General features: G+C 69.7%; 44 protein-coding genes and 1 tRNA gene. 23 read left to right on the top strand and 22 right to left on the bottom strand.

What is annotated here, in order from left to right; all coding sequences use genetic code 11:
* From VGE03_RS04325 to queC, 4 genes are all read right to left on the bottom strand, one after another.
* On the bottom strand, positions 1-291 hold a 291-nt coding region (locus VGE03_RS04325; protein WP_331045236.1), incomplete at its 3' end, for a GNAT family N-acetyltransferase.
* Positions 291-659: a 6-carboxytetrahydropterin synthase gene (locus tag VGE03_RS04320; protein WP_331045235.1), complete on the bottom strand. Its 369-nt coding sequence runs from the start codon at positions 657-659 to the stop codon at positions 291-293. The genes VGE03_RS04325 and VGE03_RS04320, both read right to left, overlap by 1 nt.
* On the bottom strand, positions 659-1,294 hold the full coding sequence (gene queE / locus VGE03_RS04315) for a 7-carboxy-7-deazaguanine synthase (RefSeq protein WP_331045234.1): 636 nt from the start codon (positions 1,292-1,294) through the stop codon (positions 659-661). The genes VGE03_RS04320 and queE overlap by 1 nt, the downstream gene beginning before the upstream one ends.
* Positions 1,291-2,013, bottom strand: a complete 723-nt coding sequence (gene queC, locus VGE03_RS04310; RefSeq protein WP_331045238.1) for a 7-cyano-7-deazaguanine synthase QueC — start codon at positions 2,011-2,013, stop codon at positions 1,291-1,293. The genes queE and queC overlap by 4 nt, the downstream gene beginning before the upstream one ends.
* A 203-nt stretch (positions 2,014-2,216) precedes the next feature.
* Between queC and VGE03_RS04305 the strand changes: the two genes are divergently transcribed.
* From VGE03_RS04305 to VGE03_RS04270, 8 genes are all read left to right on the top strand, one after another.
* Complete coding sequence (locus VGE03_RS04305) at positions 2,217-3,821, top strand: response regulator (protein ID WP_331045233.1); 1,605 nt, start codon at positions 2,217-2,219, stop codon at positions 3,819-3,821.
* Between the two features lie 65 nt (positions 3,822-3,886).
* Positions 3,887-4,363, top strand: a complete 477-nt coding sequence (locus tag VGE03_RS04300) for a PaaI family thioesterase (protein ID WP_331045232.1) — start codon at positions 3,887-3,889, stop codon at positions 4,361-4,363.
* Entirely contained in the window at positions 4,360-4,758 is a 399-nt protein-coding gene (locus VGE03_RS04295; protein WP_331045231.1) for a PaaI family thioesterase, read from the top strand. The genes VGE03_RS04300 and VGE03_RS04295 overlap by 4 nt, the downstream gene beginning before the upstream one ends.
* A gap of 266 nt (positions 4,759-5,024) precedes the next feature.
* Positions 5,025-5,366, top strand: a complete 342-nt coding sequence (locus VGE03_RS04290) for a hypothetical protein (RefSeq protein ID WP_331045230.1) — start codon at positions 5,025-5,027, stop codon at positions 5,364-5,366.
* A gap of 88 nt (positions 5,367-5,454) precedes the next feature.
* Positions 5,455-5,883, top strand: a complete 429-nt coding sequence (locus VGE03_RS04285) for a hypothetical protein (RefSeq protein ID WP_331045229.1) — start codon at positions 5,455-5,457, stop codon at positions 5,881-5,883.
* Positions 5,884-5,894: 11 nt separating this feature from the next.
* Positions 5,895-6,161: a hypothetical protein gene (locus VGE03_RS04280; protein WP_331045228.1), complete on the top strand. Its 267-nt coding sequence runs from the start codon at positions 5,895-5,897 to the stop codon at positions 6,159-6,161.
* Positions 6,162-6,397: 236 nt separating this feature from the next.
* Positions 6,398-6,955 carry a phosphodiester glycosidase family protein gene (locus VGE03_RS04275; RefSeq protein WP_331045227.1) on the top strand — a complete coding sequence of 186 codons (558 nt, stop codon included), beginning with the start codon at positions 6,398-6,400 and terminating at the stop codon, positions 6,953-6,955.
* Between the two features lie 35 nt (positions 6,956-6,990).
* The gene (locus VGE03_RS04270) at positions 6,991-7,623 is read left to right on the top strand and encodes a helix-turn-helix transcriptional regulator (RefSeq protein ID WP_331045226.1); all 633 of its coding nucleotides are present in this window, start codon (positions 6,991-6,993) and stop codon (positions 7,621-7,623) included.
* Positions 7,624-7,809: 186 nt separating this feature from the next.
* Here VGE03_RS04270 and VGE03_RS04265 read toward each other — a convergent pair whose 3' ends face one another.
* The 6 genes from VGE03_RS04265 to VGE03_RS04240 all read right to left on the bottom strand — a co-directional run bounded on the left by VGE03_RS04265 (position 7,810) and on the right by VGE03_RS04240 (position 13,249).
* The gene (locus VGE03_RS04265; protein WP_331045225.1) at positions 7,810-8,286 is read right to left on the bottom strand and encodes an SH3 domain-containing protein; all 477 of its coding nucleotides are present in this window, start codon (positions 8,284-8,286) and stop codon (positions 7,810-7,812) included.
* 78 nt (positions 8,287-8,364) lie between these two features.
* Positions 8,365-8,745 (bottom strand): hypothetical protein, encoded by a 381-nt coding sequence (locus VGE03_RS04260; protein ID WP_331045224.1) that lies wholly within the window; start codon positions 8,743-8,745, stop codon positions 8,365-8,367.
* A 91-nt stretch (positions 8,746-8,836) separates the two neighbouring features.
* Positions 8,837-10,513, bottom strand: coding sequence for a lysine--tRNA ligase (locus VGE03_RS04255; protein WP_331045223.1), 1,677 nt, complete (start codon positions 10,511-10,513; stop codon positions 8,837-8,839).
* Between the two features lie 49 nt (positions 10,514-10,562).
* The gene (locus tag VGE03_RS04250; protein ID WP_331045222.1) at positions 10,563-11,162 is read right to left on the bottom strand and encodes a hypothetical protein; all 600 of its coding nucleotides are present in this window, start codon (positions 11,160-11,162) and stop codon (positions 10,563-10,565) included.
* 180 nt (positions 11,163-11,342) lie between these two features.
* A complete protein-coding gene (locus VGE03_RS04245; protein ID WP_331045221.1) occupies positions 11,343-12,785 on the bottom strand; it encodes a response regulator in 1,443 nt (480 codons plus the stop codon).
* Between the two features lie 47 nt (positions 12,786-12,832).
* Positions 12,833-13,249, bottom strand: a complete 417-nt coding sequence (locus VGE03_RS04240) for a hypothetical protein (RefSeq protein ID WP_331045220.1) — start codon at positions 13,247-13,249, stop codon at positions 12,833-12,835.
* 97 nt (positions 13,250-13,346) lie between these two features.
* On the opposite strand from VGE03_RS04240, the gene queA reads away from it, so the two are divergent.
* From queA to tgt, 3 genes are read left to right on the top strand one after another with little or no spacing between them, the layout of a single operon-like run.
* Positions 13,347-14,456, top strand: coding sequence for a tRNA preQ1(34) S-adenosylmethionine ribosyltransferase-isomerase QueA (gene queA, locus VGE03_RS04235; protein WP_331045219.1), 1,110 nt, complete (start codon positions 13,347-13,349; stop codon positions 14,454-14,456).
* The gene (locus VGE03_RS04230; protein ID WP_331045218.1) at positions 14,453-14,929 is read left to right on the top strand and encodes a hypothetical protein; all 477 of its coding nucleotides are present in this window, start codon (positions 14,453-14,455) and stop codon (positions 14,927-14,929) included. Before queA ends, VGE03_RS04230 begins: the two co-directional genes overlap by 4 nt.
* Positions 14,926-16,038 (top strand): tRNA guanosine(34) transglycosylase Tgt, encoded by a 1,113-nt coding sequence (gene tgt / locus VGE03_RS04225; RefSeq protein ID WP_331045217.1) that lies wholly within the window; start codon positions 14,926-14,928, stop codon positions 16,036-16,038. Before VGE03_RS04230 ends, tgt begins: the two co-directional genes overlap by 4 nt.
* Before the next feature lie 70 nt (positions 16,039-16,108).
* Here tgt and VGE03_RS04220 read toward each other — a convergent pair whose 3' ends face one another.
* Together VGE03_RS04220 and VGE03_RS04215 are read right to left on the bottom strand one after the other, a co-directional pair.
* Entirely contained in the window at positions 16,109-16,648 is a 540-nt protein-coding gene (locus tag VGE03_RS04220) for a hypothetical protein (RefSeq protein ID WP_331045216.1), read from the bottom strand.
* Positions 16,649-16,705: 57 nt separating this feature from the next.
* A tRNA-Lys gene (locus VGE03_RS04215) sits at positions 16,706-16,782 on the bottom strand.
* 125 nt (positions 16,783-16,907) lie between these two features.
* Here VGE03_RS04215 and VGE03_RS04210 point away from each other — a divergent pair.
* Positions 16,908-17,999, top strand: coding sequence for a CaiB/BaiF CoA-transferase family protein (locus VGE03_RS04210; protein WP_331045215.1), 1,092 nt, complete (start codon positions 16,908-16,910; stop codon positions 17,997-17,999).
* A gap of 2 nt (positions 18,000-18,001) precedes the next feature.
* Here the strand turns inward: VGE03_RS04210 and VGE03_RS04205 are convergent, their stop codons facing one another.
* Positions 18,002-19,744: an ATP-binding protein gene (locus tag VGE03_RS04205; RefSeq protein WP_331045214.1), complete on the bottom strand. Its 1,743-nt coding sequence runs from the start codon at positions 19,742-19,744 to the stop codon at positions 18,002-18,004.
* Positions 19,745-19,943: 199 nt separating this feature from the next.
* Between VGE03_RS04205 and VGE03_RS04200 the strand changes: the two genes are divergently transcribed.
* From VGE03_RS04200 to VGE03_RS04190, 3 genes are all read left to right on the top strand, one after another.
* Positions 19,944-20,198: a hypothetical protein gene (locus tag VGE03_RS04200; protein ID WP_331045213.1), complete on the top strand. Its 255-nt coding sequence runs from the start codon at positions 19,944-19,946 to the stop codon at positions 20,196-20,198.
* A gap of 146 nt (positions 20,199-20,344) precedes the next feature.
* Positions 20,345-22,090: an autotransporter assembly complex family protein gene (locus tag VGE03_RS04195; RefSeq protein ID WP_331045237.1), complete on the top strand. Its 1,746-nt coding sequence runs from the start codon at positions 20,345-20,347 to the stop codon at positions 22,088-22,090.
* Positions 22,087-26,319, top strand: coding sequence for a translocation/assembly module TamB domain-containing protein (locus tag VGE03_RS04190; protein ID WP_331045212.1), 4,233 nt, complete (start codon positions 22,087-22,089; stop codon positions 26,317-26,319). Before VGE03_RS04195 ends, VGE03_RS04190 begins: the two co-directional genes overlap by 4 nt.
* A gap of 6 nt (positions 26,320-26,325) precedes the next feature.
* Here VGE03_RS04190 and VGE03_RS04185 read toward each other — a convergent pair whose 3' ends face one another.
* On the bottom strand, positions 26,326-26,841 hold the full coding sequence (locus VGE03_RS04185) for a hypothetical protein (RefSeq protein ID WP_331045211.1): 516 nt from the start codon (positions 26,839-26,841) through the stop codon (positions 26,326-26,328).
* A gap of 105 nt (positions 26,842-26,946) precedes the next feature.
* Here VGE03_RS04185 and VGE03_RS04180 point away from each other — a divergent pair, with 105 nt between their 5' ends.
* The 6 genes from VGE03_RS04180 (at position 26,947) to VGE03_RS04155 (ending at position 33,980) form a co-directional block, all read left to right on the top strand.
* The gene (locus VGE03_RS04180; RefSeq protein ID WP_331045210.1) at positions 26,947-28,197 is read left to right on the top strand and encodes a hydrolase; all 1,251 of its coding nucleotides are present in this window, start codon (positions 26,947-26,949) and stop codon (positions 28,195-28,197) included.
* A 5-nt stretch (positions 28,198-28,202) separates the two neighbouring features.
* Complete coding sequence (locus VGE03_RS04175) at positions 28,203-29,210, top strand: arginine N-succinyltransferase (protein ID WP_331045209.1); 1,008 nt, start codon at positions 28,203-28,205, stop codon at positions 29,208-29,210.
* A 187-nt stretch (positions 29,211-29,397) separates the two neighbouring features.
* Positions 29,398-30,813 (top strand): succinylglutamate-semialdehyde dehydrogenase, encoded by a 1,416-nt coding sequence (gene astD / locus VGE03_RS04170; RefSeq protein ID WP_331045208.1) that lies wholly within the window; start codon positions 29,398-29,400, stop codon positions 30,811-30,813.
* Complete coding sequence (locus VGE03_RS04165; RefSeq protein WP_331045207.1) at positions 30,813-31,343, top strand: endonuclease domain-containing protein; 531 nt, start codon at positions 30,813-30,815, stop codon at positions 31,341-31,343. Before astD ends, VGE03_RS04165 begins: the two co-directional genes overlap by 1 nt.
* On the top strand, positions 31,340-32,671 hold the full coding sequence (gene astB, locus VGE03_RS04160) for an N-succinylarginine dihydrolase (protein WP_331045206.1): 1,332 nt from the start codon (positions 31,340-31,342) through the stop codon (positions 32,669-32,671). Before VGE03_RS04165 ends, astB begins: the two co-directional genes overlap by 4 nt.
* A 4-nt stretch (positions 32,672-32,675) precedes the next feature.
* Positions 32,676-33,980, top strand: a complete 1,305-nt coding sequence (locus VGE03_RS04155) for an MFS transporter (protein ID WP_331045205.1) — start codon at positions 32,676-32,678, stop codon at positions 33,978-33,980.
* On the opposite strand, the gene phhA is transcribed toward VGE03_RS04155, so the two are convergent.
* Both phhA and hspQ read right to left on the bottom strand, forming a co-directional pair.
* Positions 33,981-34,856, bottom strand: a complete 876-nt coding sequence (gene phhA, locus VGE03_RS04150; RefSeq protein ID WP_331045204.1) for a phenylalanine 4-monooxygenase — start codon at positions 34,854-34,856, stop codon at positions 33,981-33,983.
* A 77-nt stretch (positions 34,857-34,933) separates the two neighbouring features.
* A complete protein-coding gene (hspQ, locus tag VGE03_RS04145) occupies positions 34,934-35,248 on the bottom strand; it encodes a heat shock protein HspQ (protein ID WP_331045203.1) in 315 nt (104 codons plus the stop codon).
* Positions 35,249-35,397: 149 nt separating this feature from the next.
* Between hspQ and VGE03_RS04140 the strand changes: the two genes are divergently transcribed.
* The gene (locus VGE03_RS04140) at positions 35,398-36,543 is read left to right on the top strand and encodes a Ppx/GppA phosphatase family protein (protein WP_331045202.1); all 1,146 of its coding nucleotides are present in this window, start codon (positions 35,398-35,400) and stop codon (positions 36,541-36,543) included.
* A 93-nt stretch (positions 36,544-36,636) separates the two neighbouring features.
* Positions 36,637-37,311 carry a hypothetical protein gene (locus VGE03_RS04135; RefSeq protein WP_331045201.1) on the top strand — a complete coding sequence of 225 codons (675 nt, stop codon included), beginning with the start codon at positions 36,637-36,639 and terminating at the stop codon, positions 37,309-37,311.
* Between the two features lie 88 nt (positions 37,312-37,399).
* On the opposite strand, the gene VGE03_RS04130 is transcribed toward VGE03_RS04135, so the two are convergent.
* From VGE03_RS04130 to VGE03_RS04105, 6 genes are all read right to left on the bottom strand, one after another.
* The gene (locus VGE03_RS04130) at positions 37,400-38,293 is read right to left on the bottom strand and encodes a peptidylprolyl isomerase (protein ID WP_331045200.1); all 894 of its coding nucleotides are present in this window, start codon (positions 38,291-38,293) and stop codon (positions 37,400-37,402) included.
* A gap of 22 nt (positions 38,294-38,315) precedes the next feature.
* Complete coding sequence (locus VGE03_RS04125; RefSeq protein WP_331045199.1) at positions 38,316-39,191, bottom strand: peptidylprolyl isomerase; 876 nt, start codon at positions 39,189-39,191, stop codon at positions 38,316-38,318.
* A 1-nt stretch (position 39,192) separates the two neighbouring features.
* Positions 39,193-39,675, bottom strand: a complete 483-nt coding sequence (gene coaD, locus VGE03_RS04120; RefSeq protein WP_331045198.1) for a pantetheine-phosphate adenylyltransferase — start codon at positions 39,673-39,675, stop codon at positions 39,193-39,195.
* Positions 39,676-39,725: 50 nt separating this feature from the next.
* Complete coding sequence (locus tag VGE03_RS04115; RefSeq protein ID WP_331045197.1) at positions 39,726-40,526, bottom strand: aminotransferase class IV; 801 nt, start codon at positions 40,524-40,526, stop codon at positions 39,726-39,728.
* Positions 40,523-41,338 (bottom strand): hypothetical protein, encoded by an 816-nt coding sequence (locus VGE03_RS04110; protein WP_331045196.1) that lies wholly within the window; start codon positions 41,336-41,338, stop codon positions 40,523-40,525. Before VGE03_RS04110 ends, VGE03_RS04115 begins: the two co-directional genes overlap by 4 nt.
* 58 nt (positions 41,339-41,396) lie before the next feature.
* On the bottom strand, positions 41,397-41,972 hold a 576-nt coding region (locus VGE03_RS04105), incomplete at its 5' end, for a DNA gyrase C-terminal beta-propeller domain-containing protein (protein WP_331045195.1).

Below are 41,972 nucleotides of genomic sequence, written 5' to 3'. Positions count from 1 at the left end.
CAAGGCCCCCGCCACGCCGCGTCCGGCCACGTCCGGATCGGCGTACAGAAAGTCGATATGGCCGTCGGCCTCCAGGTCGACGAAGGCGATGACCCGGTCGGCGTCATCGACCGCCACCCAGCATCGCCGCCCGTCCGCCATCTTCGCCGCGAACCGTTCGGCCGTCGGCCCCTGCCCGGCCCAGACCTCGACCTGTTCCGGTGAATAATCGCGCGCGCCGATGGCCCGCACCGCGCGGCCATAGACGTCCGCCATGGCGGCGGCGTCGCCCTCACGATAACTACGGATCATCACAGGCTCAGCACGCACCGCTCGTTGATGGTCGGGCGCGCCACCTGAACCCGGCACAGGCCCGGCCAGTCCGGCTTCAGCCGGTTGACGAACCACAGGCACAGGTTCTCCAGGCTGGGCAGCTCCAGCCCGGGCTTCTCGTTCAGCATACCGTGGTCCAGCTCCTCGGCCGCCGCCTTCAGCGCGCGGTCCAGCGCGCCCAGATCCGCAACCCAGCCGTGCTCCGCGTCCAGCACCTCCGACCGCACCGTCGCCTCGACCGTGAAGGAATGGCCGTGCACCCGGCGATAGATGCTTCCTTCCGGCTCGTTCGGGAAATGGTGGGCCGCGTCGAAGGTGGCCTGTTTGGTGATTTCAAAGACGGGCATTAGCGGACGCCGATGTATTTGTGGGTCTGGACGCTCAGGCGCCATTGGGGGTGGGTCAGGCAGTATTCGATGGCGGCGGCGGTGTTGGCCGCCTGGTCGGGGCCGTCCATGGGTTGCAGCCAGAAGCGCTCGAAATCGAGGTGCTCGAACCGGTTCGGCATGGCCTTGGCCTGCGGATAGACCAGCTTCAGCTCCTGCCCCTTGATCTGGATCACCTCGGCGTCGGCCTTGGGGCTGATGCACACCCAGTCGACCCCGTCCGGCGCGGCCAGGGTGCCGTTGCTCTCGATGGCGATCTCGAAGCCCCGCGCGTGCAGGGCGTCGATCAGGGGTCCGTCCAGCTGCAGCAGGGGCTCGCCGCCGGTGCAGACCACCAGCTTCGGATCGCCCGCGCGGCCCCGCCACATCCCAGCGACATGGTCGGCCAGCAGGTCCGCCGTGGCGAACTTGCCGCCCCCGTCGCCGTCCGTGCCGACGAAATCCGTGTCGCAGAAGGTGCAGACGGCGGTGGCCCGGTCGCGCTCCAGCCCGTTCCACAGATTGCAGCCGGCGAAGCGCAGGAAGACCGCCGGACGGCCCGCCTGGCCGCCCTCCCCCTGCACCGTCAGGAAGATTTCCTTGGCCGCATAGCTCATTGACCCGCGACCCACTCCGCATGGCCCGCCGCCCGCAGTTCGCAGGCGGGACAGTCGCCGCAGCCGTAGCCCCAGTCGTGATGATGCTCGCGGTCGCCGCGGTAGCAGGTGTGCGACGCCTCCACGATCAGATCGACCAGCGCCTCGCCGCCGATGCTGTTCGCCAGTTCCCAGGTCTGGGCCTTGGTCAGGTGCATCAGGGGGGTGTCGATCACCACCGGCTTGTCCAGACCGAGGCTCAGCGCCCGCGCCATCGCCTCGATGGTGTCGCGACGGCAGTCGGGATAGCCCGAGAAGTCGGTCTCGCACATGCCGCCGACCAGCACCTCCAGCCCGCGCCGGTCCGCCAGCGCGGCCGCGCAGGTCAGGAAGACCAGGTTGCGCCCCGGCACGAAGGTCGTCGGCAGACCGCGTTCATCCATCTCGATGGCGCGCTCGGCCGTCAGGGCGCTCTCGGCGATCTTCCCGTAGCCGGTCAGGTCGACGACGTGGTCCGGCCCCAGACGATCCGCCCACTGCGGCAACACCTTCGCCATGCCGTCGCGCACGTTCAGACGCGCGTCCATCTCCACCGCATGCCGCTGGCCATAGTCGAAACCGACGGTCTCGACCCGGTCGAACCGCTCCAGCGCCCACGCCAGGCAGGTGGCGCTGTCCTGCCCGCCAGAGAACAGAACAAGAGCCGATTTTTCAGCGTGTTTTTCAGCGTTCCGGGACAATTCGCTCACGACAAACCTGCGGTCGGCCGGTCGGCCGCGCGCATGGACAAGGGGATTGGGCCTGATTTCGGCGGACCGGCCTTCTACACCCGCGCACGCCCGAGAGCAAAAAAGGCAGGACGGCGCCCGATGTGATTCGTTTTAACCCTTCTGCAAATGGTTCTCCGGCAATGTCCACCGGTCTCAGTGGAGTGCCGGCCAGTATGCCGACAATCGAAACCCTTACGGAACGCGCCGAGGCCGTTACGCCCCAGACGCCGGGGAGCGACGTTTTCGCGCGCTTCGAACGTGAACCGGACACCCTGGTGATCCCGGTTGTCGAGGGGGATCGCCCCGTCGGCCTGATCGAACGCAACGCCTTCCTTCTGAAGATCGCCGGCGCCTTCGGCCACGCCCTGTACGCGGGTCGTCCGGCCGTTCATGTGATGGACAGCGAGCCCGCCGTGGTCGAGGCCGGCGTCCAGATCGACGCCTTCTGCGATATTCTCCAGCAGGGCGGACCCGGCGCGCTGATGCGCGGCTTCATCGTCACCCGCAACGGCAAGTATCACGGCGTCGGCACGGCGGTGTCCCTGCTGCAGGCGGTGAACGAGCGCCAGCGCCAACAGAACATCGAACTCAGCGACACCCGCACCCAGGCGCTCGCCGCCGCGCGGGCCAAGAGCCAGTTCCTCGCCATCATGAGCCATGAGCTCCGCACGCCCATGAACGGCGTGCTGGCCGTGGCCGAACTCCTGCGCCGCCAGCCGCTGAACGCCCAGGCCCAGGCCCACGTCTCGACCATCGTCGAGTCGTCCGAGACCCTCCTGCGCATCCTTCAGGATGCGCTGGACCTCTCGCGCGCCGAGGCCGGCGAGCTGGAGCTCAACGCCGAACCGACCCCGCTGCGGTCCATGATGGACGACGTCGAGGCCATGTGGGCGCCCCGCGCCTCGCAGGACAACGTCACCCTGATGGTCAGCTATGAGGGCGACACCGAACTGGCCGCCGTGATCGACTCGATCCGGATCAAGCAGGTGTTCAACAACCTGATCGGCAACGCCTTGAAATTCGCCCGCAACGGCGTGGTCGAGGCCGGGCTGAAGGCGGTCGCCGAGGGTGATCGCATCCGTCTGGAAGCCCGCGTCCGCGACGACGGCCCCGGGCTGGACGCCGACCGCGTCGATGTCATTTTCGAGCCGTTCGTACACGGCTCCGGTCCCGACGGCGCCGGTCTGGGCCTGTCGATCTGCCGCCAGATCATCGACCGCATGGACGGCCGCATCTGGGCCGAGAACAATCCGGGCCGCGGCGCCACCTTCGCCTTCGACCTGAACGCCGAGCGCGCCGAGATGGAGGCCGCCCCGGCCTCGAACGTCGAAATCCTGCCCGATCTGGACCTGCAGGACAGCCCGCACATCCTGATCGTGGACGACAACGCCACCAACCGCGTCGTCGCCCAGGCCCTGTGCGAGATGTTCGGCTGCACCTCCGAAACCGCCGAGGACGGCGTCGAGGCGGTCCAGGCCGTTCAGGAACGCCGCTTCGACATGGTCCTGATGGACATCAAGATGCCGCGCATGGACGGCGTGCAGGCCACCCAGGCCATCCGCGCGCTGGACGGGCCGGTCCGCACCATCCCGATCGTCGCCCTGACGGCCAACGCCGATCCGGAAGACGCCCGCAAATACCTGTCCATCGGCATGGCCGCGGTCGTCGAGAAGCCCATCAAGCCGGAACGCCTGCGCATGGCCATGAACGCCGCGCTGGAGCAGGCCGCCATGGCGGACGTGGTCCAGGCCCCCGCCTCGGCCCGCTCGGTCGCCTGACCGCGACCGCGTCCTGAAAACAGACGCACTTGCGCTGCCCCGCCTGTCGGGGACAGAACTGGACCATGTCCGCTTCGCCCCTCGCCGCCCTGCTGCCCCAACTGGCCTCGGCGCCCGCCCACACCCACGCCCTGGGATTCGCCTTTGAGGGCGTGGCAGGCGACCGCGTCCGCCTCAAGGTGCCCTGGCGCGAGGATCTGGTCGGCGATCCGGAGACCGAGGTGCTGGCCGGCGGGCTGGTGACCACCCTGCTGGACCATGCCGGCGGCATGGCGGTCTGGGTCGCCCTGGACCGCTTCGAGCCCATCGCCACCCTCGACCTGCGCGTCGACTACATGCGCGCCGCCCGTCCCCGCGCGGGACTGATCGCCGAGGCGCGCTGCTACCGCCTGACCCGGTCGATCGCCTTCGTGCGGGCCTGGGCGTTCGAGGACGATCCAGAAGACCCGGTCGCGGCGGCCCAGGCGGCCTACATCCTGACCGCAAGCGACTCGCGCGGCGTCGGGGCGAATCTCAAGCCGCGTCGGGAGGCCGGGGCATGAGCAGCCTGCTGGACACCCTCCCCTACGCCCGCTTCCTGGGCCTGGTCTCCGACCGCGACGCGGACCGCCTGACGGTCACCATGCCCTTCGCCGACAAACTGATCGGCAATCCGGTGCTTCCGGCCCTGCACGGCGGCTCGACGGCCGCCCTGCTGGAACTGACCGCCGTCGCCCAGGTCGCCCTGCTCTATCCGCGGCTCGAGCTCCCGCGCCCGATCAATGTGACGGTGACCTATCTCCGCTCGGGCCGGCCTCAGGACGTCCACGCGCGCGCCGTGATCAGCAAGGCCGGCCGCCGGGTCGCCCATGTCCAGGCCGAGGCCTGGCAGGACGACGAGGCCCAGCCGATCGCGAGCCTCAGCGCCCACTTCCTCGTCGCCGAGCACGACCTCTAGCCGCGACACGCGTCTTCCTCGAGCGTCTGACGGACTGAACTTCCGCCCGCGAACCCGGGCGGCGGCGGGCGACTCATGCCCGGCCGTGAACGGCCCTTTTCCCGCAGCAAAATCTCTCCGCCTGCCGACCCCGTCGAGGCGTGGAATCGCCCGCGCTCAGGGAAAATTGGTAAACAGAGTCCTGACAAACACGGCAAACAAAACCCTACCAAGTACTACCGTTCCGTGTTAATGCATCGGTTACCATGTTTTTGTTGGAGGGTTTTATGGATAAGGCTGAAGTCATCGCCAGCGTCGCCGGCGACCTGAATGCGACCGAACAGGCGGTTGACGCCGCGATCGCCCAAGCGACCACCCTGGTCCAGGCGATGATCGGCGCCCGCACTGCCCTCAGCCTGTCGCCCGTGACCGGCGCCGAATCGCAAGCGAAGGCCATGGAAGCCATCGCCGCGCTCAGCGCCGCCCGTCAGGCCGTCGTGGCCTGCCACGAAGAACTCGCCAAGGACCACCGCCGCATGGGCTGGGGCACCTACGCCATCGGCGTTCTGGACAAGCCGGCCGAAACCGGCCCGGCCCAGCCGCCGGTCGGTCGCCTCCGCGCGGTTTAATTCGACGTAATGTCCGCCGCCGGTCATTCCGGTTTGCGCAGACTCGATGCAAAGTCGCCCTCATGCCCGACGGCATGGGGGCGATTGCATGTTTGACACCCTCGCATCGCAGATCGGCTTCGCAATCGCGGTGCTGGTGACTGCGTTTGCGTTCCTGAAGGGCGATGAGCCGGAGCGTGTGGGCGCGGGGGCCTATATGCTCGGCCTGTTCGCGTCCCAACTCGTCCAGGACAAGGGCGCCACGGACGGCACCCAATGGGGGCTGATGGCCATCGACGCCGTCTTCCTCGCCGTCTGCGTCGGCCTCGCCTGGAAAAGCCGCCGCGCCTGGCCCGTCTGGGTCTGCGCGCTGCAGTGCCTGATCGTCATGAGCCACCTGCTGACCCTGGTCGATCTGCGCCCGCCGCCCGGGGCCTTCTTCGCCGTCATCAATATCGCCAGCTACGGCGTCCTGGTCGCCATAGCCGCCGGCACCTTCTGGGCCTGGCAGGAGCGACGGGCCGCCGGTCTCGAGTAACCGGAGTTCCCATGGCCGAGATCCGTAACCAGACCCTGTCGGGGGATCAGTCGATCGACGGCAACGTCTACATCGGCTGCGATTTCCGGAACGCGCGCCTGATCTTCGAGGGCGGCCAGCCTCCGGTCTTCACCGACTGCGGCTTCACCGATTCCGAGTTCGTGCTGCAGGAGGCCGCCGGGCGCACCCTCGCCTTCCTGCGCGCCATGTCGCCTGCCCGGACGGGCATGCGCGGCGTCGTGGCCGGCCTGATGCCCGAGTTGGGCATTACCGCCTGAAGCGGCCGTCCCGCCTTCTCCTCGCCGCGCTCGCCCTGCTGCTGGTCGGCCTGGGCGGGGTCGCCTGGCTCTGGCGTTTCGCGCCCCCGCCGGCACGCACCGAAATCGCCCTCCCCGCCCCCTGCCGTGAGCAGATCTTCGAAGGCGAGGACTATGTCGTCTGCATCCTGCCGCCCGACCGGTACGCCCTCACCGTCGTTCACACGGACGGAAAGGCCAAGGCGACCGCGGGCGTGATGGACGCGATCCGGACCCGCATCGCGGCCGGACGCAGGCCGGTTCTGGCCATGAACGGCGGCATGTACGACCTGTCGCTGGCCCCGATCGGCCTGCTGGTCGAGAACGGCCGCACCCTGAAGCCGCTGAACAGCCGGGACGGCCCCGGCAATTTCCATCTTCAGCCCAACGGCGTCTTCGCCGTCGACCGCTCCGGCCGGGCGAGCGTGGTCGAGACCTCGCGCTGGCGCACCACCGACCAGACCGCCTTCGCGACCCAGTCGGGCCCGATGCTGGTGATCGGCGGAGACCTGCACCCCGCCTTCGATCATGACGGCGCTTCCCGCTACCGCCGGAACGGCGTCGGCGTCCGGGCCGATGGAACCGTCGTCCTGGCCATTTCGCGCGGCCGGGTCAGTTTCGGCGCCTTCGCCCGGCTGTTTCGGGACACGCTCGACTGCCCGAACGCCCTGTTCCTGGACGGCGCGGTGTCCGCCCTCGCCGTCCCGGAAGGCCCGGTCGTCGGCGGAACCTTCCCCGCGGGGCCGGTCCTGATCGTTGACCGCAAGGCCGGATAGGCGGATATTCCTAGCCTTCCCGGAAGGCCGATCGCTTGCCCCTTTCCCACGCCCGCCTCTGGACCGCCATCGACCGGCTCGCCCGCCGGGAAGGCCTCAGCACCTCGGGCCTCGCCCGGCGCGCGGGACTGGACCCGACCAGCTTCAACCCGTCCAAGCGGTTCGGCCCGGGCGATCCGCCCCGCCCCCGCTGGCCCTCGACGGAAAGCCTGAACCGCCTGCTCGAGGTGACCGGCGTCTCGCTGGGCGACTTCGCCGATCTGGCGCGGGACGGGCCTCGCCCGGAGACCGTGCCCCTGCTGGGCATGGCCCAGGCCGGTCAGGACGGCTTCTTCGACGACGCCGGCCTCCCGGTCGGCGAGGGCTGGGAGCAGACCGAGCTGCCCCGTGCCTCCTCCAGCCTGCTCAGCCTCAGGATCGTCGGCGACTCCATGGCGCCCGTCTACCGTGCCGGAGACCGGGTCATCGTGGATCGCGAGGCCGCCGATGTCCGCCGCGGCGACCGGGTCGTGGTGCGCACGACCGGCGGCGAGACCCTGGCCAAGGAAATCGCGGCCCTGACCGCGAAGGCGGTGACCCTGGCCTCGATCAATCCGGCCTATCCGCCCCGTCCGCTCGACCGCGCCGACATCCTCTGGATGGGCCGCATCCTCTGGGTCAGCCAGTAGCACCCGCGCTCGGGCCGCGAGCGCCCATGCGACGAGCGATAGCGCCCACGCTCAAGCAGCGAGCCGTCGCGCGGTGAGCGATAGCGCCCAAAAGAAAAGAGCCGCCCCTTGCGGGACGGCCCTTCACTTCTTCAAAGCGCGCTCAAGCAGCGAGCGACCGCGTCGCGAGCGTTAGCGCGCCCTGTATCAGTAGGTGCTGACGTAGTGGGCGTTCACCCAGCCGCCGCCGGCGATCTGGACCCACTCGCCCTGCGAACCCACGGCCGAGAACGGCTGACCGGCCGACAGACGACCCACGGTGCGATAGCCGGTGCCCGGGCCCGAACGAATGTTCAGGTTCGAGGTGGCGCGATACTGGGCGCCGCTCTGGGCGTTCACACGGGCGCGCTGCTGGTTACAGCCGATGTACGAGCCGGCCGCGGCGCCGGCGGCGGCGCCGCCGACCGCACCCAGGGTGCGCTCATTGCTCGAAATCTGGCTGCCCGCCAGGCCACCGATGACGGCCCCGATCAGGGCGCCGGCGCGTTGGCGGCCGCCCGGGGCGTCGCAGTTGGTGATGCCGTTCGCCTGCTGCGCGGCGGCGGCGGTGGGGAGGGCCATCGGGGCGAGACCGCCCAGCATGGCGGCGGCGGCGATGGCGACGGTGATTTTCTTGTTCGACATGGCTCTGCTCCTGTCATCGAGTTGGTCGATGGCAGGGAGAATGCCCGTGGCAACCTGAAGGCTCCCGGAGCCGTGTCGTTATATTGCGTTCATCTTCATTGCCGAGCGGCGTTTGCCGATCAGGCGCACGCCCGCCACGGCGCTGCTGGCGATCAGGTGACGCCGCCCGGGGAACTGGAAATCCATCACCCGCGCCCACAGGTGCATGAACCGGTCCTGGGTGGCGAAGATGGTCAGGGCGGCGCGCTCGGGCTTTTTGAACAGCTCCGCCAGCCGCGCGACATGGGCGATGGTCACGTCCTCGGGCACCACCTTGGCGTCCACGATCCAGTCCCAGCTCCACAGCTCGGGACGGGCTTCAAGGATCGGCACGGCCATCTCGAGCGCGCGGTCGGCGGAAACGCCGCTGTTCAGATCCAGATGGAGGATCTTCTGCTCGGGATAGAGGTGGTGGCGCACGATCGGTTCCTCAGACCCGACCACCCATAGTGGTCAGGCCCTTAAGGACTCTCGTGCGCCGGGATAGGGGATATCCCTTGCTTTCCCGAACCTAGGCCAGTTCGCCCCGCGCGCCCTTTTCGATCAGCTCGATCGTCTGGGGCAGGCCGTAGATGGCCGCGAACGAGCCGAAGCGCGGCCCCTGCGACGCGCCCAGCAGCACTTCGTACAGCGCCCCGAACCAGGCCCGCAGCGGCTCGAAGGCGTGCGCCTTGCCCACCGCATAGACCTCGTTCTGGATCGTCTCGCCGTCGGTCGTATCGGCCGGAAGGGCCTTCAGCCGCTCGGCCAGGTCCAGCAGCGCCGCCTTCTCCTGCTCATTGGGCAGGCGGAAGGACTTCGTCGGGCGGACGAAGTCTTCGTAGTAGTTCAGCGCATGCCCCATCAGCCGGTCGAGCGTGGGCTCATTCTCGGGCGTGGCGTCGGGCAGGTACTTGGCGAAATAGGCCCACAGCTGTTCCTTCGACGAGGCGTTGGCCACGCCGACGAGATTCAGCAGCAGGCTGAACGACACCGGGCTGGCGACCTTCGGCGGGTTCCCCGCGTGGATCGACCAGACGGCGTTGTCGATCTGCTTGGCCGGCTCCTGCGTCTGGAACTGGTCGATGAAGGACAGATAGTCGTCGATCGCGCGCGGAATGACGTTGAAATGCAGCGACTTGGCCGACTTCGGCGACTGGAACATGTACCAGCTCAGCGACTCCGGCGTGCCGTAGCGCAGCCATTCGTCCATCGTCAGGCCGTTGCCCTTGGACTTCGAGATCTTCTTGCCCTCGATGTCGAGGAAGAGCTCGTAGTTGAAGCCCTCCGGCGGCGTTCCGCCCAGGGCCCGGCACAGCTTGGACGACTCGCGCACGCTCTCGATCAGGTCCTTGCCCGACATCTCGTAGTCGACGTCCAGCGCGGTCCAGCGCATGGCCCAGTCAGGCTTCCATTGCAGCTTCACATGGCCGCCGGTGACCGGCACTTCGGTGCGGTTGCCGGGCTCGCCCGCCGGGTCCTCGAAGGTGATGGTCCCCTTCTCGACGTTGCGCTCCAGCGTCGGCACCTGCAGCACATGGCCGGTGATCGGGCTGACCGGCAGGAAGGGCGAATAGGTCGCCCGGCGTTCCTCGCCCAGCGTCGGCAGCATGATCGCCATCACGGCGTCGAACCGTTCCAGCAGGGTCAGCAGGGTCGCGTCGAACCGGCCAGAGCGATAGGTCTCCGTCGAGCTCATGAACTCGTAGTCGAAGCCGAAGCTGTCCAGGAAGGCCTGCAGGCGGGCGTTGTTGTGCGCGCCGAAGCTGTCGTGGGTGCCGAACGGGTCGCGCACGCGGGTCAGCGACAGGTGCAGGTCCTCGCGCAGCATCTCCGGGTTCGGAATGCCCTCGGGCACCTTGCGCAGGCCGTCCATGTCGTCGCTGAAGGCGATCAGGCGCGTCGGCCAGTGGTCGCCGGTCAGGGCGCGGAAGGCGTTGCGCACCATGGTCGTGCGCGCCACCTCGCCGAAGGTGCCCATGTGCGGCAGGCCCGACGGACCATAGCCCGTCTCCAGGATCACCGGCCGCTGCAGCGCCTCGAAGGTCGCCAGCGCCTCATCCGCCTTGCCCGCGTCGATCAGCAGTTTCGCCGCATCCCGCTCGGCGTCGCTCAGCCGCTTCTTCAGAACATGGTTCAGAAGATTGCGGGCCTGTTCAAACGGCCACGACTTGGCGTCGCGCGCGAGGAGTTCGATGTTCTGCAGCATGCGACGGGCTTTGCCGCCTTGAGCGGCCGCGGTCAACGCCGCAGCACGGTCAAACCGCCGTCGCCCGCTCGATGCGGACAATCTCCGGCGCCTGCGCATCCATGAACATGTAGCAACGCCCCAGCAGCGCCTGCTTGCCGAAATCGTCGAAGACGTTCGACCCCAGAGGCGTGATCAGGACCTCATCCCGGGCCAGCCCATCCTGATGACGCGCCTCCACCTCCGCCCAATGCTGACGGGCCAGATCGGCAATCACCACGTTTGCGATGGGCTGGGTGTAGGTCACCAGCACATTGCCGTCGTCCATGGGGCGGGGCGTCATGTCGGGATGGGCGTTGAAGACGCGGGACAACGCCTCACGGGCCTGCTCATCCGCCTGCACCTCGGTCAGGCCCGGCACGAGGATCGCCACAGTCCCATGGCGGAAAACCGCCAGATCGCGCCTTCCGTCCGTATAGTACCTGAAACGGTCCACCACCTGCTCGGTTGAGGGCCCGAAAGACGGGCGCCAGTTCGGCACGGGAGGGAAGCTCTCATCAGCCTGCGCCGGCGGCGGCGCCGCCTTCGCCTTGACCGAAAGGCCCAGCGCACCCGCGATGGAGCCGAGGAACGTGGTGCGCCTGCTCATCAAAACCGTCTGGATGCCCATTCGCTATCGCTAGCCGGAATTCGTGTCGGACGGAACGGCCGGATCAGGCCGGCGTCACCGCCTCCGCACCGTTCCCGCTTCCATCGCCGATCAGGGCGAAGGGGAGAAGGTCCGGAGCTTTCATCCTGCGCCGATCCGGCGCAGAGGGTTCCGGTTCAATCCGACCGCCGGCCACCGTCGTCAGGCGACCGCACCGACGGCCTGTGCGCGCCACGTCTCACGCCAGGGCGTCGTGGCCCACGCGAACAATTTGGTCAGCAACTCCGGCGCTTTCACCGGCTTGGCGATGCAGTCGTTCATGCCCACGTCCGCATAGATCGCGAGCTGCTCGTCCAGCGTGTTGGCGGTCAGGGCGATGATCGGCACGGCCGACGCCTCGTCATTCAACAGACGGATCCGCCGCGTGGATTCCACCCCGTCCATGACCGGCATCTGGATATCCATCAGGATCACATCCCAGTCCCCGCGCGCCGCCGCCGCCAGCCCCTGGGCGCCATCGTCCACCGTCTCGCAGACGATCCCCTGCATCGCCAGAAGCGCCATGACGAGGGCCCGATTGCTGTCGTTGTCATCGACATAGAGCACGCGCATCGCCCGCCCGTCGTCTTCATTGGCGGCGACGGGATCGTCCTCTGACGTCTCCCGGTCCCGGGCGCCGGTCGGCTCCATGCCCCCGGTCCAGTCCTCGCACTGGGACAGGCCGATCATCTGCTCCACCACCGTGGCCAGACGCTCGCCGGCCGCATGAATGCGCCCTGCATGATCCTGTTGCGCGGGGGCCAGTCCGGCTTCCGTCAGCAGGGCCGAGAAGCCCAGCACCGCGTTCAACGGCGTGCGCAACTCGTGCGACATGTCCGTCAGGAAGCGCTGCCGCGCTTCGGCCATCGCGGCCTTCTGTTCGGCGGCGGCGCGCGCGGCTTCGGCCTCGACCCGGTCGGTCACGTCACGCTCGTTCAGCAGGACGCTGATCGCGCCGGTGACGGGATCGTGCAGCGGGCGGCAATCGACATGGTGCCAGCGCGGGCCGCCTCCCGTCAGCATCTGGAACAGTGCGCCGGTGGCCTGCCCCTCCATCGCGCGGGCCAGAACCCCCTGACCCTCGTCCGGGCTCGCGAAGCGCGCCACGAAGCCCGCGTCCAGGCCATAGGCCGCGAAGGCGGCCGGATTGGCGAACAGAGACCTTCCCTCTCCGTCGAACAGGCCGACCGGTCCGGAGGAGTGGCGCAACGCCTCCACCGCCCGGCGTTCCTCCGCCTCGACCTCGACGCCCGCGGCCTCGAACAACAGGACGTCACGTCCGTCATCAAGGGCGATGGTCGAGATGACGGCCTGCACCGTCACAGGACTGCCGTTGGGATAGAAGGTCCAGCGTTCCTCGACCTCCCGCCCCTCCGCGGTGGCGGTTCTCAGGCGTTCGGTTCGCGTGCGAACGGCCGGCGAAAGCTTCGAGAAGTCCCGCGACAGGAGTTCGGCGAGATCGACAGCCCCCCAGAGGGCCAGGGCGGCGACGTTGGCGTAAACCCCGCGACAACTGACCGGATCAAACAGCCAGACGGGTCGACGCAGGCTGTCCCAGGCGTCGAGACGTCCACCCTCAGCCAGTCGCGGAAGCTCGATAGTCATGCATGGAGCATGCCCTAAACGCCTGAAGCAACGCTTAAAACAGGCGATCAGCCCTCGGCGTTACCCGAAGCGCCGGTCTCCCCCACGCCCGGAATCGCGATGCAGCGCTGGCGCGTGCCGCCGTCGGCGGTCTGTTCGACGCGCGGGGCGATGCTGGCGACCGTCGTCCCGTCCGCCTGATAGGTCGCCAGGAATTGGCAGCCGGTCTGCACGTCGGTGACCACATAGATCCCCGGCTGGTCGGTCGGCACGCGCGTCAGATTGGCCGTCACCACGCCGCGCAGGGCGCCGACGGGGTCGTCGGCCGCCTGCTGGATCTGTTCGGCGCGGGTATTGATCTCGGTCGCCGTGGCCGAGGCCTTGGCGGCGGTGTCCTCGATCTCCTGCAGGGTCGAGGCGGCCTCCTCACAGGCGGCGACGAGGCCGAACAGGGCGGAGACGGCGAGGATCGGGATCAGTTTCATGCGGCCATCCTGCATGAAGCCCGGCATCCGGTCAGGCTGACACATGGTCTCAGCCTGCCTTGACCCCGCCGCATGTGCATGGCCTTTGCGCCGCCTGATGAAGACCGCTGATTTCGACTTCCACCTGCCTGACGACCACATCGCGCTGCGCCCCGCCGAGCCGCGGGATTCCGCGCGCCTGCTGGTCGTGCGCCAGGACAGGCTGGAAGACCGGATCATCCGCGACCTGCCCGACTTCCTGCGCCCCGGCGACGCCCTGGTCTTCAACGACACCCGCGTGATCCCGGCCCGCCTGTCCGGCGTGCGCCAGCGGCCCAATCCCGTCGTCGACAGCCCCGAGGGCGACACCCTGACCGTCGATGTCGAGGCCACCCTGCACCACCGCGACGCCCCCGACGTCTGGTCCGCCTTCATGAAGCCGGGAAAGCGGATCAAGGACGGCGACCGCATCCGCTTTGGCGCGGTGACGGACGGCGCCTGTGACCTGGGCCGTCTGGACGCCACGGTCACCGGCAAGGGCGACGACGGCCTCGTCACCCTGAAGTTCGACCTGACCGGCCCGGCGCTGGACGACGCCATCCGCGACGTCGGCGTCATGCCCCTGCCGCCCTATATCGCCGCCAAGCGTCCCGAGGACGACCGCGACCGCTGGGACTACCAGACCGTCTTCGCCGAGCATGACGGCTCTGTCGCCGCCCCCACGGCGGGCCTGCACTTCACCCCGGCCCTGCTGGAGGCCCTGAAGGCGCGCGGCGTCTCGACCCACGCGGTCACCCTGCACGTCGGCGCCGGCACCTTCCTGCCGGTCAAGGCCGACGACACCGCCGACCACAAGATGCACTCCGAGTGGGGCGAGGTCTCGCCGCAGATCGCCGACGCCCTGAACGCCGTCCATGCCGCCGGCGGCCGCATCGTCTGCGTCGGCACCACCTCCCTGCGCCTGCTGGAAAGCGCGACCGGCGAGGACGGCGTGGTCCGCCCCTTCCACGGCGACACCGCCATCTTCATCACCCCCGGCTACCGCTTCCGCGCCGTGGACGTGCTGATGACGAACTTCCACCTGCCGAAGTCGACCCTGTTCATGCTGGTCAGCGCCTTCGCCGGGCTGGAGACGATGAAGGCCGCCTACGCCCACGCCGTCGCGGACGGGTACCGGTTCTACTCCTACGGCGACGGCAGCCTGCTGTTCCGGAGCCCCGAGGCATGAGCACCCTGCCCCGCCCCCTGATCCAGAGCCTCGAGATGCTGGCCGCCACGGCCGAGGCGCTGGAGCTGCGTAACGACTGGATCGTCTTCGGCGGCGCCGCCATGGCCCTGTCCGGCGTGGCCGACCAGCCGGTCCCGGACATCGACGTCCTGACCTCGCAAGAGACCGCCGACGAGCTGATCGAGGCTTTCGGCGGCCGGATCGTCATCCCGAAGACCCAGGACCGCTTCCGCTCCCGCCTGCTGGCCCGCATCGACACGACCCCCGTGCCGATCGAGATCATGGTCGGGCTGGAGGTGAAGACCGACGACGGCTGGGCACCCGTCGCCTTCCGCACCCGTGTTGACCGCCCGGTGCAGGATCGCCACATCCCGACACCCCGCACCGCCGAACAGGCCGCCATGGCCCGCCGCTTCGGACGCCCCAAGGACCTGCAGCGCGCCGAGGCGCTGGACAAGCTGACCGACCGATGACCTTCCCGTTTGAAATCTCCGCCACCGACGGCCGCGCCCGCACCGGCGTGCTCAAGACCAGCCGCGGCGACATCCGCACCCCCGCCTTCATGCCCGTCGGCACCGCCGCCACGGTCAAGGCCCTGACGGTCGATCAGGTGAAGCAGACCGGCGCGGACATCCTGCTGGGCAACACCTATCACCTGATGCTGCGCCCCGGCCCGGAGCGGATGGAGCGCCTCGGCGGCCTGCACAACTTCATGCGCTGGGACAAGCCGATCCTGACCGACTCGGGCGGCTTTCAGGTCATGTCCCTGTCGGGCATTTCGAAGCTGACCGAGGAGGCCGTGACCTTCTCCAGCCATATCGACGGCTCCAAGCACGTCCTGACGCCGGAGCGGTCCATCGAGATCCAGGCCGACCGTCTGGGCTCGGATATCGTCATGCAGCTGGACGAATGCGTCGCCTGGCCCGCCGAGGAGAAGCGCGCCCGCGAGGGGATGGAACTGTCCGCCCGCTGGGCCCTGCGTTCGAAGAACGCCTTCGGGACCCGGGACACGCAGGCCCTGTTCGGCATCCAGCAGGGCTCGACCTACGAGAACCTGCGCAAGGAATCGTCCGAGCGCCTTCAGGAGATCGGCTTCGACGGCTACGCCATCGGCGGCCTGGCCGTCGGCGAGGGCCATCAGGCCATGTGCGAGGTGCTGGACTACGCCCCCGAGTTCCTGCCCAAGGACCGCCCCCGCTATCTGATGGGCGTCGGCAAGCCGGTTGATCTGGTGGAAGCCGTCTGGCGCGGCGTCGACATGTTCGACTGCGTCCTGCCCACCCGCGCCGGCCGCCATGGCCAGGCCTGGACCTGGAACGGCCCGATCAACCTGAAGAACGCCCGCTTCGCCGAGGACCAGGACCCGCTGGACCCCGAGGTCCCCTGCCCGGCGTCGCAGGAGTATTCAAAGGCCTACCTGCATCACCTGATCCGCGCCGACGAAATCCTCGGCAAGATCCTGCTCAGCTGGCACAACATCGCCTTCTTCCAGGCCCTGACCGCCGCCATGCGCGCGGCGATTTCGGAAGGTCGCTTCGAACAGTTCCGCCGGGACTTCCACGCGCGGCACACTTCGAACTGAGGGCTTGGGGTATGGGGTGTGGGGTGTAATCACCCTTTGCCCCCACACCCCATACCCGACTCCCCACACCCTACCGGCGTGGCCTGAACCAGCTCGGCGCCGCCGGCGGGGCGCAGTTCCGCTGCATGCCGATCCCCTTCAGGAAGGCCCGGCGCATCCGCCCGGCCTGCACCGCCGACTGCACATGCAGCCGATGCCGCTCGGCCCCGCTCAGGCGGCGAATCCAGGCTCGCCCGGGGATGAAGTCGGTCGTCGCGTCGCGGATGGCGTCGAGCGCCGCCTTCGACGCCGCGTCCGCCGCCCGCTCGCTCAGATAGGGATTGTCCGGCGCCGGCGGCTCATCCGTATCCGGCCCCAGCGCCTCGTTCAGCCGCGCGATCTCGGCCCCGATGGTGGTGCACTGGTTCAGATTGCGCAGGTCATAGGGATTGGCCTCCGCCTGCAGCAGCACGGTCGGGATGTACTCCCGGCGCAGGTTGAAGTCGTCCAACGGCGCCGTCGCCGCCGCTCCAAATCCTGACCCGAAATCGCGCACCGCCTGCCCGCCTCCGCAGGCGGCCAGAGCCGGAACGAGCATGAGGGCGACAGGGATCAGCAGAAGCGCGCGCATGCGCCCTTCAATCACGCCGGACGGCATGACGAAAGCGCTGCGATGTCAGGAAACCGATGGTACGTCCTCTCGGGCTCGAACCGAGGACCCTCTGATTAAAAGTCAGATGCTCTAACCAACTGAGCTAAGGACGCACATCGTGTCACCGGGCCGCGTCTGCGAATCCGGAGGCGCGGCTTTTCCGACATGTCGCCGCGCGGGTCAACCCCGATCGACGGCCCGCTCGACAGGTTCCTGATCCACCGGCTACGCAAGGGACATGACAGCGCCCGCCAAGCCCCTCTCCGGTCTCCGCATTCTCGAGTTCGACGGCCTCGGCCCCGTGACCTTCGCGGGCATGGTCCTGGCCGACATGGGGGCAGAGGTCCTGCGCCTGACCCGCAGCGCCTCGGCGGGGGCGGCGGTGTTCAGCGATGTCGGCGGAGAGGTCATGCACCGCGGCCGCGCGGCGGTGGCGGTGAACCTGAAGGACCCGGCGGATCACGCCCGCGTCCTCGATCTGGCCCAGAGCGCCGACGCCGTCATTGAGGGCTTCCGCCCCGGCGTCATGGAGCGGCTGGGTCTGGGCCCCGAGGCGCTGGCCGCCCGCAACCCGGCGCTGGTCTTCGGCCGTGTCACCGGCTGGGGCCAGACCGGGCCGATGGCCGATCAGGTCGGGCACGACATCAACTACATCGCCCTCTCGGGCGCCCTGCATCCGCTGGGCGAGCCGGACCGGCCGCCCCGCGCGCCGCTGAACCTGATCGGCGACTACGGCGGCGGGGCCATGTTCCTGGTCTCGGGCCTGCTGGCGGCCCTGCTGCAGGCGAAGACCACGGGCAAGGGGTCAGTCGTGGACGCCGCCATGACCGACGGCTCGGCCCTGCTGACCGGCCTGTTCCACGCCTTCCGACCGCGCGGCCTGTGGAGCGACGCGCGCGGCGCCAACCTGCTGGACGGCGGCGCGCCCTTCTATCGCTGCTTCACCTGCAAGGATGGCCGCTTCGTCGCCGTCGGCGCGCTGGAGCCCCAGTTCTACGCCGCCCTGATCGCCGGTCTGGGCCTGACGCCGGAGGAGGCGCCGCAGTTCGACATGCCGAACTGGCCCGCCCTGCACGCCCGCTTCGAGGCCCTGTTCGCCACGCGCGACCGCGACGACTGGGCGGCCCACTTCGCCGGAACCGACGCCTGCGTCACGCCGGTCCTGACCTTGGGCGAAGCGCCCTCGCATCCGCACAATGCGGCGCGAGCAACCTTCGTCGATCAGGGGGTGATCCAGCCCGCGCCCGCCCCGCGTTTCGACGGACAGGCCATGCCCGAGCCGCAACCGCCCGCCCTGTCACTGGACGAGGCGCTGGCGCGCTGGCGCTGAGGTCAGGCGACCTCGGCCCGCCCCTTCTCCGCCGGAACGCCCGCGCAGGCCTCCGCCAGCGTGTGAACCAGGGCGGCCGGATCGATCGGCTTGCTCAGGAAGGCCTCGACGCCCTCCGCCGCCCACGCCTGACGGTGCACGTCCAGCGCATTGGCGGTCAGGGCGATGATCGGGGTGTCGGCGTTGACCCCGGCGGTCAGACGGATGCGGCGCGTGGCCTCCAGCCCGTCCATCACCGGCATCTGCATGTCCATCAGCACCGCGTCGAACCGTTCAACCAGCGCCGCCTCCAGCGCCTCGGCCCCGTTCTCGACCAGCGTCAGGCGACACCCGTGCGGCTCCAGCAGCAGGTTCAGGATGCGGCGGTTCACCTCGTGATCGTCCGCGGCGAGGATGGAGCGTCCCTCCAGCGCGCCGGCCGCCTCGACCGCCGCCTCGCGCACTTCGGCCGGACGGGTGGTCGACACCGCCATCGGCACGCTCAGGGTGAAGATCGAGCCCTCACCTTCCACGCTGCTGACCGTCAGGCTCCCGCCCATGATCTCGGCCAGCTTGCGGCTGATCGACAGCCCCAGGCCTGTACCGCCGTAGCGGCGCGTGGTGCCCGCCTCGGCCTGTTCGAAGCTGTCGAACACATGCGCCAGCCGGGCCGCGGGAATGCCGCAGCCGGTGTCGGCCACCGCGACGGTCAGCCGCCCGTCCGCCCAGTCCGCCGAGACCCGGATGCGACCCTCGCCCGTGAACTTCACCGCATTGGAGATCAGGTTGAACAGGATCTGCTGGAAGCGCAGCGGGTCGGTGCGGACGCAGTCCGGAACCCCCGGCGCCGCCTCGACCTCCAGCCGGACGCCGTTGGCGGCGGCGCGGGGCTCCCACAGCCGGGCCAGAGAGGCCAGCCGGGCCCGCACGTCCACGTCGTCGGTCTCCAGCACCATCTTGCCGGCCTCGATCTTCGAGACGTCCAGCACATCGTTCAGCAGCCCCATCAGGACCTCGCCGGCGTCGGTCAGCATCGACACGTGCTCGGCCTGGCGGTCGTCCAGCTCGGTCCGGCGCAGCAGGTTGGCCGCCGAGATCACCGCATTCATCGGCGTGCGGATCTCGTGGCTGATGACGGCGAGGAAGTCCGACTTGGCGGCGCTGGCCTCCTCGGCCTTGTGGCGCGCCTCCCGCTCCCGCTCCTTGGCTGAACGCAGCAGGTCCGTCGTGGCGCTGCTCTGGCGCACCGCGACGACCAGATGGCTCATATACAGCAGACAGCCCAGGGCGATCAGCAGCTCCTGCCAGCGTCCGGTCAGGATGGCGCTGATCACCGGCAAACCGAGGAAATAGGCGCCGTGGGTCGCCACCGCCGAGACCAGGATCGGCCTCGCCTGATGCATGTGCAGGCTGACGTGCAGCAACCCGCCCGCCACCTGCACCAGAGCGAACGCGCGCCCGATCTCGCCGCCGGTGAACCACAGCCAGGCGGCGATGCTCGAATAGACGGCCACGCCCAGCGCCGTGACCATGCAGGACAGGATCACGTAGCGACGATCAGGGATCCACTCGGGATGCAGCCGGAATCGCCGGAAGACCGCCCAGTCGATCAACTGGGTGACCAGTACGGCGGCGAACCAGGCCGGCGGCCAGATTCCGGGCGCGAAGAACCAGGCCGTGACGCCGATGAAGGCGGCCAATCCGACCCGGGTCTTCAGCTCCTTGAACCTCACCTGCGATACGAGCGCGTAGGCGGTGGCGGACATTGTTTCGTCTCTCTCCCCACGCGAAGGTTGCGTGCAATTGGGAAAGGATTGGTTTCCGCGAACCTTGATCCGCGATCATTGTGATCGAAGGACCTCAAACAGCAACGCTCGGAGGATGCGCGCCGATGCGAAACACTCTATGGAACAGGGGAACCGGCCGAGCGTTGGAAGGCCTGATCCGGGGGAGACTTTTTCGACCATGAAACGCCTTGCCGTCCTGCTGGCCCTGTCGAGCGCCGTTACGCTCGCCGCGTGCAACGATCCGCGCCCGTCGGAAGACGAGAGCCTCGCGGACAAGGCCGCCGAACAGGCGCCGCCGCCGGTCGTCGAGGAGCCGCCCGCGCCCGAGCCCACGGTGACCCCGCCGCCGCCGACCGATTCGACGGCCCTGCCGCCCGAGCAGCGCACCTCGGAAGAATCCGTCCAGCCGGAAAGCGAAACCCTCTTCTACTGATCCCGACGCCCCGGCGCCGGGGCGCGCCGGATGACGATGACGCCGACGGCGGGGGAGCGCCGTCCTGATGTGCAGGCCGGACGGCCTCTGACGAAGGTTTGAGTTTGACGCCGAGGCCCGCCTTCTTCCTTGTCAGTCTGGCGGGCATGGCCGTCGCGTCCGCCGCCGCGGCCGACCCGCGCGCCCAGATTCGCGGTGAACTGGACAGCGGCCTGCGCGAACAGCTGGTCCGCGCCGTGGGTGAGGTCGACGGCCCGCCCTCCAACCGCTTCGAAGCCCGCCGCCGCGCCCGCAGCGCCATGGAGTCCGCCGAGGCCCTGCTGCGCTCCGAGGGCTATTACCAGCCGGTTCTGGAAGACATCGTCGAGGGCGAGGAGACCCCGGTCGCCATCGTCAGCGTCGTCCCCGGCCCGCGCTTCGCCCTCACCGCCCCGAATGTGAACTGGGTCGCGCCCGAGCCCGACCGCGAGATCGCCGGCGCCGTGATCACCGATATCGGCCTGACGGCCGGCGAGCCCGGCCGCGCGGTCGATGTCATCGCCGCCGAGGGCCGCCTCGTCGCCGGTCTGGTCCGCAACGGCTATGCGGACGCCCGCGCCGAGCCGCGTCGCGTCGTCGTCGACCACGCCGCCCTGACCGTGAACCCGACCTTCAACATCGCCTCGGGGCAGCTGGTGAAGCTGGACGGTGTCCGGCTGGAGACCCGCGGCCCGACCAATCCGGACTGGGTCGCCGGTCTGGCGCCCTGGTCGGAAGGCGATGTCTATGATCCCGAGGACGTGGCCGAGCTGGAGCGCCGCCTGCTGGAGACCGGCGTCTATGACGGCGTCGGCGTGGCCCTCGCCCCGACCGACCAGACCAACGCCGACGGCCATCGCCCGGTCATCGTCACCCTGACCGATCGCCCGCGCCGCATTCTCGAGGCGGGGGCCACCTTCTCGACCGCCGACGGCTCGGGCGTGGATCTGCGCTGGACCTGGCACAACCGCTTCCACCGCGCCGACACCCTGGTCTGGGAAGCCCGGGTCGCCGACGTCGACAGCCGACTGGGCGCCGACCTCAGCCTGCCCCACTGGCGCAGCCCGGGGCAGACGCTCAAGCTCTCCGCCGCCCTGGTGAACGAGGACACCGACGCCTACGAACGCGCCGCCCTGACCCTGTCGGCGGACCTGCAGCAGCGGCTCGGCAAGACCTCCTGGGTCAGCTACGGCGTCGGCTTCGACGCCGGTCACTACAACGAGAACCGCTTCGACCCGCTGACCCAGTTGCCGATCAGCTTCGACCGGGACCTGTACATCCTGACCGGCCGCGGCGGCTTCTACCTGGACCGCTCGAACGACCCGCTGGATCCGACCACCGGTTGGCGCCTGACCGCCTCGGCCCAGCCCACCGTCGTGGGCGGCGAGGACACCGTGCTGTTCCTGCGCGCCGAAAGCCAGGCGACGGCCTACCTGCCGCTTCAGGAGAACGGCAAGACGGTCCTCGCGGGCCGGGTCAGGCTCGGCTCGATCCTCGGCGGCGAGGAGCTGACGGTGCCGTCGGACCGCCTGTTCTACTCGGGCGGCGGCGGCTCCGTGCGCGGCTATGAGTATCAGGGCGTCGGTCCGCGCCTGCCGGACAACACCCCGCGCGGCGGTCTCAGCCTGTTCGAGACCTCGATCGAGATCCGTCGCGACGTCTGGCGCAATTTCCAGGCCGTCGCCTTCCTCGACGCCGGGGCGATCGGCTTCCAGGAGACGCCGAATTTCAACAACCTGCGCTACGGCGCCGGGGTCGGGGTTCGCTACAAGCTGCCGTTCGGCCCGATCCGCGCCGACATCGCCTTCCCGCTCGAGCGTCGCGACGGCGACGCCGACTTCCAGATCTACGTCAGCATCGGGCAGGCGTTTTGACCGACGCCGCCCCGCCCCCGGAAAGCCCGTCCGACGGAACGCCTGAAACGCCCGCCGAGGTGAAAGCCAAGCGTACCCTGCTGCAGGCGATCGCCTTCTTCGGCGGCATGGGGGTGGCCGTCCTGGCCGTGGTGCTGATCCTCGCCCTCATCGGCGGCCGGATGTATCTGGTCAGCGACGCCGGGCGCGAACTGGTCACCAGCTTCGTCGCCGGCAAGAAGATCGGCCGCTACGGCCGGATCAATGTCGAAGGGGTCAAGGGCGACCTGTTCGACGACTTCACCATCGACCGCGTGACCGTGACCGACGCGAACGGCGTCTGGCTGGAAGCCCGCACAGTCCATGTCGACTGGAACTGGTGGCCGCTGATCACCCGCCGCTTCCACGCCACCGAGGTCGAGGCCGACGTCATCCGCCTGATCCGCCGCCCGCTGGTCGAGCCCTCGACCACGCCGCCGGGACCGCAGGCGCTGGCCGTCGACATCGACCGTTTCGCGGCCCGCGTCGAACTGCTGGAAGGGTTCTCCAAGGAGTACGGCCGCTGGACCCTGTCCGGCGAGGCGAACATCCCGCGCCGGGGCGCCAAACAGGCGGTGATCAACGCCGACAGCCTCAGCCGTCCGGGCGATCACCTGCGCCTGAACGCCACCTTCGGCGGCGATCTGGCCGACACCCGCCTGAACCTGCGCGCCGTCGAGGCCCAGGGCGGCCCCATCGCCGGCGCCCTCGGCTATTCGCCGGACCAGCCCTTCCGCGCCACGGCGTTGGTCAACGGCCAGATCATCGACGCCGTCGTGCGCACCGGCGACTTTATCCCGGTGACCATCAAGGGCCGCTACGGCAAGGACAACACCCGGATCAGCGGCTATTTCGACTTCTCCGGCTCGGACCTTCTGGCGCCGTTCGCCGAGCGCATCGGCCGCACCGCCCGCTTCGGCTTCGCCACCACGCCCGACACCGACAACGACGGCCAGCAGGGTGTCGGCTGGTCCCTGATCGCCGAGAACCTGTCGTCCCACGCCAGCGGCCAGATCAGCGTCAAGGACCGCCGCAGCCGTGACGGCGTGCGTCTGGACATCGCCACCCCCTCCCTCACCCGCCTGACCGGCGCCCGCTCGGCGGGTCCGGCCTCCTATGTCGGGACGTTCAGGGGCGACGCGACCAACTGGTCGCTGGACGGTCTGGTCGATCTGATCGGCGTCGAGGCGTCCAGCTATCGCGCCCGCCGCGTCCGGGGCCCTCTCAACCTGCAGGTCCGCGCCGGGCGCATGGCGCTGGACGGCGACATCCGCGCGGACGGCGGCTCGACCGCGGGCATCATCGGCGGCCTGCTCGGCGCACGCCCGCGCGTCCGCTTCGAGGCCGTGCGCCAGACCGACGGCGCTATCCTGCTGCAGAAGATCGATCTGGATGGTCAGGCCCTGAAACTGACCGGGTCGGGCGGACGCAACCTCGTCGGCGGGCTGGGCTTCCGCGGCGACGCCCGCATCACCGACGCCTCGAAGATCCATCGCGGCGCCCGCGGCGCCTTCGGGGGGCCGATCTCCGCCTCCACCGCCCGCACCGGCGCGCCCTGGCGACTGACCTTCGACGGGCGGGGGCGTGGGCTCGCCACCGGACAGGGCGAACTGGACCGCCTGCTGGGGACCACGCCCCGCCTGCAACTGACCGGCGCCCTGGCCGACGGCCGCATCCAGGTTGAACGCGCGGCCCTGACCGGCGCCCAGGGTTCGGCGGGCGCGCGCGGCCTGATCGAGGGCAACGGGACCCTGCGGCTGGCCCTGGACTGGAACGCCCGCGGTCCGTTCGGCATCGGCCCGGTGGAGATCGACGGGGCCATGACCGGCGACGGCGCCCTGACCGGCACCCTGGCCCAGCCCCGCGCCGACCTGCGCGCCGCCTTCGCCCGGGTCAACGCCGGTGCCCTGCACCTGACCGACGCCAACCTGGCGCTCAGCTTCCGCAAGGGGCCCGACGCCTCGGACGGCCGGGTCGCCATCACCGCGGGCTCGAACTACGGCCCCGCCCGGGCCAGCGGGAACTTCTACCTCGGCGGACCGCGCATCCGCCTGACCGACGTCGATCTGGACGCCGGCGGAGTCACCGCCCGGGGCGACATCGCCCTGTCCAGCCGCATCCCGTCCAGCGCCGACCTGACCTTCACCGCCCGCCCCGGCGCCTTCCTGGCCTCGGGCGAGGCCAACGGCCGGGTCCGCCTGACCGAAGGGGGCGGCGCCGAGACCGCCATCCTTGACGTCACCGGCCGCAACGTCCGCTTCGCCGGCTCGCCCTATGTCATCCGCACCCTCGACCTGGACGGCCGCGGCACGCTGGAGCGCCTGCCCTTCACCCTGAAGGCGGACGTCGGCGGCCCCACGCCGGTCTCGTTCGACGGTTCGGGCGTCTACACCCGCGACGGACGCGCCCAGACCGTGGCCCTGAACGGCTCGGGCTCGGTGCGCGAGATTGACTTCTCGACCCGTGCGCCCGCCGTGGTCGCCCTGTCCGGCGACGGCAAGGTGGTCCGCGTCGACCTGTCGGTCGGCGGCGGCGTCCTGACCGGCGACCTGCGTCAGGATTCCCGCGCCGCCGTCATCGAGGCCAACCTGACCAGCGTGGAGCTGGGCTCCCTCGCGCCCGACATGCGCGGCCGGGTCACGGGCCGACTGTCCCTGCGCGGCTCGGGCGACGACCTGTCCGGCTCGGCCAACGTCACCCTCGACGACCTGCGCAGCATCGACGCCCCGCGCGGCATGGAGGTGGACGGCACGCTGAACGCCCTGCTGGTCAACAACACCCTGCGGCTGCAGGCGCGCGCCGTCGACGCCGACGCCGTTCAGGCCAGCGCCGACCTGACCCTGCCGGTCGAGGCCTCGGCCGCCCCGCTCCGCCTCGCCATCGTCCGCACCCGCCCGATGGAGGGCACGGTGAACATCCGCGGCCAGGTCCAGCCGATCTGGGACCTGTTCCTCGGCGGCGACCGCTCCCTGTCGGGCCAGATGACCGCCAACGCGACCCTGGCCGGCACCCTGGCCGAGCCCCGCATCAACGGTCGGCTGGACCTGCAGAACGGCGTCTTCCGCGACAACGCCACCGGCCTGCGTCTGGCGGGCGTGACGCTGAACAGCCGCTTCGACGACACCACCGCCCTGATCGAGACCTTCTCGGCCAATGACGGCGGCGGCGGTCAGGTTAGCGGCGAAGGCCGCATCGGCCTGCGTCAGGGGTCGGGCTCCAGCTTCCAGCTTCTGCTGCGGCGCTTCCGCATCATCGACAACGATATCGCCGAGGCCCGCGCCTCCGGTCCCCTGACCGTCATCCGGGGCGAGGACGGCAACATCCGGCTGGCGGGCGAAATCTCGGTGGACGAGGCCCGCATCGAGGCCAATCCGCCCGGCTCGAACGGCATCGTCCGCATGGACGTGGTCGAGATCAATCGCCCCGGCGGCGACGTCCCGGAAGAACAGCAGAACCGTCCGCGCGGCCCTCAGATCGGCATGGACATCGCCATCCGCTCGCCCGGCGGCGACGTCCGCGTCGTCGGCCGTGGCCTGAATGTCGAGATGGGGGTCAACGCCCGCATCACCGGCACGATCTCCCGTCCGATCCTCACCGGCACGGCCCGGGTGGTGCGCGGCGACTACGACTTCGCCGGCAAGCGCTTCGTCTTCGACCAGACCGGCACGGTCACCCTGTCGACGCGGCCGGACCAGATTCGCCTGAACCTGTCGGCGACGCGCGATGATCCGGCCCTGACCGCCACCATCCGGGTCACCGGCACGGCCGCGCGGCCCGAGATCGCCCTGACCTCCACCCCCGCCCTGCCGCAGGACGAAATCCTGTCCCAGGTCCTGTTCGGCCGCTCGGCCTCGCAACTGTCCGCCTTCGAGGCGGCCCAGCTGGCGGCGGGCGTGGCGGCCCTGGCGGGCGGCGGCGGCTTCGATGTGATCGGCAACCTGCGCGAACTGGCGGGTCTGGACCGCCTGTCCTTCGGCGGCGAGGCGTCCAGCCTGACCGTGGCCGGCGGGCGCTACATCACCGACGACGTCTATCTGGAGATCATCGGCGGCGGCGAGGACGGGGCCGAGGTCAACGTCGAATGGCAGGTCCGTCGCAATCTGACGGTCAGCTCGAAATTCGGTGGACAGGGCGACGCCAGCCTGTCCATCCGTTGGCGCCGGCAGAGCCGGCAGCCGGGCGGCGGCGAAGACCGCCGCCCGAACCGGTAGTCGATCTCAGTCTTCGTAGGTGTTGGCCGCCTCGTAGCGGATCTTGCCCAGGGCGCTGGCGCCGCGAATGCCCGCGATATGGGTCACGACGGCGATCAGCATGGCCACGATCGAGAAGACGCTTAGGTACACCGGCTGTTCGGCGCCCATGGCCAGGCCGAGCGCCGAGGTGCCCAGACCCCAGATGCACAGCACCAGGAAGAGGATCGGCAGCACGATGTTCGGCTTCTTCCACTGCCAGAAGGCCAGACCGAGCTGGAGCACGGCCAGGGCGACGCCCATGATCATGCCCTGCTGGGCGCTGGCGGCCATCTGTTCGGCCGTCGGGGCCTGCCCGGTCAGCCGTTCGATCAGCCGTCCGGCCGCCGCCGCGGCTTCGGGGGTCGAGGCGTACCAACCGCCGACCGCCTGATGGATCGCGCCGATCAGGATGCCCACGGCGCTGACCTTGGCGGCGCCCAGCGCGGCCTCTTCGGTGTGCAGCGGGGCCGTCGGGTTCATCGCCTTGATGATGTCAGTCATCCATTTCCTCCATTGGGATGGACCCCGAGCCTAACCGGTTCCGATAACGAGTCGTAGCCCGGCCTCGCTTCACCTTTGCCGCGCGCCCGGCTAGGTTCGCCGCGCATGCGGATTCTGCCTTCTGAACAGTCCGTGCTCGATCACGTCGCGGCGCGGGAAGCCGCCATCATCGGCCGTGCGGTGGAGTGGGCGAACGTCAACTCCGGCAGCCGCAACGCCGACGGGTTGAGTGCTGTCCTGACCCTGCTGGAGGGTGCCGCGCGCGCCCTGCCCGGCGCCGTCGAGCGCATTCCCACGCGCGGTTCGACCACCGTGGCCGACGACGGCTCGGTGCGTGAGGACGCGCACGCCGACGCCCTGAAGCTCACCTGCCGGCCCGACGCCCCCCTGCAGGTCGTCCTGACCGGCCACTACGACACCGTCTTCCCCGAGACCTCGGGGTTCCAGACCGTCGTCACCCGCGCCGACGGCGCCCTGAACGGCCCCGGGATCGCCGACATGAAGGGCGGCATCTCCGTCCTGCTGGCGGCGCTGGAGGCGTTCGAGACCCATCCGGATCGCGAGCGCGTCGGCTGGACGGTGCTCCTGTCGCCCGACGAGGAAATCGGCTCCCCGGCCTCCGCCCCCCTGCTGGCCGAGCTCGGCGCCCGCGGCCATGTCGGCATGACCTATGAGCCCGCCCTCGCCGACGGCACCCTCGCGGGCGAACGCAAGGGCAGCGGCAACTACCACCTGATCGTCACCGGCAAGGCCGCCCATGCGGGCCGCGCCTTCCATGAGGGCGCCAACGCCGTCGCCGGCGCCGCGATCATCGCCGCCCGCCTGCACGCCCTGAACGGCCAGCGCGAGGGGGTCACCGTCAATGTTGCCAAGATCTCGGGCGGCGGTCCGCTGAACGTCGTCGCCGACAACGCCGTGGTCCGCTTCAACGTCCGCGTCCCGGACGCCCAGGCCTCGGCGTGGATTTCGGAGACGGTGCAGCAGATCGCGACCGAACCGCCCTTCCCAGGCCTGACGCTGGACCTGCACGGCGGCATGACCCGCGCGCCCAAACCCATGGACGCCTCCCAGACCGCCCTGTTCGAGGCGGTGAAGGAAACCGGCGCCCTGCTGGGCCAGACCATCGCCTGGAAGCCCTCCGGCGGCGTCTGCGAAGGCAACAACCTGCACGCCGCGGGCCTGCCCAACATCGACACCCTCGGCGTCCTCGGCGGCGACATCCATTCGGATCAGGAGTTCGCCTGGCCCGCCAGCTTCGTCGAACGGGCGCAACTGTCCGCGCTCATCCTGTGCAAGATCGCCTCGGGCGAGATCGACGCCCTCAAACTGAAGTCCCTGCGTCTGGAGACGATGTAACCCCCATGCTCGTCGTCCGACCCGCCGGCCCCGCCGACCTCGACCATCTGCTTGAACTCGCCATCCTGTCGGGGCCGGGCTTCACCAGCCTGCCCGAGGATCCGGACCAGCTGTCCGAGCGTCTGGACCTCAGCCGCGACAGCTTCGCGGGCCGGATCGAGGCGCACGAGCGCTGGTACACCGTCATGCTCGAGGAGAGCGAAACCGGCGACGTCGACGGCATCGGCTCGGTGAAGGCCTCCGTCGGCCTGAAACGCCCCTTCTTCAGCTTCCGGGTCGTCAGCAACGCCCAGTCCTCGCCCTCGCTCGGCATCAAGCTGGAGCAGAAGACCCTGGTGCTGGTGAACGAGTGCACCGGCTGGACCGAGGTCGGCTCGCTCTTCCTCAAGGCCGACCGGCGCAAGGGTGGCGCGGGCCGCCTGCTCAGCCAGTCGCGCTACATGCTGATCGGCGCCGAGCCCGAGCTGTTCAACGAGAACGTCCTGGCCGAGCTGCGCGGGGTCTTCACCCCCGACGGCGCCTGTCCCTTCTGGGACCACGTCGCCCACAAATTCTTCCCGATGGAGTTCGACGAGGCCGACCGCCTGACCGGCGCCACGGACAAGCAGTTCATCCTCGACCTGGCCCCGCGCCATCCGATCTATGTCGAGCTCCTGCCCGAGCCCGCCCGCGCGGTGATCGGCAAGGTCCATCCGCAGGGCGTGCCCGCCATGGCCCTGCTGGAGAGCGAGGGCTTCCGGCCCAACGGCCTCATCGACATCTTCGACGCCGGGCCGACCGTCTCGTGCCAGCGGGACAACATCCGCACCGTCCGCGACGCCCGCGCCCTGACCGTCGCTATCACCGACGAGGTCGAGGCCGAACTGCCCGCCCTGATCTCGACCGCCAGCGTCGGCGCCTTCCGCGCCGTGCGCCAGCGCACCCATATCGAGGGCGACACCGCCACCCTGACCCGCGAAACCGCCGACGCGCTGAAGGTCAAGGCGGGAGATATCGTGCGGGTGAAGACGTGAGAAACATCCATCACATCCTTCCCCCCTTGCAGGGGAAGGTGGCTCGCGGAGCGAGACGGATGGGGGGTGAAACATCGCCCTGTCCCGGCGCCGCTCGCCCTGACCGTTCTGCCCGCCGTCCAAGCCCCCCCATCCGACCGGCTCCGCCGGCCACCTTCCCCCGCGAGGGGGGAAGGAGAGTGTTTGCATGACCCATTTCGCCTCCATCGATCCCGCCACCGGCGACACCGTCTGGGAAGGGCCCGCCGCCTCCGCGACCGAAGTCCAGGCCGCGACCGACCGCGCCCGCGCCGCCTTCCCCGACTGGGCCGACCGCCCGCGTCAGGACCGTATCGACGCGGTGAAGCGCTATCAGGCCGTGCTCAAGGAGCGCGCGCCCCAGATCGCCGAGGCCATCAGCCGCGAAACCGGCAAGGCCCTGTGGGAGACCCAGACCGAACTCACCGCCATGCAGGGCAAGGTCGACATCTCGATCCGCGCCTATGACGAGCGCACGGGCGAACGCACCGCCGCCACCGCCTTCGGCTCGGCCACCCTGCGCCACCGCCCGCACGGCGTCGCCGCCGTGCTCGGACCGTTCAACTTCCCCGGCCACCTGCCCAACGGCCACATCGTCCCGGCCCTGCTGGCGGGCGACACCGTGGTCTTCAAGCCGTCCGAGGAAACGCCCCTCACCGGCCAGCTGATGGCCGAGGCCTTCGCCGCCGCCGACCTGCCCGAGGGCGTGGTCAATGTGGTGCAGGGCGGGCGCGACACCGGCGCGGCCCTGCTGGACAGCGGCATCGACGCCCTGATGTTCACCGGCTCGGGCGCGGCGGGCGCCCACTTCCGGCGCAAATTCGCCGACGATCCCCACGTCATCCTCGCGCTGGAGCTGGGCGGCAACAATCCGCTGGTGGTCTGGGACGCCGCGGACGCGCAGGCCGTCGCGGGCATCGCGGTCCAGTCCGCCTTCATCACCACCGGCCAGCGCTGCTCCTGCGCCCGTCGCCTGATCATGCCGGAAGGGCCGCAGGGCGACGCCATCGTCGAGGCCATCGCCGCCCTCAGCGACCGCCTGGTCTTCGCTCCCTGGAACAGCCCGACCGAGCCCTACGCCGGGCCGCTGATCTCCGAGAAGGCCGCCGCCGCCGCCCTCGCCGCGCTCCAGCAGCGCATCGACGCGGGCGCCAAGGTCATCCGCGCCTCGGGTCCCGTCGGCAACCTGCCGGGCGCCTTCGTGAAGCCCGCCATCATCGACGTCACCAGGGTCAGCGTCCCCGACGAGGAGATGTTCGCCCCCTTCCTGTCGGTGACCCGCGTCAGCTCGTTCGAGGCGGCCATCGCCGAGGCCAACGCCACCCGCTACGGCCTCAGCGCCGGTCTGGTCTCGGACGATCCGGCCCACTGGCAGACCTTCATCCGCCGCATCCGCGCGGGCGTGGTCAACTTCAACCGCCCGACCACCGGCGCGGCGGGCGACATGCCCTTCGGCGGCCTCGGCGCCAGTGGCAACCACCGCCCGTCGGCGTACTATGCGGCCGACTACTGCGCCTATCCGGTGGCCAGCTTCGAGGCCGAGGCGGTGAAGAACATCGAGAGCGAGATCAAGGGGTTGAGCTGATGGAGTTTGATCGCTTCTCAAAGCCGGAGCGGATCAAGGCAGGCGGGCGTGAGCGCGCTCGTCGAATGCGCGCCGACCCGACCTGGACGGAAGCCAAACTTTGGGAACGTCTGCGGCTGCTGCCGATCCGCGTCCGACGCCAAGCTCCGATCGGACCCTATGTGGTCGATTTCGCCTGCCTACGGGCCAAACTGGTCATTGAGGTCGATGGCGGCGTGCACAACCTGACCGATGTTGCTCTTCGTGACCTCGAACGAGACGACTGGCTGAACGGTCAGGGCTACCGTGTGCTGAGGATCGACAGCCGCCGCATCCCGGATGACCTCGACGCCGTCGTCGCCGAGATTGTCCTGGCGATCCGCCAAACCTCTCCCCTTCCCCTCGAGGGGGAAGGGGCCGGGGGATGGGGTGCGCGCTCGATGCATGACGGGCTGGCGCAAAAGGCGGGATCGAGCCCTTCGCGCCACACCGGCCAGCGGCCTGCCTCCACCCCTCCCAACCCTCCCCCTCGAGGGGAGGGCTTTTCATGAAAGCCCTCGAAGCCAACGCCGACGGCCTGATCGGCCCGACCCATTCCTATGCCGGCCTCTCCCCCGGCAATCTCGCCTCCAGCCTGAACGAGGGCCAGGCGTCCAATCCGCGCGCCGCCGTCCTGCAGGGTCTCGACAAGATGGAGCGGCTGGCCGACCTCGGCCTGCCTCAGTTCGTCCTGCCGCCGCATGAGCGGCCCAACCTGCCCTTCCTGCGCAGCCTCGGCTTCTCCGGCACCGACGCCCGGGTGCTCGAGCGCGCCTGGAAGGATGCCCCGACCTTCGCCGCCGCCGCCTGTTCGGCCTCGCCCATGTGGGCCGCAAACGCCGCGACCGTGACGCCCTCCGCCGACAGCGCCGACGGCCGGGTCCACTTCACCCCCGCCAACCTCGTCACCAACCTGCACCGCTCGCTGGAGCATGGTCAGACGAAACTGGCGCTCGACGCCCTCTTCCCCGATCCCGAGCAGTTCGCGGTCCACGACGCCCTGCCGTCGGTCGCCCATCTGGCCGACGAGGGCGCCGCCAACCACGTCCGCCTGTGCGCCGATCACGGCTCCGAGGGCGTCAACCTGCTGGTCTGGGGTCGTGAAGCGTGGGAGCCGTGGACCGGTCCCTTCCCCGCCCGCCAGACCCGCGAGGCCTCCGAGGCCCTCGCCCGCCGCCATGGAGCCTCCGGCGCTGTCCTCGCCCGCCAGTCGAAGGCCGCCATCGCCGGCGGGACCTTCCACAATGACGTGGTCTGCGTCGGCGCGCTGGACACCCTCTTCCACCACCAGCTGGCCTTCGAGGACACCGCCGCCACCCACGCAGCCATCCGCGCGGCGGCCAAAGGGTTCGACCCCATCTTCGTCGAGGTCTCCGAGGCCGACCTGCCGCTGGCCGACGCCATCACCAGCTACCTGTTCAACTCCATGCTGGTGCAGATCCCGGGCGAGGGCCGCCTGACCCTGATCTGTCCGACCGAGACCCGCGACAACGCCCGCGCCCATGCGGTGGCCGAGTCCGTCGCCTCGTCCAACGGCCCCATCGGCCGGGTCGAGTACGTCGATGTGCGCCAGTCCATGCGCAACGGCGGCGGCCCCGCCTGCCTCCGTCTGCGGGTGGTGCTGAACGAGGCCGAGCTGGCGGCGACCAATCCCAACATGCGCCTGACCGACGAACTGCACGGCGCGCTCAGCGTCTGGGGCGCCACCTGGTATCGCGACGAGCTCAAGGTCGCCGACCTCGCCGACCCGGCCCTGCTCGACGAAAGCCGGGGCGCGCTGGACGAGCTGACCGCCATCCTCGGCCTCGGCTCCGGCTTCTATCCGTTCCAGAGGGACTGACCGCATGACCGCCACGCCCCCGACCGAGACGATGTCCCCCGCCCGCCGCCTGCGGAACATCATCGGCGGCTCGGCGGGCAATCTGGTCGAGTGGTTCGACTGGTACGCCTATGCGGCCTTCACCCTCTATTTCGCGCCGGTCTTCTTCCCCAAGGGCGACGCGACGGCCCAGCTGCTCAGCAGCGCCGCCATCTTCGCCGTCGGCTTCCTGATGCGCCCCGTCGGCGCCTGGATCATGGGGATCTACGCCGACCGCAAGGGCCGCAAGGCGGGCCTGACCCTGTCGGTCACCCTGATGTGCAGCGGCAGCCTGATCATCGCCTGCACGCCCGGCTACGCCACCATCGGCGTCGCCGCCCCGGCCCTGCTGCTGCTCGCCCGCCTGATGCAGGGCCTCAGCGTCGGCGGCGAGTACGGCTCCTCGGCCACCTACCTGTCGGAAATGGCCGCGAAGAACCATCGCGGCTTCTGGTCCAGCTTCCAGTACGTGACCCTGATTTCCGGCCAGCTTCTGGCCCTGCTGCTGCTGATCGTGCTGCAGAACACCCTCAGCGAGGGCGACCTCGCCTCATGGGGCTGGCGCATCCCCTTCTTCGTCGGCGCGGCTCTGGCGGTGATCGTCTTCTGGCTGCGTCGTCGCCTCGACGAGACCCGCGCCTTCATCGCCTCCGATGCGAAGGAAGCCCCGAAATCCAGCGCCCTGCAGCTGATCCTGAAACACCCCAAGGAGGCCCTGCTGGTCATGGGCCTGACCGCCGGCGGCACCCTGGCCTTCTACACCTACACGACCTACCTGCAGAAATTCCTGGTCAACACCACCGGCTTCACCAAGGACGCCGCCACCGAGATCAGCGCCGCGGCCCTGTTCGTCTTCATGTGCCTGCAACCCGCCGTCGGCGCCCTGTCGGACCGCATCGGGCGCAAGCCGGTGATGGTCGCCTTCGGGGTTCTGGGGGTGCTGTTCACCGTGCCCCTGATGACGGCGCTGGCCCATGTCGACAGCCCGTTCGTCGCCTTCCTGCTGGCGCTGGCGGCGCTGGTGATCGTCAGCGGCTATACGGCCATCAACGCCGTGGTGAAGGCCGAGCTCTTCCCCGCCCACATCCGCGCCCTGGGCGTCGCCCTGCCCTACGCCATCGCCAACGCTGCCTTCGGCGGCACGGCCGAATATGTCGCCCTGTGGCTCAAGGGCGCCGGGATCGAGAGCGTCTACTTCTGGTACGTCACCGGCATGATCGGCGTGTCGCTGCTGGTTTACCTCTTCATGCGCGACACCAAGCACAAGAGCCTGATCTCGCACGAGGATTGATCAGGCCGCGAACCGCCCGCCCTTGGTCGCATAGGCCTGCGTGCCTTCGGTGAATACCTCGTCGGTCGGCAGGATCGTCTCGATAGCGATGGTCTCCGCCCCCTGCAGCCGCTCATAGATCGGGCCGAAGTCCTTCAGGGTCTCGCCCTTCAGCGCCTCGATCGAGTCGATCACGAAATAGACCTGCTGGAAGTCGTCGATCCGGTAGAGGGTCTTCATCACCCGCTCCAGATCAAAGCCCAGACGGTTCGGCGACGGGTCCTCGACCGCGAACACGCTCTCGGTCGCCGACGACACGATCCCCGCGCCGTAGATGCGCAGCTGGTCCGCCTCCTTCATCAGGCCGAACTCGACCGTGTACCAGTACAGCCGCGCCAGATTGGGCAGCATGCCCAGCGACGCCGCCCGCTGCCCGCCCTTGCCGTAGGCCTCCATATAGGCGGCGAAGTCCGGGTCGGTCAGCATCGGCACATGGCCGAAGACGTCGTGGAAGATGTCCGGCTCCTGCAGGTAGTCCAGCTGGTCCGGCTTGCGGATGAACTGGCCCGAGGGGAAGCGGCGGTTGGCCAGATGGTCGAAGAACACCTCGTCCGGCACCAGACCCGGCACGCACACCACCGTCCAGCCGGTCAGGGCCTGCAGCTTGGGGTTCATCAGCGAGAAGTCCGGGATGCCGCCCGTGTTCAGGTCCAGCGCCTCCAGCCCCTTGAAGAAGACGTCGGCGGCGCGGCCGGGCAGGATCTTCATCTGCCGGGCGTACAGGGTGTCCCAGGTCTTGTGCTCGGTCTCGGTATAGGCGCGCCAGTTCTGCGGGATCGTCCAGTCCTCGGCGGCCCCTTCGGGCGGCTTGTCGAAGACGTGTTCGAAGTCGGACATGACGGCGCTCCTGTACTCGGGCTCTGGCGGCCCCTTGCGGCCAATCTAGAGGCCGCGCGGCGGCCGCGCCAGCGGACTCAGTGGATCGCCTGCTCGCGCGGGGCGTGGTGGCCTCCGGCGTCGGTCGTGAAATAGCGCCGCTCGGCGTCCCGCGTCAGGCTGGACAGCTCCGGGTCGTGCTCCAGCGAATCCTCCGGCGCATAGGCCATGAAGCCGCCGTCCGTCCCCAGCGCCAGCACCTGATAGAAGGGCTGGTCCGGCGAGATCGGGCCCGTCGCGCCGGGCTGGCCGGCGAACACCGGGTCGACGTCTATCACCACGCCGCGGAAACCCGCGTCGCGGTGGCGAACGATCTGGCCGAGGCCGAAACGGGCTGAGACAGGTCTGGTCATGCCATACGGGGTACGCCCCCGAACCTGAGCCGGATCACCGCCCTTCCGTTCATTTTCGCGACAGACACGCTTGGCGCGGATCAACTCCACGGTCTAGGCTGTCGGGGACGGGCGCCGTTCCGGACCGCCCACCTTGAAAGATTCGGCCCATGCCGGAGACCGACGGCGCGTCCTCGCGCCCCCGGTCCCAGCCCCGGCGGCCCGACGGAAAGCGCGCCCGCGGCGGCGCCGCCGTCGCGGCGGGGGTGTCAGGTCGCGAAGCGCCCCTCTACGGCGCGCTCGACCTGGGGACCAACAACTGCCGTCTGCTCATCGCCCGACCGGCGAAGGACGGCTTTCGCGTCGTGGATTCCTTCAGCCGCATCGTTCGGCTGGGCGAAGGCCTGTCCCGGACCGGGCGGCTGGACGACGCGGCCATGGAGCGCGCCTACGACGCCCTGATGCAGTGCGCCGAGCGGGTCGCGCGACGCGGGGTCGATCCCTCCCGCCTGATGGCCGTGGCCACCCAGGCCTGCCGCCAGGCCGAGAACGGGCCCGCCTTCATCGAACGCGTCCGTCAGGGCGCCGGGCTGAAGCTGCGCATCATCGACCCGGTCGAGGAGGCCCGGCTGGCTGTCGAGGGCTGCCTGAACCTGTTTGATCCCGGGGCCGAGGCCATCCTGGTCGTGGACGTCGGCGGCGGCTCGACCGAACTGAACTGGCTGCGTCGCAACGGGACCGGGTTCCAGCTCGAGGGCTGGATTTCCGCGCCCATCGGCGTCGTCACCCTGGCCGAGCGCCATCCCGAGCCGGTCGGCGGCGACCTGACGCCCTGGTACGAGGCCATGGTGGCCGACATGGGCGCGGCCATCGCCGACACCCCGGTCGATCCCGCCCTGCGCGACCTCTTCACCGGCGGCCGGGCCCATATGGTCGGGACCTCGGGCGCCATCACCAGCCTGGCGGGGATCCACCTCGGCCTGCGCCGCTACCAGCGCAATCTGGTCGACGGACTGTGGATGACCCGCACCGACTGCGAACGCGCGGCCGACCGGCTCAAGGCCCTGGGGCCCGCGGGACGGGCGGCGGAAAGCTGCATCGGGCCGGACCGCGCGGACCTCGTCCTCGCCGGCGCCGCCATCATGGAGGCGGTCCAGCGGGCCTGGCCGTCAGAGCGGGTGCGCGTCGCCGACCGCGGCCTGCGCGAGGGCCTGCTGCTGGAACGCATGCGCGAGGACCGCAGGCCGTCCCGGAAACGCCGTCGGCGCCGGCGCGGCGGCGGCGGTAACGGCGGGGCTCAGCCCACAACCTCGTGAACCAACCAATGTCTGCTACGGGTGGGAAGGCGACGTTGACGTCATGACGTTTTGCCGGACTTAATCCCTCTTGGCAAAGCTATGGTTGCACAGATGAATGCCAAGCCCCACCCAGCAGCGCACTGGCCGCTCGCCCTATTGCTTTTGCTTTCGAGCGCAGGCGGCGCTTCTGCAATGGACTGCCTGCAAAGCGCACCCAGTGGCGTCGCAACAGTCACCGGAACCGGGCGAGCCTACTTCCATGGTGACGCGACCGTATGTCCCAACCAGCAAGCGTATTGCCTCAACCGCGCATACGTAATCGCGGCGGATCGCGTGCTCACTAGCGGCGGTTCGCAAGACGGTTTCACATGCGTGTTTTTCCCGGGCAAGAACACCACCACTACGGGCTGGATTGAGACCAGACGGCTCAGGCCTGAACCGGTAAACCCTAGCCCGCCGTCTTCGGAATGGGTGGGCGCCTGGAACAGCGAAGGCGTCATGCGGATCGAGGTCAGCCGCGACCAAGGTGGTCTGCGGGCTGCAGGCCTGGCTGACTGGGACAGCAGCGACGGGTTTGACGATCGAGGAACAGTGGCCCTTCCCGGCCGAAACCATCATGCTGAATTTTCCGGGCCATTGAATATGATCGGTGATCAAGCTCGGCTCAACGACGGAGCGTGCGCTGTTGAACTTACCCTGCTGGGCGATTTTCTGATCGTTGAGGACGACAACTCGTGTGGTGACGGCAACACGTCCTTTAGAGGCATTTACCGCCGTATGCCGTAGGTCCTCGCTGGCGGACCTCCGCAAGCGGACGCTCCCAACTTCGCCTTTGGGGCGAACTCGGACGTCTGATCGCCGCCCCTTGCCTACGCTACCCCGTCACCTGAACCGGCAGGGTCACGTCGCAGATCGAGAAGTCGGCGCCGCGCGCGGCCCGGGCCTCGCCGATGATGCTCATGAACCGCTCGGACGTCGGCGACAGCACCTGCACCACCGGGCGCTCGGCCTCGGGGATGTCGCTGGCCACGCGCACGCGGGTCATCCGGTCCGGCTGGGCGGCGGCCATCATGCCGTTCTCGCCGTCGCCGACCTGCAGCGCCCGGACCACGTCCAGCCCCGCCACCGTCACGCCCCAGATGCTGTAGCGCTTGTCCAGCGCCGGATAGGCCTGACGCATGATGAAGAACTGGCTGTTGGCGGTGTCATTGCCCTCGTCGCGGGCCATGCCGGCCACGCCCGGGCAGTAGAGGCCCCAGCCGTGCACCTTGCCGTCGCCGGTCTGGGCGAAGGCGACGTCGGGCTGGGTCTGGATCGGCAGCGAGCCCAGGAAGCCCACGCGCGCGCCCTGCGGCTCGGCCACCGGGACGAACGGCATCGACGGGTCGCGGCGGAAGGTGAACTCGGCCTTCAGGTCCGGCCAGGCGCTCTGCCCGTCGCCGGTGCCCAACGGATCGCCGGTCTGGGCCATGAACCAGTCGATGACCCGGTGCCAGGTCAGATTGTCGAAGAAGCCGTTGCGGGCCAGCAGGCGCATCCGCTCCACATGCAGCGGCGCGATCTGCGGCGTCAGCTCGACGATGATCCGCCCCTTGGTGGTGTCGATCACCAGCAGGTTCTCGGGCGGCACCATGCGCCAGTCGGTCGAGGCGATGGTGGTCTGCGGCGTCGGCGGCGGCGGCGGCGGGGGCGGGCCGCCGACCTCCTGCGCCGTCACCGGGCCGGTCATCAGGGCCGCCGCGGCGGCCAGGGCGAACGTCAGTCTCATCATCCCCTCCCCGTTTACGGCGTCAGCCGCCGGTGACCTCGGCCGTCGGCTGGATTTCGCAGACATTGAACCGGGCCCCCAGACGGGTCCGGGTCGCGGTCAGCAGGTCCGTGAAGGCGGGGCTGCTCGTGACCATCACCCGCGCCGCCGGGCGCTCGCCTTCCGGCAGGGCCGAGGCGGTGCGCACGCGCGTCATCACGTCCGGATTGACCACCCGGCCACCCTGGGCCCGGTCGCCGGCCTTCAGCGCCTTGACCGCGTCCAGTCCCGACAGCACGCGCCCGAACGGGGTGTAGACGCCGTTGAGCGATTCATTAGCCGCCGTCATCACATAGAACTGGCTGTTGGCGCTGTTCGGGTCGTTCGCCCGCGCCATGCCCAGCACGCCCGGGCAGAACAGGGCGATGGCGTCGACCTTGAAGTCCGCCGTGACCATCATCTGCGCGTCCGGCTGGGTCTCCACGGCCATCGAGCCGATCACGCCCAGCTGGCTGGCGCCGGTGGCGCCCGGGCCGGTGCTGACGAAGGCGTCGGCGCGGCCGCGGCGGAAGCTGAACTCACCCTGCAGGTCCGGCAGGTCGCTGCCGCCCTCGCCGGTGCCCTGCGGATCGCCGCCCTGGGCCATGAAGCCCTCGATCACCCGGTGCCAGGTCAGGCCGTCATAGAAGCCGCGGTTGGCCAGGGTGCGCACGCGCTCCACCGACTGCGGGGCCAGACGCGGGTCCAGCTCGGCCACGATCCGCCCCTTGGGCGTGTCGATGACCAGAAGGTTCTCCGGGGCGATGGTCCGCCATTGGGTCGCCGCCGCGGCGGGGGCCGTCTGCGACAGGGCCGCCGGCGCGACGCCGGTCAGGAGGGCGGCGGCCACGGCGGCCGCGATGGTGGTCTTGAAGCGCATTCTATCCCTTGACCCTGGCCAGCACCGCGGCCGCGACGGCCGGGCTGACGAAGCTTCCGATGTTCCCGTCCAGACGGGCGATTTCCTTGACCAGCCGCGAGGCGATCGCCTGATGGCGCGGATCGGCCATCAGGAAGACGGTCTCGATGTCCGCATTGAGGCGCTGGTTCATCGCCGTCATCTGGAACTCATACTCGAAGTCGGCGACGGCGCGCAGGCCCCGCACGATCACCCCGGCCTTCAGTTCCTCGGCGAAATGCATCAGCAGGCTGGAGAACGGCCGCACCTCGACCCTGTCGCCGAACTTTTCGACCTCGGCCCGCACCATCTCGACGCGCTCGGCGGTCGTGAACAGCGGGCCCTTCTCATCGTTCTGGGCCACGCCGATGACCAGCCGGTCGACCAGCTTCACGGCCCGGCCGATGATGTCCATGTGTCCGTTGGTGATCGGATCGAAGGTGCCCGGATACAGGCCAATGCGCATCGAAGTCCTCCCCGACTTTTCATCGGTTTAGCAGGTGCGAAACGAGCGGCCTAGATCGCCTGCGGCGCGTTCGTCGCCCAGGCCGCCTGCAGCCGGTCGATCAGCCCCGGATCGATGTCCAGCGACCGGCCGTCGATGTTTCCTACCGGACAGGCCGGGGTCGCGCTGTTGCAGATGAAAGCCTGCCGGAACCCCGCCAGCGCAGCCCGGTCGATGACCCGCGTCTCGCTGTCCAGCCCGACCAGATCCAGCCCGTTCTCCAGCAGCCTCTGCCCCACGCCGCGCAGCATCGGCGCGCGCGGCCAGATGACGCGGCCGGCCTCGACGAAGCCGATGTTCCAGATCGTGCCTTCCGACACGACCCCGTCCGGCCCGACGAACAGGGCGTCGTCGAACTCCGCAGCCTTCGCCGCCCGCCGAGCCCGCGTCAGGCCGAAGGTGGCGTTGTGCTTCAGCTCCGGCGCCTCGCGCGCATAGTCCTGCGTCTGCAGCCGCAGCGGATCGCACAGCGGATTCGCCGGCGCCGAGACCACGGTCAGCACGCTCGGCTCGCCCATCGCGTCCGGCGTCCGGTGGGTGATGGTCTCCAGAAACAACTGCACCCGCAGGCTGTGCCGCCCCTCCAGCCCGGCCAGCGCCGTTCGCATCCGCTCGCGCAGCCGCGCCTCGGGCACGGCCCGGCCGAACAGGGCCAGCGCCTCCTGCTGCAGCCGGTCCAGATGCAGGTCCAGCCCCCGCACCGCCCCGTCCTCGACCTGCATCGAGGTGAAGGCGCCGTAGTTCGACAGGATCACCGGCGCCAGCGCCTCAGCGGTCGCCGGCTCGCCGTCGATGTGCAGGATCGGGGTCAAGAGTCAGACCACCGCGCGTCCGGCTCGACCGGGCTGTCGGCCTCCGGCTTCCGCTTCGGCGGCTTCGGCCGCCACTTGCCCAGCGCCCAGAAGAAGATGGCGGGCAAAGGCAGCGCCACGGAGATCAGCCACGGATCGGCCGCCCCGGGCCCCTTCATGAACCCGGCGCCCAGCAGGGCGATATAGATCGGCTGCGCGGCCAGGGCGCCGGTCGTCCAGTTGATCATGACCTTTCCGAACCCGAACAGGCTGCCGATCATCCACAGCCAGCGGCGACGGAAACCGGCCACGATCGCCGTGACCAGACAGACGAGGAACGACAGCGCCGCCCCGCCCAGCACCGCATAGTGGGCCGGCGTCCTGCCGCTCAGGCTGAACCGGCTCGCCTCGGTCGCCGCCGCCTCCTGCTGCGCCATCGCCGCCGTCACCGGGGTCGCATACAGGCCGTCGACCAGCCAGCGCCCCGTCTCGTCCCGGGCCATCAGCACGTCGAACTGCACCCTCCCCTCGGGGTGGGTATACAGCCGCACGATCCGGTAAGCGGCGTGACCGTTCGTCGTCTGGCTGGCCCACTGGACCGTCTCCACCGCCGTCGGCTCGCTGGCGTGCACGAAGGCCTGCAGCTGCTCCATCGGACCGGTCAGGTCCTGCCTGGCCAGCGCCGGCGTCGCCGTGGCCTTCAGCCCCGTGACGTCCTTGCGGCGCACCTGTTCATAGGTGCGGTCGGCCTGCGCCTCACGCTGGGGATCGACCTTCGGCAGGGTGCATCCGGCCAGCACAAGGGCCAGCAGGATCATCAGAACGCGCGCCATCGGTCACCTCCCCCGGGAAACGGAGGCCAGCATGCAACGGGGCCGAAGCCCCGCGCAATCAGCTTTCGCCGCCCTCGACCGCGCCGCCGTCCTCGCCGGAGGCGTCCGTCTCGTCGCCGCCGCCGCTGTCGGGCAGGCGCTCGACCGAGACCACCTTCTCGTCCTTGCCGGTCTTGAAGATGGTGACGCCCTGGCTGGAGCGGCTGACGATGCGGACCTGATCCATCGGGGTGCGGATCATCTGCCCGCCCGAGGTGACCATCAGCAGGTCGTCCGATTCCTCGACCGGGAAGGCCGCGGCCAGACGCGTGCCCGCGCGACCGCCCAGGCCGTGCGCCGTCAGCCCCTGCCCGCCGCGACCCGTGCGGCGATACTCATAGGCCGACGAGCGCTTGCCGAAGCCCGTCTCAGTCACCGTCAGGATGAACTGCTCGGCGGCGCCCAGCTCGGCGATCCGCTCGACCGACAGGACGGCGTCAGCGACGTCATCCTCGGCCTCGGCCGGGGCCGCGTCCTCTTCCGCATCCGCGCCCGCCAGCGCCTTGCGCATGGCGTTGGCGTGCTTGACGTAGGCGGCGCGCTCTTCCGGCGTGGCGTCCACGCGGCCCAGCACGGCCATCGAGATGACCTCGTC

The sequence above is a fragment of the Brevundimonas sp. genome, assembly GCF_036400995.1.
Lineage (GTDB): Bacteria > Pseudomonadota > Alphaproteobacteria > Caulobacterales > Caulobacteraceae > Brevundimonas.
This window is presented reverse-complemented; position numbering and strand designations above follow the sequence as displayed.

Bases quoted from the DNA above. Each gene is read 5' to 3' on its own strand.
- VGE03_RS04320 (WP_331045235.1), bottom strand. From the start codon at position 659: ATGCCCGTCTTTGAAATCACCAAACAGGCCACCTTCGACGCGGCCCAC.
- queE (WP_331045234.1), bottom strand. From the start codon at position 1,294: ATGAGCTATGCGGCCAAGGAAATCTTCCTGACGGTGCAGGGGGAGGGC.
- VGE03_RS04305 (WP_331045233.1), top strand. From the start codon at position 2,217: ATGCCGACAATCGAAACCCTTACGGAACGCGCCGAGGCCGTTACGCCC.
- VGE03_RS04300 (WP_331045232.1), top strand. From the start codon at position 3,887: ATGTCCGCTTCGCCCCTCGCCGCCCTGCTGCCCCAACTGGCCTCGGCG.
- VGE03_RS04295 (WP_331045231.1), top strand. From the start codon at position 4,360: ATGAGCAGCCTGCTGGACACCCTCCCCTACGCCCGCTTCCTGGGCCTG.
- VGE03_RS04290 (WP_331045230.1), top strand. From the start codon at position 5,025: ATGGATAAGGCTGAAGTCATCGCCAGCGTCGCCGGCGACCTGAATGCG.
- VGE03_RS04285 (WP_331045229.1), top strand. From the start codon at position 5,455: ATGTTTGACACCCTCGCATCGCAGATCGGCTTCGCAATCGCGGTGCTG.
- VGE03_RS04280 (WP_331045228.1), top strand. From the start codon at position 5,895: ATGGCCGAGATCCGTAACCAGACCCTGTCGGGGGATCAGTCGATCGAC.
- VGE03_RS04275 (WP_331045227.1), top strand. From the start codon at position 6,398: ATGGACGCGATCCGGACCCGCATCGCGGCCGGACGCAGGCCGGTTCTG.
- VGE03_RS04265 (WP_331045225.1), bottom strand. From the start codon at position 8,286: ATGTCGAACAAGAAAATCACCGTCGCCATCGCCGCCGCCGCCATGCTG.
- VGE03_RS04255 (WP_331045223.1), bottom strand. From the start codon at position 10,513: ATGCTGCAGAACATCGAACTCCTCGCGCGCGACGCCAAGTCGTGGCCG.
- VGE03_RS04250 (WP_331045222.1), bottom strand. From the start codon at position 11,162: ATGGGCATCCAGACGGTTTTGATGAGCAGGCGCACCACGTTCCTCGGC.
- VGE03_RS04245 (WP_331045221.1), bottom strand. From the start codon at position 12,785: ATGACTATCGAGCTTCCGCGACTGGCTGAGGGTGGACGTCTCGACGCC.
- VGE03_RS04240 (WP_331045220.1), bottom strand. From the start codon at position 13,249: ATGAAACTGATCCCGATCCTCGCCGTCTCCGCCCTGTTCGGCCTCGTC.
- queA (WP_331045219.1), top strand. From the start codon at position 13,347: ATGAAGACCGCTGATTTCGACTTCCACCTGCCTGACGACCACATCGCG.
- VGE03_RS04230 (WP_331045218.1), top strand. From the start codon at position 14,453: ATGAGCACCCTGCCCCGCCCCCTGATCCAGAGCCTCGAGATGCTGGCC.
- tgt (WP_331045217.1), top strand. From the start codon at position 14,926: ATGACCTTCCCGTTTGAAATCTCCGCCACCGACGGCCGCGCCCGCACC.
- VGE03_RS04220 (WP_331045216.1), bottom strand. From the start codon at position 16,648: ATGCGCGCGCTTCTGCTGATCCCTGTCGCCCTCATGCTCGTTCCGGCT.
- VGE03_RS04210 (WP_331045215.1), top strand. From the start codon at position 16,908: ATGACAGCGCCCGCCAAGCCCCTCTCCGGTCTCCGCATTCTCGAGTTC.
- VGE03_RS04205 (WP_331045214.1), bottom strand. From the start codon at position 19,744: ATGTCCGCCACCGCCTACGCGCTCGTATCGCAGGTGAGGTTCAAGGAG.
- VGE03_RS04200 (WP_331045213.1), top strand. From the start codon at position 19,944: ATGAAACGCCTTGCCGTCCTGCTGGCCCTGTCGAGCGCCGTTACGCTC.
- VGE03_RS04195 (WP_331045237.1), top strand. From the start codon at position 20,345: ATGGCCGTCGCGTCCGCCGCCGCGGCCGACCCGCGCGCCCAGATTCGC.
- VGE03_RS04185 (WP_331045211.1), bottom strand. From the start codon at position 26,841: ATGACTGACATCATCAAGGCGATGAACCCGACGGCCCCGCTGCACACC.
- VGE03_RS04180 (WP_331045210.1), top strand. From the start codon at position 26,947: ATGCGGATTCTGCCTTCTGAACAGTCCGTGCTCGATCACGTCGCGGCG.
- VGE03_RS04175 (WP_331045209.1), top strand. From the start codon at position 28,203: ATGCTCGTCGTCCGACCCGCCGGCCCCGCCGACCTCGACCATCTGCTT.
- astD (WP_331045208.1), top strand. From the start codon at position 29,398: ATGACCCATTTCGCCTCCATCGATCCCGCCACCGGCGACACCGTCTGG.
- VGE03_RS04165 (WP_331045207.1), top strand. From the start codon at position 30,813: ATGGAGTTTGATCGCTTCTCAAAGCCGGAGCGGATCAAGGCAGGCGGG.
- astB (WP_331045206.1), top strand. From the start codon at position 31,340: ATGAAAGCCCTCGAAGCCAACGCCGACGGCCTGATCGGCCCGACCCAT.
- VGE03_RS04155 (WP_331045205.1), top strand. From the start codon at position 32,676: ATGACCGCCACGCCCCCGACCGAGACGATGTCCCCCGCCCGCCGCCTG.
- phhA (WP_331045204.1), bottom strand. From the start codon at position 34,856: ATGTCCGACTTCGAACACGTCTTCGACAAGCCGCCCGAAGGGGCCGCC.
- hspQ (WP_331045203.1), bottom strand. From the start codon at position 35,248: ATGACCAGACCTGTCTCAGCCCGTTTCGGCCTCGGCCAGATCGTTCGC.
- VGE03_RS04140 (WP_331045202.1), top strand. From the start codon at position 35,398: ATGCCGGAGACCGACGGCGCGTCCTCGCGCCCCCGGTCCCAGCCCCGG.
- VGE03_RS04135 (WP_331045201.1), top strand. From the start codon at position 36,637: ATGAATGCCAAGCCCCACCCAGCAGCGCACTGGCCGCTCGCCCTATTG.
- VGE03_RS04130 (WP_331045200.1), bottom strand. From the start codon at position 38,293: ATGAGACTGACGTTCGCCCTGGCCGCCGCGGCGGCCCTGATGACCGGC.
- VGE03_RS04125 (WP_331045199.1), bottom strand. From the start codon at position 39,191: ATGCGCTTCAAGACCACCATCGCGGCCGCCGTGGCCGCCGCCCTCCTG.
- coaD (WP_331045198.1), bottom strand. From the start codon at position 39,675: ATGCGCATTGGCCTGTATCCGGGCACCTTCGATCCGATCACCAACGGA.
- VGE03_RS04110 (WP_331045196.1), bottom strand. From the start codon at position 41,338: ATGGCGCGCGTTCTGATGATCCTGCTGGCCCTTGTGCTGGCCGGATGC.